Annotated in this window: 52 protein-coding genes and 4 tRNA genes (2 of these 56 running past the window's edge); 18 read left to right on the top strand and 38 right to left on the bottom strand. The window is 74.8% G+C overall.

All coding sequences use genetic code 11. The annotated features are described in order from the left end of the window. From gcvP to AC6CH6_RS00980, 9 genes are all read right to left on the bottom strand, one after another. Nucleotides 1-1789 carry the 5' portion of an aminomethyl-transferring glycine dehydrogenase gene (gcvP, locus tag AC6CH6_RS01020; protein WP_498253753.1) on the bottom strand. Its footprint begins 1040 nt before the window's first position, so the window shows 1789 of its 2829 coding nt (coding positions 1-1789); the start codon lies at nucleotides 1787-1789; the stop codon falls past the left edge of the window. Between the two features lie 199 nt (nucleotides 1790-1988). Further along, entirely contained in the window at nucleotides 1989-2372 is a 384-nt protein-coding gene (gene rplL / locus AC6CH6_RS01015) for a 50S ribosomal protein L7/L12 (protein WP_017833276.1), read from the bottom strand. 98 nt (nucleotides 2373-2470) lie between these two features. After that, entirely contained in the window at nucleotides 2471-2995 is a 525-nt protein-coding gene (rplJ, locus tag AC6CH6_RS01010; RefSeq protein WP_017833275.1) for a 50S ribosomal protein L10, read from the bottom strand. A gap of 299 nt (nucleotides 2996-3294) precedes the next feature. Further along, a complete protein-coding gene (locus AC6CH6_RS01005; RefSeq protein ID WP_498253752.1) occupies nucleotides 3295-4446 on the bottom strand; it encodes a GNAT family N-acetyltransferase in 1152 nt (383 codons plus the stop codon). 145 nt (nucleotides 4447-4591) lie between these two features. Beyond that, nucleotides 4592-5299, bottom strand: a complete 708-nt coding sequence (gene rplA, locus AC6CH6_RS01000; RefSeq protein ID WP_017833273.1) for a 50S ribosomal protein L1 — start codon at nucleotides 5297-5299, stop codon at nucleotides 4592-4594. A gap of 89 nt (nucleotides 5300-5388) precedes the next feature. After that, nucleotides 5389-5820, bottom strand: coding sequence for a 50S ribosomal protein L11 (gene rplK / locus AC6CH6_RS00995; RefSeq protein ID WP_017833272.1), 432 nt, complete (start codon nucleotides 5818-5820; stop codon nucleotides 5389-5391). A 146-nt stretch (nucleotides 5821-5966) separates the two neighbouring features. Then, nucleotides 5967-6893, bottom strand: a complete 927-nt coding sequence (gene nusG / locus AC6CH6_RS00990) for a transcription termination/antitermination protein NusG (RefSeq protein ID WP_498253751.1) — start codon at nucleotides 6891-6893, stop codon at nucleotides 5967-5969. 84 nt (nucleotides 6894-6977) lie between these two features. Then, the gene (gene secE / locus AC6CH6_RS00985) at nucleotides 6978-7250 is read right to left on the bottom strand and encodes a preprotein translocase subunit SecE (protein WP_017833270.1); all 273 of its coding nucleotides are present in this window, start codon (nucleotides 7248-7250) and stop codon (nucleotides 6978-6980) included. Between the two features lie 110 nt (nucleotides 7251-7360). Then, nucleotides 7361-7433 (bottom strand) — tRNA-Trp (locus AC6CH6_RS00980). Nucleotides 7434-7716: 283 nt separating this feature from the next. Between AC6CH6_RS00980 and AC6CH6_RS00975 the strand changes: the two genes are divergently transcribed. Both AC6CH6_RS00975 and AC6CH6_RS00970 read left to right on the top strand, forming a co-directional pair. Beyond that, a complete protein-coding gene (locus AC6CH6_RS00975) occupies nucleotides 7717-8922 on the top strand; it encodes a pyridoxal phosphate-dependent aminotransferase (RefSeq protein WP_498253750.1) in 1206 nt (401 codons plus the stop codon). Further along, nucleotides 8919-9266, top strand: a complete 348-nt coding sequence (locus AC6CH6_RS00970) for a hypothetical protein (RefSeq protein WP_017834232.1) — start codon at nucleotides 8919-8921, stop codon at nucleotides 9264-9266. The genes AC6CH6_RS00975 and AC6CH6_RS00970 overlap by 4 nt, the downstream gene beginning before the upstream one ends. Before the next feature lie 84 nt (nucleotides 9267-9350). On the opposite strand, the gene ppk2 is transcribed toward AC6CH6_RS00970, so the two are convergent. Then, the gene (gene ppk2, locus AC6CH6_RS00965) at nucleotides 9351-10262 is read right to left on the bottom strand and encodes a polyphosphate kinase 2 (RefSeq protein WP_035924909.1); all 912 of its coding nucleotides are present in this window, start codon (nucleotides 10260-10262) and stop codon (nucleotides 9351-9353) included. Between the two features lie 189 nt (nucleotides 10263-10451). Between ppk2 and AC6CH6_RS00960 the strand changes: the two genes are divergently transcribed. Then, entirely contained in the window at nucleotides 10452-11483 is a 1032-nt protein-coding gene (locus tag AC6CH6_RS00960) for a 6-phosphofructokinase (protein WP_498253749.1), read from the top strand. Between the two features lie 177 nt (nucleotides 11484-11660). On the opposite strand, the gene ygfZ is transcribed toward AC6CH6_RS00960, so the two are convergent. From ygfZ to AC6CH6_RS00945, 3 genes are all read right to left on the bottom strand, one after another. Further along, nucleotides 11661-12749 carry a CAF17-like 4Fe-4S cluster assembly/insertion protein YgfZ gene (ygfZ, locus tag AC6CH6_RS00955; protein WP_498253748.1) on the bottom strand — a complete coding sequence of 363 codons (1089 nt, stop codon included), beginning with the start codon at nucleotides 12747-12749 and terminating at the stop codon, nucleotides 11661-11663. 5 nt (nucleotides 12750-12754) lie between these two features. Beyond that, complete coding sequence (locus AC6CH6_RS00950) at nucleotides 12755-13354, bottom strand: heme-binding beta-barrel domain-containing protein (protein ID WP_498253747.1); 600 nt, start codon at nucleotides 13352-13354, stop codon at nucleotides 12755-12757. Between the two features lie 116 nt (nucleotides 13355-13470). Further along, nucleotides 13471-14076, bottom strand: a complete 606-nt coding sequence (locus AC6CH6_RS00945; RefSeq protein WP_240722370.1) for a hypothetical protein — start codon at nucleotides 14074-14076, stop codon at nucleotides 13471-13473. Nucleotides 14077-14305: 229 nt separating this feature from the next. On the opposite strand from AC6CH6_RS00945, the gene AC6CH6_RS00940 reads away from it, so the two are divergent. The 9 genes from AC6CH6_RS00940 (at nucleotide 14306) to AC6CH6_RS00900 (ending at nucleotide 23009) form a co-directional block, all read left to right on the top strand. Next, entirely contained in the window at nucleotides 14306-14989 is a 684-nt protein-coding gene (locus AC6CH6_RS00940) for a response regulator transcription factor (protein ID WP_017834238.1), read from the top strand. Nucleotides 14990-15040: 51 nt separating this feature from the next. Beyond that, the gene (gene mshD / locus AC6CH6_RS00935) at nucleotides 15041-15973 is read left to right on the top strand and encodes a mycothiol synthase (RefSeq protein ID WP_498253746.1); all 933 of its coding nucleotides are present in this window, start codon (nucleotides 15041-15043) and stop codon (nucleotides 15971-15973) included. Nucleotides 15974-16034: 61 nt separating this feature from the next. Next, on the top strand, nucleotides 16035-18308 hold the full coding sequence (locus AC6CH6_RS00930) for an RNA degradosome polyphosphate kinase (RefSeq protein WP_498253745.1): 2274 nt from the start codon (nucleotides 16035-16037) through the stop codon (nucleotides 18306-18308). 108 nt (nucleotides 18309-18416) lie between these two features. Further along, complete coding sequence (locus tag AC6CH6_RS00925; protein WP_498253744.1) at nucleotides 18417-19442, top strand: NUDIX hydrolase; 1026 nt, start codon at nucleotides 18417-18419, stop codon at nucleotides 19440-19442. A gap of 139 nt (nucleotides 19443-19581) precedes the next feature. After that, complete coding sequence (locus tag AC6CH6_RS00920; protein WP_498253743.1) at nucleotides 19582-20424, top strand: thymidylate synthase; 843 nt, start codon at nucleotides 19582-19584, stop codon at nucleotides 20422-20424. Then, the gene (locus AC6CH6_RS00915; RefSeq protein ID WP_498253742.1) at nucleotides 20421-21053 is read left to right on the top strand and encodes a dihydrofolate reductase; all 633 of its coding nucleotides are present in this window, start codon (nucleotides 20421-20423) and stop codon (nucleotides 21051-21053) included. Before AC6CH6_RS00920 ends, AC6CH6_RS00915 begins: the two co-directional genes overlap by 4 nt. Nucleotides 21054-21079: 26 nt before the next feature. Then, entirely contained in the window at nucleotides 21080-21472 is a 393-nt protein-coding gene (locus tag AC6CH6_RS00910; protein ID WP_017834244.1) for a GNAT family N-acetyltransferase, read from the top strand. Between the two features lie 10 nt (nucleotides 21473-21482). Beyond that, nucleotides 21483-22625: an aspartate-semialdehyde dehydrogenase gene (gene asd / locus AC6CH6_RS00905; protein ID WP_498253741.1), complete on the top strand. Its 1143-nt coding sequence runs from the start codon at nucleotides 21483-21485 to the stop codon at nucleotides 22623-22625. A gap of 3 nt (nucleotides 22626-22628) precedes the next feature. Beyond that, complete coding sequence (locus AC6CH6_RS00900) at nucleotides 22629-23009, top strand: GntR family transcriptional regulator (RefSeq protein WP_133409313.1); 381 nt, start codon at nucleotides 22629-22631, stop codon at nucleotides 23007-23009. 95 nt (nucleotides 23010-23104) lie between these two features. Here the strand turns inward: AC6CH6_RS00900 and AC6CH6_RS00895 are convergent, their stop codons facing one another. The 4 genes from AC6CH6_RS00895 to AC6CH6_RS00880 are packed head-to-tail and all read right to left on the bottom strand — an operon-like array spanning nucleotide 23105 to nucleotide 25601. Then, nucleotides 23105-23500, bottom strand: coding sequence for a TIGR02611 family protein (locus tag AC6CH6_RS00895; RefSeq protein ID WP_498253740.1), 396 nt, complete (start codon nucleotides 23498-23500; stop codon nucleotides 23105-23107). Nucleotides 23501-23510: 10 nt separating this feature from the next. After that, nucleotides 23511-24626 carry a UDP-N-acetylmuramate dehydrogenase gene (locus tag AC6CH6_RS00890; protein ID WP_498253739.1) on the bottom strand — a complete coding sequence of 372 codons (1116 nt, stop codon included), beginning with the start codon at nucleotides 24624-24626 and terminating at the stop codon, nucleotides 23511-23513. A 43-nt stretch (nucleotides 24627-24669) separates the two neighbouring features. Beyond that, the gene (locus AC6CH6_RS00885) at nucleotides 24670-25149 is read right to left on the bottom strand and encodes a MaoC family dehydratase (RefSeq protein WP_133409311.1); all 480 of its coding nucleotides are present in this window, start codon (nucleotides 25147-25149) and stop codon (nucleotides 24670-24672) included. A 2-nt stretch (nucleotides 25150-25151) separates the two neighbouring features. Continuing rightward, nucleotides 25152-25601 carry a MaoC family dehydratase N-terminal domain-containing protein gene (locus AC6CH6_RS00880; RefSeq protein ID WP_035924924.1) on the bottom strand — a complete coding sequence of 150 codons (450 nt, stop codon included), beginning with the start codon at nucleotides 25599-25601 and terminating at the stop codon, nucleotides 25152-25154. 110 nt (nucleotides 25602-25711) lie between these two features. Between AC6CH6_RS00880 and AC6CH6_RS00875 the strand changes: the two genes are divergently transcribed. Continuing rightward, nucleotides 25712-26860, top strand: coding sequence for a calcium/sodium antiporter (locus AC6CH6_RS00875; RefSeq protein ID WP_498253738.1), 1149 nt, complete (start codon nucleotides 25712-25714; stop codon nucleotides 26858-26860). Between the two features lie 108 nt (nucleotides 26861-26968). Here AC6CH6_RS00875 and AC6CH6_RS00870 read toward each other — a convergent pair. The 13 genes from AC6CH6_RS00870 to AC6CH6_RS00810 all read right to left on the bottom strand — a co-directional run bounded on the left by AC6CH6_RS00870 (nucleotide 26969) and on the right by AC6CH6_RS00810 (nucleotide 43668). Beyond that, nucleotides 26969-27042 (bottom strand) — tRNA-Met (locus AC6CH6_RS00870). A gap of 61 nt (nucleotides 27043-27103) precedes the next feature. Next, a tRNA-Thr gene (locus AC6CH6_RS00865) sits at nucleotides 27104-27175 on the bottom strand. Between the two features lie 182 nt (nucleotides 27176-27357). Then, nucleotides 27358-27810, bottom strand: a complete 453-nt coding sequence (locus tag AC6CH6_RS00860; RefSeq protein ID WP_498253737.1) for a hypothetical protein — start codon at nucleotides 27808-27810, stop codon at nucleotides 27358-27360. A 54-nt stretch (nucleotides 27811-27864) separates the two neighbouring features. Then, nucleotides 27865-30402, bottom strand: coding sequence for a phosphotransferase (locus tag AC6CH6_RS00855; RefSeq protein ID WP_498253736.1), 2538 nt, complete (start codon nucleotides 30400-30402; stop codon nucleotides 27865-27867). Next, nucleotides 30399-32228 carry an ABC transporter ATP-binding protein gene (locus AC6CH6_RS00850; protein ID WP_498253735.1) on the bottom strand — a complete coding sequence of 610 codons (1830 nt, stop codon included), beginning with the start codon at nucleotides 32226-32228 and terminating at the stop codon, nucleotides 30399-30401. Before AC6CH6_RS00850 ends, AC6CH6_RS00855 begins: the two co-directional genes overlap by 4 nt. Further along, nucleotides 32225-33496, bottom strand: a complete 1272-nt coding sequence (locus AC6CH6_RS00845) for a glycosyltransferase family 4 protein (RefSeq protein WP_498253734.1) — start codon at nucleotides 33494-33496, stop codon at nucleotides 32225-32227. Before AC6CH6_RS00845 ends, AC6CH6_RS00850 begins: the two co-directional genes overlap by 4 nt. After that, nucleotides 33496-34806 (bottom strand): glycosyltransferase, encoded by a 1311-nt coding sequence (locus tag AC6CH6_RS00840; RefSeq protein WP_498253733.1) that lies wholly within the window; start codon nucleotides 34804-34806, stop codon nucleotides 33496-33498. The genes AC6CH6_RS00845 and AC6CH6_RS00840 overlap by 1 nt, the downstream gene beginning before the upstream one ends. Next, entirely contained in the window at nucleotides 34803-36014 is a 1212-nt protein-coding gene (locus AC6CH6_RS00835; protein WP_498253732.1) for a glycosyltransferase family protein, read from the bottom strand. Before AC6CH6_RS00835 ends, AC6CH6_RS00840 begins: the two co-directional genes overlap by 4 nt. A 191-nt stretch (nucleotides 36015-36205) precedes the next feature. Next, nucleotides 36206-37507: an Nramp family divalent metal transporter gene (locus AC6CH6_RS00830; protein WP_368809934.1), complete on the bottom strand. Its 1302-nt coding sequence runs from the start codon at nucleotides 37505-37507 to the stop codon at nucleotides 36206-36208. A 218-nt stretch (nucleotides 37508-37725) separates the two neighbouring features. Beyond that, nucleotides 37726-38394: a response regulator transcription factor gene (locus AC6CH6_RS00825; protein ID WP_498253731.1), complete on the bottom strand. Its 669-nt coding sequence runs from the start codon at nucleotides 38392-38394 to the stop codon at nucleotides 37726-37728. Nucleotides 38395-38403: 9 nt separating this feature from the next. Further along, nucleotides 38404-39984, bottom strand: a complete 1581-nt coding sequence (locus AC6CH6_RS00820; protein ID WP_498253730.1) for a sensor histidine kinase — start codon at nucleotides 39982-39984, stop codon at nucleotides 38404-38406. Nucleotides 39985-40106: 122 nt separating this feature from the next. Next, nucleotides 40107-42143: a DEAD/DEAH box helicase gene (locus AC6CH6_RS00815; RefSeq protein WP_498254346.1), complete on the bottom strand. Its 2037-nt coding sequence runs from the start codon at nucleotides 42141-42143 to the stop codon at nucleotides 40107-40109. A gap of 82 nt (nucleotides 42144-42225) precedes the next feature. Then, entirely contained in the window at nucleotides 42226-43668 is a 1443-nt protein-coding gene (locus AC6CH6_RS00810) for a DUF2079 domain-containing protein (protein ID WP_498253729.1), read from the bottom strand. Between the two features lie 53 nt (nucleotides 43669-43721). On the opposite strand from AC6CH6_RS00810, the gene AC6CH6_RS00805 reads away from it, so the two are divergent. Together AC6CH6_RS00805 and AC6CH6_RS00800 are read left to right on the top strand one after the other, a co-directional pair. Further along, complete coding sequence (locus tag AC6CH6_RS00805) at nucleotides 43722-44711, top strand: DNA-3-methyladenine glycosylase family protein (RefSeq protein ID WP_498253728.1); 990 nt, start codon at nucleotides 43722-43724, stop codon at nucleotides 44709-44711. 52 nt (nucleotides 44712-44763) lie between these two features. Next, nucleotides 44764-45483 carry a VIT1/CCC1 transporter family protein gene (locus tag AC6CH6_RS00800; RefSeq protein WP_368796662.1) on the top strand — a complete coding sequence of 240 codons (720 nt, stop codon included), beginning with the start codon at nucleotides 44764-44766 and terminating at the stop codon, nucleotides 45481-45483. Nucleotides 45484-45586: 103 nt separating this feature from the next. On the opposite strand, the gene trxA is transcribed toward AC6CH6_RS00800, so the two are convergent. Then, nucleotides 45587-45964, bottom strand: coding sequence for a thioredoxin (gene trxA / locus AC6CH6_RS00795; RefSeq protein WP_035924949.1), 378 nt, complete (start codon nucleotides 45962-45964; stop codon nucleotides 45587-45589). Between the two features lie 168 nt (nucleotides 45965-46132). Between trxA and AC6CH6_RS00790 the strand changes: the two genes are divergently transcribed. After that, on the top strand, nucleotides 46133-47170 hold the full coding sequence (locus tag AC6CH6_RS00790) for an LLM class flavin-dependent oxidoreductase (RefSeq protein WP_498253727.1): 1038 nt from the start codon (nucleotides 46133-46135) through the stop codon (nucleotides 47168-47170). A gap of 42 nt (nucleotides 47171-47212) precedes the next feature. Here AC6CH6_RS00790 and AC6CH6_RS00785 read toward each other — a convergent pair whose 3' ends face one another. The 4 genes from AC6CH6_RS00785 to AC6CH6_RS00770 form a co-directional block, all read right to left on the bottom strand. After that, nucleotides 47213-47896, bottom strand: a complete 684-nt coding sequence (locus AC6CH6_RS00785) for a class F sortase (RefSeq protein WP_498253726.1) — start codon at nucleotides 47894-47896, stop codon at nucleotides 47213-47215. Between the two features lie 85 nt (nucleotides 47897-47981). After that, nucleotides 47982-48665, bottom strand: coding sequence for a hypothetical protein (locus AC6CH6_RS00780; protein WP_498253725.1), 684 nt, complete (start codon nucleotides 48663-48665; stop codon nucleotides 47982-47984). A gap of 470 nt (nucleotides 48666-49135) precedes the next feature. Next, a tRNA-Tyr gene (locus AC6CH6_RS00775) sits at nucleotides 49136-49217 on the bottom strand. Between the two features lie 107 nt (nucleotides 49218-49324). Continuing rightward, on the bottom strand, nucleotides 49325-49645 hold the full coding sequence (locus tag AC6CH6_RS00770) for a hypothetical protein (RefSeq protein ID WP_115162917.1): 321 nt from the start codon (nucleotides 49643-49645) through the stop codon (nucleotides 49325-49327). A gap of 138 nt (nucleotides 49646-49783) precedes the next feature. Between AC6CH6_RS00770 and AC6CH6_RS00765 the strand changes: the two genes are divergently transcribed. Further along, on the top strand, nucleotides 49784-50275 hold the full coding sequence (locus AC6CH6_RS00765) for a YajQ family cyclic di-GMP-binding protein (protein ID WP_017832435.1): 492 nt from the start codon (nucleotides 49784-49786) through the stop codon (nucleotides 50273-50275). Nucleotides 50276-50372: 97 nt separating this feature from the next. Here AC6CH6_RS00765 and htpX read toward each other — a convergent pair whose 3' ends face one another. From htpX to AC6CH6_RS00750, 3 genes are all read right to left on the bottom strand, one after another. After that, on the bottom strand, nucleotides 50373-51257 hold the full coding sequence (htpX, locus tag AC6CH6_RS00760; RefSeq protein WP_133409294.1) for a zinc metalloprotease HtpX: 885 nt from the start codon (nucleotides 51255-51257) through the stop codon (nucleotides 50373-50375). Nucleotides 51258-51406: 149 nt separating this feature from the next. Further along, nucleotides 51407-53116, bottom strand: coding sequence for a zf-HC2 domain-containing protein (locus tag AC6CH6_RS00755; RefSeq protein ID WP_498253724.1), 1710 nt, complete (start codon nucleotides 53114-53116; stop codon nucleotides 51407-51409). Between the two features lie 289 nt (nucleotides 53117-53405). Continuing rightward, nucleotides 53406-55376, bottom strand: coding sequence for a zf-HC2 domain-containing protein (locus tag AC6CH6_RS00750; protein ID WP_498253723.1), 1971 nt, complete (start codon nucleotides 55374-55376; stop codon nucleotides 53406-53408). A 260-nt stretch (nucleotides 55377-55636) separates the two neighbouring features. On the opposite strand from AC6CH6_RS00750, the gene AC6CH6_RS00745 reads away from it, so the two are divergent. Next, nucleotides 55637-55872, top strand: partial view of a Fur family transcriptional regulator gene (locus tag AC6CH6_RS00745; protein WP_017832439.1) — the 5' end (the start) only. 283 nt of this gene lie beyond the right edge of the window; 236 of the gene's 519 nt are visible here — the first part of the coding sequence; its start codon is at nucleotides 55637-55639; its stop codon lies beyond the right edge, outside the window.

The following is a 55872-nucleotide window of genomic DNA, read 5'->3' as shown; positions in this document are numbered from 1 at the left end:
CCGCGAGCACCGCGGAGGCGGCGTTGGTGCCGTGGGCCGAGGACGGGATGAGGACGGTGGTGCGCTGCCGGTCGCCCCGGGAGAGGTGGTAGCGGCGGATCGCGAGGAGCCCGGCGAGCTCGCCCTGGGAGCCGGCGTTGGGCTGGACGGAGACCGCGGCGTAGCCGGTGATCTCCGTGAGCCAGGACTCGAGCTGGGCGATGAGCTCGCGCCAGCCGAGGGTCTGGTCCTCGGGGGCGAGCGGGTGGATCGAGGCGAACTCGGGCCAGCTGATGGGCTCCATCTCCGCGGCGGCGTTGAGCTTCATGGTGCAGGAGCCGAGCGGGATCATGGTCCGGTCGAGGGCCAGGTCCTTGTCCGCGAGGGAGCGCAGCCAGCGCATCATCGCGGTCTCGGAGCGGTGCAGCGTGAACACGGGGTGGGTCAGGTAGGAGTCGGTGCGCAGCAGCTCGGCGGGCAGGTCCCAGGCCCCGCCCGCGTCGTCCGTGGCCGCGGCGCCGAAGGCCGCGAGCACGGCGTCGACGTCGCGCTCGTCGTGGGGCTCCCCCACCGACACGGAGACGTGGTCCGCGCCGGCCCGGCGGACGTTGATCCCGCGCTCCGCGGCGGCGGCCACGACGGCGTCGGCGCGGCCGGGGACCTCGGCGAGCACGGTGTCGAAGAACCGGTCGTGGACCACGCGCACGCCCGCCGCGGCGAGCCCGGCGGCCAGGCGGGCGGCCAGCCCGTGCACGCGCTCGGCGATGGCGCGGAGCCCGTCCGCGCCGTGGTAGGCGGCGTAGGCGCCGGCCACGATGGCCAGCAGCGCCTGGGCGGTGCAGATGTTCGAGGTGGCCTTCTCGCGGCGGATGTGCTGCTCGCGGGTCTGCAGGGCCAGCCGGTAGGCGGGCCGGCCGGAGGAGTCGGTGGAGACGCCCACCAGGCGGCCGGGCAGGTTCCGCTCGAGGCCCTTGCGGCAGGCGAGGAACGCGGCGTGGGGTCCGCCGAAGAACAGGGGCACCCCGAAGCGCTGGGCGGAGCCCACGGCGATGTCCGCGCCCTGCTCCCCCGGGGAGCGCAGCAGGGTCAGGGCCAGCAGGTCGGTGGCCACGGCCACGAGCGCCCCCCGCGCGTGCGCCTCCTCGGCGCGCTCGGCGAGGGGGACGACCTCGCCGTCGACGCCCACCTGGGTCAGGACCACCCCGAAGAGCTCGCCCTCGGGCAGCCCCTCGGCGAGGTCGGCGACGACCAGCTCGATGCCCACGGCCCGGCAGCGCCCGCGCAGCACGGCGAGGGTCTGCGGGAGCGTCCGGGCGTCGACGACGACGCGCCGGCTCGTGGCCTTCCGGTTGGCCCGGCGCATCATGAGCACGGCCTCGGCCACCGCGGTGGCCTCGTCCAGGAGGGAGGCGTTCGCCAGGTCCAGGCCGGTGAGGTCCATGACGGCGTTCTGGAACGTGAGCAGGGCCTCGAGGCGGCCCTGCGAGATCTCGGGCTGGTAGGGGGTGTAGGAGGTGTACCAGGCGGGGTTCTCGAGGATGTTGCGGCGCAGCGCGGGCGGGGTGACGGTGTCCGCGTAGCCCTGCCCGATCATCTGCGTCATCACCCGGTTCTTCGCCGCGACCCGGCGCAGGGCCGTCAGGGCCTCATGCTCGGACATCGGGGCGGGCAGGCCCAGCGGCTCGGAGGAGGCGATGGTCGCGGGGACGGCGCGGGCGACGAGCTCGTCGAGGTCGGCCGCGCCGACGGTCTCGAGCATGATCGCGGTCTCGGCGGCGTCCGGGCCGAGGTGGCGTGGCAGGAAGGACAAGGTGAGCTCCTCGTGGTCCGAGGCCCGGTGGGGCCCGTCCGCCCTCCCCCGCCCGGACTCTCCCGCTGCGCGTGGGCGGCCGATGTGGTCGTGCCCCCCAGTCTCCCACAGACCGTCCGGGCCCGGCACGGCACGAGGCCCCGGACGCTGTGCGTCCGGGGCCTCGCAGGAGCGTCCGTGAAGGGACGCGTCCGGGGTCCTACTTGAGGGTGACGGTGGCGCCGGCGCCCTCGAGGGCCTCCTTGGCCTTGTCCGCGGCCTCCTTGGTGGCGCCCTCGAGGACGGCCTTGGGGGCCGAGTCCACGAGGTCCTTGGCCTCCTTGAGGCCGAGGGAGGTCAGCGCGCGGACCTCCTTGATGACCTGGATCTTCTTCTCGCCGGCGGCCTCGAGGACGACGTCGAACTCGGTCTGCTCCTCGGCCTCCTCGGCGGCGGCGGCCGGAGCGGCGGCACCGGCGACGGCCACGGGGGCGGCGGCGGTGACGTCGAAGGTCTCCTCGAAGGCCTTCACGAACTCGGAGAGCTCGATGAGGGAGAGCTCCTTGAACGCGTCGATCAGTTCAGCGGTGGTGAGCTTGGCCATGGTTGTGGCTCCTTTTCGATGGTGTGCCCCGGCCGGGTTCGTCGGCGCGGGACGGTCTGGTTCCGTGGTGAGAATGTGCCTCGCGGCGGGGATGCTGGTCAGGCGTCCTGCTCCTCGACCTTGGCGCGCAGCGCCTCGGCCGTGCGGACGGTCTTCGACAGCGGCGCCTGGAACAGCGCCGCGGCCTGGGACAGGGACGCCTGCGCGGCACCGGCCACCTTGGCCAGCAGCACCTCGCGGGACTCGAGGTCCGCGAGCTGCTTGATCTCCGCGTCGCTCAGGGCCTTGCCCTCGAGGTAACCGCCCTTGACGACGAGCTGCGGGTTCGCCTTGGCGAAGTCACGCAGGCTCTTGGCGGCCTCGACGGGGTCCCCCGAGATGAAGGCGATCGCGCTCGGGCCGGCGAGCTGGCCGTCGAACGCGTCGATCCCCAGCTCCTTGGCCGCGATCGCGGTCAGCGTGTTCTTCACCACGGCGTATTCGGCGTTCTCACCGAGCGAGCGGCGCAGCTCCTTGAGCTGGGCCACGGTGAGGCCGCGGTACTCAGTCAGGACAGCGGCGTCCGAGTTGGAGAACAGTTCCTTCAACTCGGCGACCGCGGCTGCCTTTTCCGGGTTCGCCATGGTACTCCTTCCGGTCTTCGATGCCGGTCGCTGCCGCAAGGGCCCGGACACAGAAAAAGCCCCGCGCAGATGCCCGGGGCTCGGCGTCGCACCCCGTGCAGGACGGGACGTGCTCGCTGTGCTGGTTCACCTGCGCTGGCGGTTCCTGGGGGAACTCTTACGGCTGTCCTCCCGCACTGCGCACTCCGAAACGGGGCGCACGGGGCAGGGGGACCACGACCGGCGGTCTTTGGTGTCTCCCAGGCTACCGGAGGCCCCCGCCGCGGCCAAATCGGCTCCGCGGCTGCCCCGGACCCGGCTCAGGCGGAGGGGAAGTCGCGGGCCCACACGCCGCTGCGCCCTGCCACGCGGAAGCCCAGCCGGGCGTTGACGCGGCTCATCCGGTCGTCGCCGCTGTGGCTCCAGGAGTAGACGGTGCGCACGCTCGGGGCCAGCCGCTCGAGCTGCTGCAGGTTGGCCAGCTTCAGCCGGGTGGCGAGCCACCGGCGGCGGTGCTCGCGCAGGACCACGGTCTCGTCCTGCATCCCGATCGGCGGCTCCTCCCCCGCCAGGACGATCTCGGTCATCCCGACGAGGCGTCCGGTGGACTCGTGCTCGGCGACGGCCACGAGCGAGAGGTTGCCCGCCTCGGCGCGCAGCTGCTCGGTCCGCCGCACGCGCTCGGCGTCCCAGGGCTCGGGCTCGGCGGCGGCCACGGGGGCCAGGAACGAGTCGGTCGCCATGCGCGAGTGCAGGGTGGCGAGCTCGTCGAGCCGGTCCTCGGGGGCCGGGCCGCTCCAGACGTGGATCCGGTACGGCTCCTGCGCCGGCGAGGCCGCGACCTCGTCCAGCAGGGCTGCGACGCGCTCGGGCGGCAGGGGGACGTCCAGCACTCCGAAGTCGCTGACCGACTCGAGCCGGTAGCCGGCGCTGAGGGCGAAGCGGGTCTGCCGGTTGGACACGGGCAGCCGGCCCGAGCCGTCGGCGGCGTCCACCCACTCGACCATCCCGGGCGTGACCAGCGGGAAGACCCCGGTGACGCTGCCGTCGCCCTGGATCTCCTCGGGCCCGGGGTGCTCGGTCTGGATCCGCAGGTGCCGGCGGGACTCCCCCACGGCGAGCTGCTCGGCGGCGGACAGCAGCTCGCTGCCGGTGCCCTGCGAGGTGACGTCGGGGTCCACGTCGACGGTGATGTGGGCGGAGTCGGTGAGCGTGACCAGGGGCATCCGCACCTCGGCCCGACCCGCGAGCCGGTCCCCGGCCCACGCCAGCAGGACGACCACGCGCTCGAAGGGGTCCAGCAGGTCCCGGTAGAGCTCCTGGGCGTCACCGGTGAGGTCCGAGATCCCCCACACGTGCTGCCGGGACCGGCGCACGAGCTCCGCGACGCGCCCCAGCAGCTCCTGCGCGGCGTCGTCGAACTCGTCGGGGATGCGCATCTGCTCGATGCGCACTGGGGGGTGCTCGCTCACGTGGGGGGTCTCCGTTCCGTGGGCGCCGGCGGACGCCCGCCGGCTGCTGGGTCGTGGGAGGGGTGGTCCCGTCGGACGGGAAGGGGCCCGGCCGTATCGGCCGGGCCCCCACCCGTCGGAGCCCCGCGGGCTCCGGTGCACGGCGTCAGGCGCCGACGACGACCTCGGTGGCGTTCGGGTCGACCGGGATGCCCGGCCCGAACGTGGTCGAGACGGTCGCCTTCGTGATGTAGCGGCCCTTCGACGCGGAGGGCTTCAGGCGCAGGATCTCCTCGAGGGCGGCGCCGTAGTTCTCCGCCAGCTTCTCGAGCTCGAAGGACGTCTTGCCCACGATGAAGTGCAGGTTCGAGTGCTTGTCGACGCGGAAGTCGATCTTGCCGCCCTTGATGTCGTTCACGGCCTTGGTCACGTCCATGGTGACGGTGCCGGTCTTGGGGTTCGGCATCAGGTTGCGGGGGCCGAGGACCTTGCCCAGCCGGCCGACCTTGCCCATCATGTCCGGGGTGGCCACGGCGGCGTCGAAGTCGGTCCAGCCGCCCTGGATGCGGGCGATCAGGTCGTCGGAGCCGACGTAGTCCGCTCCGGCCTCCTCCGCGGCGGCGGCCTTGTCGCCGGTCGCGAAGACGACGACGCGGGCGGTCTTGCCGGTGCCGTTGGGGAGGTTCACGGTGCCGCGGACCATCTGGTCGGCCTTGCGGGGGTCGACACCGAGGCGGAGGACGACCTCCACGGTGGAGTCGGTCTTCGCGGTGTCGAGCTCCTTGGCCAGGGCCACGGCCTCGGCCGGGGCGTACAGCGTGCCCGCGTCGATCTTGGCGGCGGCCGCCTGGTATGCCTTGCTGCGCTTTGCCATCTGCTTCTTCTCCTTGTGCAGTTGTGGTCTGCGGGCCGCGCTCGGCCCTGCCACGTCAATAACGGTGGGTGGTGATCAGCCGAGGCTGGTCACTCGACCTCGATGCCCATGGAGCGGGCGGTGCCGGCGATGATCTTCGCGGCGGCGTCGATGTCGTTGGCGTTGAGGTCTTCCTTCTTGGTCTCGGCGATCTCACGGACCTGGTCCATGCTGAGCTTGCCGACCTTCTGGGTGTGCGGGACACCCGAGCCCTTGGCGACGCCGGCGGCCTTCTTGATCAGCTGCGCGGCGGGCGGGGTCTTCGTGACGAACGTGAACGAGCGGTCCTCGTAGACCGTGATCTCCACGGGCACGATGTTGCCGCGCTGGGACTCCGTGGCCGCGTTGTAGGCCTTGCAGAATTCCATGATGTTGACGCCGTGCTGACCGAGGGCCGGACCCACGGGAGGAGCCGGGTTGGCGGCGCCTGCCTGGATCTGCAGCTTGATCAGGCCGGAGACCTTCTTCTTCTTGGGAGCCATGTGCTGGTCCTTCTTCTGCTGGACGTACCGGCGCACAGGAGCGTACGACGGCGGGTGGCCGCCGTGGCGCGGCGGCCGGGCGGCCCGGCGGCGAAGCATGCACCGCGGGGCCGGGAACTGGGGCGGGCCGGAGCGGCCCGCGGGGCTCAGATCTTGGAGACCTGGTTGAAGCCGAGGGTGACGGGGGTCTCGCGCTCGAAGATCGACACGAGGACGACCAGCTGCTGGGACTCCACCTTGATCTCGGAGATCGTGGCGGGGAGGGTCTCGAACGGGCCCTCCTTGACGATGACGGACTCGCCGACCTCGAAGTCGACGTCGATCTGCGGCTGCGCGCTGGGTTGGGCGGAGGACTCGGCCCCCGCGCCCTGCGGCGCCTCGAAGACCGGGTTGAGCATCTCGAAGACCTCGTCGAGGCGCAGCGGCACCGGGTTGTAGGCGTCCTGGCCGACGAAGCCGGTGACGCCCGGGGTGTGGCGGACCGCGCCCCAGGAGGCGTCGGTGAGGTTCATGCGCACCAGCACGTAGCCCGGGATCCGCACCCGGCGCACGACCTTGCGCTGGGCGTTCTTGATCTCGACGACCTCCTCCATCGGCACCTCGATCTGGAAGATGTCGTCCTCCATGTTGAGGGACTGGATGCGGGTCTCGAGGTTCGTCTTCACACGGTTCTCGTAGCCGGCGTAGGTGTGGATGACGTACCAGTCACCCTCCTGGCGGCGCAGCTTCGACTTGAACTCCTCGACGGGGTCCACGGCAGGCGCCTCGTCCTCAGCCGCGGGGGCCTCCTCGTCGGTCGGGGCCTCCGCCTCGAGCGGGGCCTCTCCGTCGGCGGGAGCCTCGTCGGCAGGGGCCTCCTCGTCGGCGGGAGCCTCGTCGGCAGGGGCCTCCTCGTCGGCGGCGGGCGCGGCGGGAGCCTCGTCGGCGACCGGGGCCGCCGGGGCGTGCTCCGGGTCGTGGGCGGCCGCGAAGTCGTCCTCCTGCACGGAGGCCTCGGCCTCCGGCAGCTCCGGAGCCTGCTGGTCGACCTCGGCCGGTGCCTCGGTGCCGTTTTCGAGCTCGTGCTCGGTCACTGGATCTCCCTCAAAGTTCTTTCGTGGATGTCGTGCTCTGCTGGGTCACGGTGGCCGGCCGCGCCGGTCCGTGCGCCGCCCGGATCAGCCGGCGGCGTCCCCCTGCCCGAAGATCCACAGGGCGGCCTGGCCGAACGCCAGGTCCAGGACCGAGATGAGCACCATCATGAACGCGACGAACACGAGGACGACCAGGACGTAGTTGACCAGTTCGCGCCGGGTGGGGGTGACCACCTTCCGGAGCTCGCCGACGACCTGGCGCAGGAACAGGAACAGGCGCCCGAAGACGCCGCGGGGGCTCTCCGCGCCCTGCTCCGGGGGCTGGCCCGACGCGCGGCCGGCGGTGGTCTGCGACATCGGCTCTCCCTGTGTGGACTCGTGCGTGCCGCGCAGTGCTGCCGGCCCGCCGTCGCCGCGGCGGCTCCCGGCACTCCCGTGGGGGTGCCGGGGACCACCCCGGACTGGAGCAGGGCAGACAGGACTCGAACCTGCAACCTGCGGTTTTGGAGACCGCTGCGCTACCAATTGCGCCACTGCCCTACGTGCCTCGCGGCCTCGGCCGGCGTGGGGACGCCGGTCTCGATCGCTCGGACCCGGTCACCGACTCTACCATCCGGTCCCGCCGTGACGGCGCGGCCGAGCAGGCGCCGATGACACCAGTCGACCATCCTAGGCGACCCGGGCCGCGGGGTGCAATCCGGGCGGGCGCGGCCGCCGGGGCGCCGGGCCCGCTGTGCGGACGCCCGAGTAGCATGGGGGCGTCCGCACCGCCGTCCCCGCACCCGGCGGAGACCGCCCGTTCCCCTCCAGGAGGCCCCCGGTCATGACCACGTCCCGCATCTCCCGGCGCGTCGGCGCCATCGCAGAGTCCGCGACGCTCGCCGTGGACGCGAAGGCGAAGGCCCTCAAGGCCGCCGGCCGGCCCGTGATCGGCTTCGGCGCCGGGGAGCCCGACTTCCCGACCCCCCAGTACATCGTGGACGCCGCCGCGGCCGCCCTGCAGGACCCGGCGAACTTCCGGTACACGCCGGCCGCGGGCCTGCCCGAGCTGCGCAAGGCGGTGGCCGAGCAGACCGCCCGGGACGACGGCTACGCGGTGGAGCCCTCCCAGGTGCTCATCACCAACGGCGGCAAGCAGGCCGTGTTCCAGGCCTTCGCGACGGTCGTGGACGAGGGCGACGACGTCCTGCTGCCCGCCCCGTACTGGACCACCTACCCCGAGGCCATCAAGCTCGCCGGGGGCAACCCGGTCGAGGTCTTCGCCGGGCCGGAGCTCGGCTACAAGGTCACCCCCGAGCTGCTCGAGGCGGCGTGGACCGAGCGCACCAAGGCCCTGCTGTTCTGCTCGCCGTCGAACCCCACGGGCGCCGTCTACTCCCCCGAGGAGACCGCGGCCGTGGGCCGCTGGGCGGCGGAGAAGGGGATCTTCGTGCTGACCGACGAGATCTACCAGCACCTCACCTACGACGGCGTGCCGTTCACCTCGATCGCCGCCGCCGTGCCGGAGCTGGGCGAGAACGTGGTCATCCTCAACGGCGTGGCCAAGACGTACGCGATGACCGGCTGGCGGGTGGGCTGGATGATCGGGGCACCCGACGTCATCAAGGCGGCCACGAACCTGCAGTCCCACCTGACCTCCAACGTCAACAACGTGGCCCAGCGGGCGGCGCTGGCGGCCGTGTCCGGCCCGCTCGACGAGGCCCACCGGATGCGGGAGGCCTTCGACCGCCGCCGCCGGGTCATGGTCGAGGCCCTCAACGCCATCGACGGCGTGCAGTGCCCCACCCCGACCGGCGCGTTCTACGCCTACGCGGACGTGCGGGGCCTGCTCGGCCGGCGCTTCGGCGACGCGACGCCGCAGACCTCCGCCGAGCTGGCCGAGCTGATCCTGGAGCAGGCGGAGGTGGCCGTGGTGCCCGGCGAGGCGTTCGGCCCCTCCGGCTTCCTGCGCCTGTCCTACGCCCTCGGCGACGACGACCTCGCGGAGGGCCTGCGCCGGCTCCAGGAGTACCTGGGCGGCGCCGCGTGAGCGCCGCAACGGACGCCCGGGACACCGCCGTGGCCGCGGCGGAGCAGGTGCCCGCGGCGGCGCTCGTGAGCGCCGGGCTGATCGGCGGGTACGCCACCGCCCGGGCGACCGGCGTCCGCCCCCTGGGCGGGGCGGTGCTGGCCGCAGCCGGGGCGGCGGCCGCCCACACGTGGTGGCACCGCGGCGGGCCGGGCACCACGGCGGCGCTCGGCGCGCTCTACGTCCTGGGCTTCGGGCTCTCCCACCCGCTGGCCCGGCGGATCGGGGCTTGGCCGTCGGTCCTGGCCGTGACCGCCGTCAACGCCGCCGCCAACACCGTCCTGGTGGACCGCCCCGGCCGCTGAGCCGCGACCGCCGCGCACCGGCGCCGCCCGCCCCCGGAAGGGGACCGGCGGCGCCGTCGTCGTCCCGTGCCCCCGGGCCGCGCCTCAGTCGCCGACGGCCTCCAGGCCGCGGCGCACGATCAGCGGGTCGGGGGGATAGACCACGTCCGGATCCTTGTCCTCGTAGTCGAACTGGTCCAGGAAGAAGCGCATCGCGTTGAGCCGGGCGCGCTTCTTGTCGTTGGACTTCACCGTGATCCACGGGGCGTGGTCGGTGTCCGTGCGCAGGAACATCTCCTCCTTCGCCTCGGTGTAGTCCTCCCACCGGTCCAGGGACGCCAGGTCCATGGGCGAGAGCTTCCACCGGCGCACGGGGTCGATCTGGCGGATCGCGAACCGGGTGCGCTGCTCGTGCTGGGTCACGGAGAACCAGAACTTGGTGAGGTGGATGCCGGAGTCCACGAGCATCTTCTCGAAGACGGGCGCCTGGGCCATGAACTGTTCGTACTGCGGGTCCGTGCAGAAGCCCATGACGCGCTCGACGTTGGCGCGGTTGTACCAGGAGCGGTCGAACATCACGATCTCCCCCGCCGTGGGCAGGTGCTGGATGTAGCGCTGGAAGTACCACTGGCCCCGCTCCCGGTCCGAGGGCTTCGTCAGGGCCACGACCCGGGCGGCGCGCGGGTTCAGGTGCTCGGTGAACCGCTTGATCGTCCCGCCCTTGCCGGCGGCGTCCCGGCCCTCGAACACGATGACGTGCTGGAGGTCGTGGTCCTGCCCCCAGTACTGGAACTTCAGCAGCTCGATCTGCAGCTGGTACTTCTCGAGCTCGTACTCCTCCCGCGACAGCCGCTCGTCGTACGGGTAGTCCTCCCGCCAGGTCTCCACGGCCGATCCCCCGGGATCGATGAGGTCCGGGTCCGGGGACTGCCCGTCCCGCACCGTGTACCCCTGGTCGACCAGCTTGTCGATGAACTCCCGCAGGTTCTCCCGGGCCGGTTCCTTGTCCGTGTTCAACGCCACCCCTCCTTCCGGGCCCGTCGGGGCCCCCTCCCCGGCAGTCTAGGCCGCGGGCCGGCGGGCGGCGCCGGGGGCCAACACGGCCGGGCCCGGCCCTGCCGCCCGGGCCCGGACTCACTAGACTGGGCGTGCCGGCGCACGTCCGGCCGCCACGCACGCCCCGCCCACCCGGAGGAGACTGTACGGATGAAGATCGGACTGCTGACCAGCGGCGGGGACTGCCCCGGACTCAACGCGGTGATCCGCGGCGCCGTGCTGCACGGGATCAAGACCTACGGCCACGAGTTCGTGGGCTTCCGCGACGGCTGGCGCGGGGTGCTCGAGGGCGACATCATGGACCTGCCCCGCACCCGGGTCCGCGGCCTCGCCCGGGAGGGAGGGACCATCCTCGGCACCTCCCGCACGAACCCCTACTCCGGGTCCGGGGGCGGGCCGGAGAACATCGGGGTGATGCTCGAGCGCCACGCGGTGGACGCGATCGTGGCCATCGGCGGGGAGGGCACCCTGGCCGGCGCCAAGCGCCTGGCCGACGCCGGGCTGCCCGTGGTGGGCGTGCCCAAGACCATCGACAACGACCTGCAGGCCACCGACTACACCTTTGGCTTCGACACGGCCGTGTCCATCGCCACCGACGCCATGGACCGGCTGCGCACCACCGGGGAGTCCCACCACCGGTGCATGGTCGCCGAGGTCATGGGCCGCCACGTCGGGTGGATCGCGCTGCACTCGGGCATGTCCGCCGGCGCGCACGCGGTGCTGATCCCGGAGCAGAAGGTCTCCATGGACCAGGTCTGCGCGTGGGTGCAGGAGGTCTACGACCGCGGCCGCTCCCCGCTGGTGGTCGTCGCGGAGGGGTTCATCCCCGAGGACCGGGAGGACGTGCTCGCCGGGAAGGGCACCGAGGCCGACGGCCGTCCGCGCCTGGGCGGGATCGGGGAGTACGTCACGCAGGAGATCGAGCGCCTCACCGGCATCGAGACCCGCAACACCACGCTCGGGCACATCCAGCGCGGGGGCGCCCCCACGGGCTTCGACCGCGTGCTCGCCACCCGCTTCGGGATGTCCGTGGTCGACCTCGTGCACGAGAAGCAGTGGGGACGGATGGTCGCCATCCGCGGCACCGACATGGTCCGCGTCGACTTCGCCGAGGCCCTCGAGGGGCTCAAGACCGTTCCCCAGGACCGCTGGGACGAGGCCCGCGTCCTCTTCGGCCGCTGAGGCGGGCGGCGGCCCGGGCGGCCAGGCCTGCGGGTCCGCGCCGCCCGGGGCACGGTCCTGCGCCGCTCCGGACCCGGGGCGGACGTCCGGTGACGGGAGTCCCGGGGAACGCCGAGGCCGGGGCGTGCGCCGCCGGGGTCCGGCGGCGTTCCGGGGCGCACCCCTGGTCCGGCGAGGTCAGGGGCGGGGGCCGCGGAGGAAGCCCGTCTGCCGGCCGACCACCTGCCCGGCGTCCGGCGGCACGACGACCTGCTGCGCCGCGGCCCACCGCTGCTCGCCGTCGGTGACGACGAGTTCGGCGGCGGGGTCGACGGTGCGCTTGAGCACGGCCAGCGCGATGGGGCCCTGCTCGTGGTGGAGCTGCACGGAGGTGACGCGCCCCACCGTGCGCTCCCCCGCGACCACCTCGGCCCCGGCGGCGGGCAGCGTGTGCTCCGACCCGTCGAGGTCGAGCAGCACCAGCCGGCGGGGCGGGTGCCCGAGGTTGTGCACCCGTGCGACGGTCTCCTGGCCCTTGTAGCAGCCCTTGGCCAGGTGCACGGCGGTGCGCAGGAGGTCGAGCTCGTGCGGGATCGTCCGCTCGTCCGTCTCGGCGCCCAGGCGGGGGCGCCACGCGGCGATCCGCAGCGCCTCGCCGGCCCAGGCGCCGGCGAGCGGGAGGTCGAGGGTCAGGGCGTCGAGCTCGTCGCGGGGCACGAGGTGCTCCCACCAGGTGCGCTCCTCGCCGGGGTGGGGCCCGTCGAGGACGGCGTAGCTCCACCCGCCGGGGGCGACGTGGGGCCAGGGGTCCCGCCACACGACCGTGGCGGGCAGGCCGGGCACGGGACCCGTGGCGCCGAGCACGGCCCACTGCCCGGTGCGGTCCTCGATCTCGACGCGCAGCGCGAAGCGCATGCCCTCGAGCCACGCCACCAGGGGTGCGGTCTCGTCGGCCTCGGTGATCAGCCAGGTGCTGGTGCCGTCGTCCACCACGTGGGGGGCGTGCTCGATCCGCCCCTGCACGGACAGGAAGAGTGTCTCGGTGCTGCGCCCGGGCTCGAGCCCGGTGAGCACCTGGGAGGAGAGGGTGGTGAGCCAGCTGAGCCGGTCGGGCCCGGTGACGGTCACGACGCCCTTGTGGGAGAGGTCCACCACGGTGCCGGGGGTGCGCACGAGGGAGCGCTGCTCGCGCAGCGGGTCGCCGTAGTGGGCGGCCACCCTGCGGTCCAGGCCCTCGGCCTCGACGGCGCCCGGCCGGTGGAGCAGGGGGGAACGGTGCTCGGTCACGGAACTCAGCCGATCTTCCGCAGCTGCGCGGAGGCGTGGGTGGTCAGGGGCTCGCCGAAGGCTGCCATGTCCCAGGCCCAGAACAGGTCGCCGTGGACCAGTCCGTACATGCGGGTCGAGGAGCTGTACTCCTTGGCCCCGCGGGCGCGGATCACGGCGTCGGTGGCGAGATCGATCCGCGGGCCCTTGATCTGCCCGGCGTAGAGCTCGGCGACGCCGCCGGGGTGGGTCAGGGTCACGAGGACGTCGAAGCCGCCGTCCGCGTTGCGCATCCGCTCCACGTCCTCGGCGCCCTGGAGCACGGGCACGAGGTCCGGCGGGAGCATCCCGGGGCCCACGTCGCCGTCCTCGAGGGTGCGGTCGAGCTGCCAGAATCCCTGTTCCACGGTGGCCGGGCGCATCGACTGCCCCTCGTCGTCGAGGAGCGTGGTCTGCGCCCGGTAGTCGAGGAACGGCAGCCCGTTCTGCTCGAAGGTCACGCGCTGCCGGAACGGCCGCTGCTCGACCTCGCCATAGCCCATGAAGCCGTCGCCCTCCCAGGTGCCCAGCAGCCAGGCGAAGGGGACGAGCTCGGGCAGCAGATCCGAGGGGATCTCGATCGGCACGGGACTAGTGCTGTCCCTTGAACAGTCCGAGGACCACCTTCAGGGAGATCCCGGCGATGAACAGGCCCGAGATGCCGAGCAGGGCGAGGTAGAAGATTTCGAGTGCAAGCATGGCCCTAAACTACCACGGTGCTCACCAGCCGGGCAGTGAACACGGCCCCCACCCCGAGGAACGCCACGGGGGTCACGCCGAGGGCCACGACGCCCCGCTTGGGCGAGCTCTTCGGGGCCGCTGCGATGACGCGTCCGCCCACGAGGGCCACCAGCGCGGCCAGGACGGCGCCGACCACCACGAGCAGTGCGGGGTCCGGGCCCGTGGCCCGGTAGTCGCCGGCCAGGGCGATCCAGCCGGAGGAGCTGACCGCCGCCAGCACGCCCGCCGTGGAGGCGATCGCGGACTCGAGCCGGTGCTCGGCGCCCTCGCCGCGCACCAGCTCCGCCGCGAACACCGTCATGAGGGCCACGCCGACGACGGCGGGCAGCCACACGAGCTGCTGGCCGGGCAGGAACTGCACGAGCAGGGCCGCGACGACGCCGGCGGCGGTCATGATCACGTTGTGGCGGTGCCTCGCCGCGATGCCGGTGGCCGCCGGCCAGCCGAAGCCGATGACCACGGACATGCCCAGCGCCAGCAGCAGCGGCGCGGGCCCGGCGACCGCGACCGCCACGAGGGCCGCCACCAGCCCGGCCACGCTGCACGCGGCGATCATGGCGTATCTCATGGTGATCGGGTTCCTGCACTGTCGGGGGTCGGGACCTGCGCCCGGGCGGACACGAGCAACGATAGCGGCTCGCCGCGGGGTGCGGGCGGAGCGCCGGGACCGGAAACAGGGCGCGGGGCCGGGCGGGCACGGGCCGCGGGACGCTCCGGGCCGGCGGGGTCGCGGAGCCGGTCGCCCGCCCGGACCTATACTGACAGCTCAGTCCGTACGCCAGAGTGGAGAAGCACGAGTGTTCCAGATCCTGATGCTGACCGACGCGGACGGACCTTCGGCATCGGTGCTCCCGGCCCTCGACCTGCTCAACCACAAGGTCTCGGTCGCCCCGACGCGGACCGTGTCCGGCAGCCTCGACGGCCGGTCCCCGGACGTGGTCCTGCTGGACGGGCGCACCGACCTGATCACCGCGCGCAACCTCGCGCAGCTGCTCACGGCCAAGGGCCTGGCGGCGCCGCTGCTGATGGTCCTCACCGAGGGCGGGATGGCGGCCGTGGCCGCGAACTGGATGGTCGACGACGTCGTGCTCGACACCGCCGGCCCCGCGGAGGTCGAGGCCCGGCTGCGCCTGGCCTCCTCCCGCACGGCCGAGGTCCCCGAGGACGACACCCGCATCCGCGCGGGCTCCGTGGTCATCGACGACGCCGCGTACTCCGCGCACGTCAACGGCCAGCCCCTGAACCTGACCTACAAGGAGTTCGAGCTGCTGAAGTACCTGGCCCAGCACTCGGGGCGGGTCTTCACCCGCGCCCAGCTGCTCAGCGAGGTCTGGGGCTACGACTACTACGGCGGCACCCGCACCGTGGACGTGCACGTGCGGCGCCTGCGCGCCAAGCTGGGCGCCGACCACGAGCACCTGATCACCACGGTGCGTAACGTGGGCTACAGCTTCGCCACGACGCGGGCCCGGGAGGGCTGAGCACCTCCCGACCCGGTCCGCGCGCCCCACCCCGTTCCGCAGGAGGTCCCCATGTCCCGTTCCGTGCCGTACCACCTCGAGCGCCCGGACGTCCCGCCGGCCGAGGAGATCGCGGCGCTCGCGTCCCGTGCCGCCGCCGCGGACGGCGACCCGCCGTTCTCCGACCAGACCCTGGTGGACCTGCGCTCGGCGCGCGACGGCCGGGTCCGCGCCGTCCTGGCGCGCTCGCGCGAGGGGGAGCTCCTCGGCGCCGCCGTGCGCGTGCCCGAGCCCGACGGCGCCCACCTCGTGGAGCTCGTGGTCGGCCCCGCCCACCGCGGCGCCGGGATCGGCGCGGCGCTGGCCGGCGCCGTGGCCGCCGGGACCACCGGCACGGTGCGCGCCTGGGCGCACGGCGGGCATCCCGCCGCCGCCGCGCTCGCCGCCCGGCACGGGCTGGCTCCCGTGCGGGACCTGCACCGGCTGCTGCGCCCGCTGCGCGACGCGGCGGACCTGCCCCTCCCGGAGGCGATGCCCGAGGGCTTCCGCCTGCGGGCGTTCGAGCCCGGCCGCGACGAGCAGGAGTGGCTGCGGGTCAACGCGGCCGCCTTCGCCGAGCACCCGGAGCAGGGCAGGATGACCCTCGACGACCTCCGGCAGCGGGAGGCCGAGCCGTGGTTCGACGCCGCCGGCTTCCTGCTCGCCGTCCGGGAGGACGAGCCCGGGACCGTGGCCGGCTTCCACTGGACCAAGGTGCACGCCGCCGACGCCGAGCGCGGTCCCCTCGGCGAGGTGTACGCCGTGGGCGTGGCCCCCGGGCACCAGGGCACGGGGCTGGGCCGGGCGCTGACCGCCGCCGGCGTCAACCACCTCGCCCGGCAGGGGCTCGACGAGGTCATGCTCTACGTGGACGGGGACAACGCCGCCGCGATGCGGCTGTACGAGGCGCTGGGGTTCCGGCCCTGGCACCTCGACGTGATGTACGCCGGCACCCTCCCCGGCTGACCCGCCACCCGATCCTCCCGCGCCCGGACCGCCGGGGCGGGCACGACGAGACAGGACCGTGATGACCACCCACCAGCAGGACAGCCCGCAGTCCGCGCCGGCCCCGGGCGCCCCCGGGGCCGCCGGGCCCGGCACCGCACCCCTCGGGGGCCCCGACGAGCTCCCCGACTCCGCCCGGAGCCACGGGGACCGGGACCGGATCGACGACCCCGTGCCCGCGGCCCGGCAGGTGCTGGAGGGCCGGCACGGGCCCGAGCGCTTCCTGGACCGCGAGGCCAGCTGGGTGGCGTTCAACTCCCGGGTCCTGGAGCTCGCGGAGGACCCGGACCTCTTCCTCCTGGAGCGGGTGCACTTCCTGTCCATCGTGGCCTCCAACCTGGACGAGTTCTTCATGGTCCGGGTGGCCGGGCTCAAGCGGCGCATCGCCACGGGCATCGCCCGGCCGGCCGCCTCCGGGCACTCCCCCGCGGAGCAGATGGCCACCATCGCCGCGCGCGCCCACGAGCTCCAGGAGCGGCACGCGCGGGCCTTCCACGACCTGGTGCGGCCCGAACTGACCCGGCAGAACATCCACCTGGTCGGCTGGGAGGACCTGGACGCCGCTACGCGGGAGCGGCTCACCGGGGACTTCCACCGTCAGGTGTTCCCCATCCTCACACCGCTGGCCGTGGACCCGGCCCACCCGTTCCCCTACATCTCCGGGCTGAGCCTCAACCTGGCCGTGATGGTCCGCAACCCGCAGTCGGGCAAGCGGCTGTTCGCCCGCGTGAAGGTCCCGGACCAGCTGCCCCGGCTGCTGTCGGTGGACGGGTCCCGGGCCTCGCGCCTGCCGAACGGCCAGGCCCGGTTCATCCCGCTCGAGGACGTCATCGCCCAGCACCTGGACGACCTGTTCCCCGGGATGGAGGTCGAGGAGCACCAGGTGTTCCGCGTGACCCGCAACGAGGACCTGGAGGTCGAGGAGGACGACGCCGAGAACCTCCTGCAGGCCCTGGAGAAGGAGCTGCTGCGCCGCCGCTTCGGACCCGCGGTGCGCCTGGAGGTCACGGACAGCATCAGCACGGAGGTGCTCGAGCTGCTCGTCTCCGAGCTGGGCATCGACGAGTCCGAGATCTACCGGCTGCCCGCCCCGCTGGACCTGCGCGGGCTGGGGGTCATCGCCGGCATCGACCGCCCGGAGCTGCACTACGCCCGCCACGTGGCCCACACCTCCCGCTACCTCAACGCCGCGGAGACCGCCAAGGCGGCGGACGTCTTCGCCGCGACCCGGGCCCGGGACGTGCTGCTGCACCACCCCTACGACTCGTTCGCCACGAGCGTCCAGGCCTTCCTGGAGCAGGCCGCCGCGGATCCGAAGGTCCAGGCCATCAAGCAGACCCTGTACCGGACCTCGGGCGACTCCCCCATCGTGGACGCGCTCATCGACGCCGCCGAGGCCGGCAAGCAGGTGCTCGCCCTCGTGGAGATCAAGGCCCGCTTCGACGAGCAGGCCAACATCTCCTGGGCCCGCAAGCTCGAGCAGGCCGGGGTGCACGTGGTCTACGGCATCGTGGGGCTGAAGACCCACTGCAAGCTCTCCCTCGTGGTCCGCCAGGAGGAGCACGGGCTGCGCCGGTACGTGCACATCGGCACCGGCAACTACCACCCCTCCACCGCGCGCTTCTACGAGGACCTGGGGCTGCTCACGTGCGACCCGGAGGTCGGGGAGGACGTCTCCCGGCTCTTCAACCAGCTCTCCGGCTACGCGCCCAAGACCACCTTCCAGCGCCTGCTCGTGGCGCCCCGCTCCGTGCGCTCCGGGCTCGTCGACCTCGTGGAGGCCGAGATCCGCCACCACCGGGCCGGCCGCCCGGCCCGGATCCAGGTCAAGTGCAACTCGATCGTGGACGAGGCCGTGATCGACGCCCTCTACCGGGCCTCGCAGGCCGGGGTGCCCGTGGACGTGGTGGTCCGCGGGATCTGCGCCCTGCGCCCCGGGGTGCCGGGGCTGAGCGAGAACATCCGGGTCCGCTCGGTGCTGGGCCGGTTCCTGGAGCACTCCCGGGTCTTCGCGTTCTGCAACGCCGGCGAGCCCCTCGTCTACATCGGCTCGGCGGACATGATGCACCGCAACCTCGACCGCCGGGTGGAGACCCTGGTGCGGATCACGGACTCCCAGCAGGCGGCGGCACTCGTGCGGCTGCTGACCCGCTACGTCTCGGACACCACGGCCAGCTGGCACCTGGACGCCGAGGGCGTGTGGACCCGCCACCACCGGGACGCCGAGGGGAACCCGCTCGTGGACGTCCAGGAACACCTGCTGGGCAGCCGGGCCCTCGGCCGGCCGACGATCTAGTCGGCGGTGGAACGGGTCAGCGGTAGCATCGTGGGGGTGCCGCCCGACGGTCCGGACCGCGGGCCCCGGCACGCCCGTGCACCACGGACAGGGGACGAAAGAGGGGCCATGCCCAGGACCGCAGAGAAGACCGCCGAGCAGCGCACGGCCGAGAGCCCCGGCCGGGCGGGCGGCAGGACCGGCACGAGCGGCGCGACCGGGAGCGGGCGGCCCGCCGACGTGCTCGCGGCCGGGTGCCTGTGCTGGCGCCGGACGGGCGGCGGGCTCGAGGTGCTGGTCATCCACCGGCCGCGCTACGACGACTGGTCCTTCCCCAAGGGCAAGCAGGACGACGGCGAGACGCTGCCCGAGACCGCCCACCGGGAGGTCAGCGAGGAGATCGGCCTGCTGCCGCGCCTGGGCGTGCCCCTGCCCACGATCCGCTACGACGTCAAGGACGGGTGCAAGAACGTGCACTACTGGGCCGCGGAGTTCGGCCCCGGCGCACGGCCCGAGCCCGACGGCAAGGAGGTGGACGCCGTCCGCTGGGTCTCGCCCGAGGACGCGCACCGGATGCTGACCAACCCCTCCGACCGGGAGCCGCTGGCGGCCCTGGTGGACCTGCACGAGCGCGGGGACCTCGCCACGCGCCCGGCGATCGTGGTGCGCCACGCCAAGGCGAAGCCGCGCTCGGCCTGGTCCCGGGCCGAGGGCGACCGGCCGCTGGCCGCGACCGGCAAGCGCCAGGCCCTCGCCGTGACCCGGCTGCTCCGGGCGTGGTCCCCCGAGCGGGTCCTCACGTCCCCCTGGCTGCGCTGCCTGTCCACCGTGGTGCCGTACGCGCGCAAGGCCGGGGTCTCCGTGCGGGAGCGCCCGCAGCTCACGGAGGCCTCGCACAAGCGCCACCCCAAGAAGGCGGCCGCCGTGGCCCAGACCATGTTCGACAAGGACACGCCGGTGGCGCTGTGCACGCACCGCCCGGTGCTGCCCACGGTCCTCAAGGTGATCGCCCGGCACGCGAGCCCCGAGCTCGCCGCGCAGCTGCCGGCCAAGGACCCGTACCTCTCCCCCGGCGAGATGATCGTGCTGCAGGTCTCCCGCCGGCACCGTCGGCGGGTGGTCTCCGTGGAGCTCGTGAAGCCCTTCGACGACTGACCTCCGACCCGGCGCCGCAGGAACCGCGGCGCACCGTCCCGGAACCGCCGGGACCGCGACGCACCACCCGCCACGAGCCACCCGCCACGGACCGCCCGGCCCCGACCGGCCCGCCCCGACTTCCCCCGAGGAGACCCGCATGACCTCCCCCGACCCCGTGCCCGCCCCGGTGCCGACGCCCTACGAGGACCTCCTGCGCGAGGTCCTCGAGCAGGGGGTGCACAAGTCCGACCGCACGGGCACCGGGACGCGCAGCGTCTTCGGGCGCCAGATCCGCTTCGACCTGGCGCAGTCCTTCCCGCTGCTGACCACCAAGCGGGTGCACTTCCGGTCGGTGGCCCTCGAGCTGCTGTGGTTCCTGCGGGGGGACTCGAACGTGCGGTGGCTGCAGGAGCGCGGCGTGACCATCTGGGACGAGTGGGCGGACCGGGACGGGGAGCTCGGACCCGTCTACGGCGTGCAGTGGAGGTCCTGGCCCACCGCCGGCGGCGGGTCGATCGACCAGATCGCCAAGGTCGTGGAGCAGATCCGCACGAACCCCGACTCGCGGCGCCACGTGGTGACCGCGTGGAACCCCGCCGAGGTGGACGAGATGGCCCTGCCGCCGTGCCACGCCCTGTTCCAGTTCTACGTCGAGCCCCGGGAGGACGGGCCCGGGCGGCTGTCCTGCCAGCTCTACCAGCGCTCCGCGGACATGTTCCTGGGCGTGCCCTTCAACATCGCCTCCTACGCGCTGCTCACCGTCATGATCGCCCAGCAGACAGGTCTGGAGCCCGGGGAGTTCGTCTGGACCGGCGGGGACTGCCACGTCTACGACAACCACGTGGCGCAGGTCCGCGAGCAGCTCTCCCGGGACCCCTACCCCTATCCGCGGCTGCGGCTCGCCCGGCGGCCCGCCACTGTCTTCGACTACGAGCTCGAGGACTTCGAGGTCCTCGACTACCGCCACCACCCCGCGATCAAGGCCCCGGTGGCCGTATGACCGCCGCGCCGGGACGGGCCCGCACGTCCGGCCCCGCCGGGACGGCCGGGGCGATCGGGGCGATCTGGGCGCAGACCGCCGACGGCGTCATCGGCCGCGCCGGGGCGATGCCCTGGTCGCTGCCGGAGGACATGGCGTTCTTCCGGCGCACGACGACCGGCCACCCCGTGATCATGGGCCGGCGCACCTGGGAGTCCTTCCCGGAGCGCTTCCGGCCCCTGCCCGGACGGACCAACATCGTCATCACCTCCTCCCCCGGCCGGGTGGACCGGGGCGAGGCTCCCGGCGCGGTGCTGACAGCGCCCTCGTACGCCGAGGCCGTGCGCCTGGCCCGGACGAGCCCCGGCGCCGAGCGCATCTGGGTGATCGGCGGCGGCGAGGTCTACCGGCAGGCCCTGGCCGACGCCGAGCACCCCGTGACGGAGGCGCTCGTGACCGTCATCGACCTCGACGCGGACGGGGACACGCACGCCCCGGTGCTCGACGACGGGTGGGCCACGGAGCCGGTCCTCGGCCCGTCGGTGTCCCGCACGGGCCTGGGCTACCGGATCGAGCGGCGCACGCGCGACCGGCGGGGACCCGGCGGAGGAACGCCCGGTTCCGGTAGCCCGGCGGCTCCGGTAGCGTGAGCTGCACCACGACCAGGAGGAACACCGTGACCGACCGGCACCCCGACCCCGCGATCCGGGACGACGAGCAGCTGCGCGTCGTGAAGAACACGGACCTCGACCGCTACGAGCTGTGGCGGGGGGAGCAGTTCATCGGCTTCGAGGGCTTCCAGGACCACGAGGACGGCACGGTCGAGCTCCAGCACACCATCATCGGCGAGCAGTTCGGCCGGCAGGGCTACGCGCGCACCCTCGTCACGCTCCTGCTAGACGGCTTCCGGGAGCAGGGCGTCGCGGTGCGCCCCACGTGCACCTACGTCCAGGACTACCTCCACCGCTTCCCGCAGTACGGGGACCTGGTGGTGCCCGGCCTCGAGCTCCCGCCGGCGCAGAAGGTGAAGGAGAAGCGCCGGCGCTGGGCCCTGCACCGCGCCCACTAGACTGGGGGCCATGACTTTTCGCTCGGGTGATTCGGTAGGGTTCGTCGGCTGGCGGGGCATGGTGGGTTCCGTGCTCATGCAGCGCATGCAGGAGGAGGGGGACTTCGGGGGCATCACCCCGGTGTTCTTCTCCACCTCCAGCGCCGGCCGGCCCGCCCCGTCCTTCGCCGGGGACGCCGGCACACTGCAGGACGCCTACGACCTCGAGACCCTGGCGAAGCTCCCGATCGTCGTCACCACCCAGGGCGGGGACTACACCAAGGACGTGCACGGGAGGCTGCGCGCCGCCGGCTGGGACGGGCTGTGGATCGACGCCGCGTCGACCCTGCGGATGAACGACGACGCGATCATCGTCCTCGACCCCGTCAACCGGGACGTCATCGATCGCGGTCTCGCGAGCGGCGTCAAGGACTTCGTGGGCGGCAACTGCACGGTCTCCTGCCTGCTCGTGGGTCTCGGCGGGCTGTTCCGCAACGACCTCGTGGAGTGGGCCACGTCGATGACCTACCAGGCCGCCTCCGGCGGCGGGGCCCGGCACATGCGCGAGGTGCTGGCGCAGTTCGGCGCCCTGCACGGCGTCGTCGCGGACGAGCTGGCCGATCCCGCCTCGGCGATCCTGGACATCGACCGCAAGGTGCTCGCCGCCCAGCGCGGCGACGCCCTCGACACCTCGATGTTCGGCGCGCCCCTGTCCGGCTCCCTCATCCCCTGGATCGACGCCGACCTCGGCAACGGGCAGTCGCGCGAGGAGTGGAAGTCCGCGGCCGAGACCAACAAGATCCTCGGCCGCACGGACCGGTACGCCCAGGACTGGGTGCCCATGGACGGGCTGTGCGTGCGGATCGCCACGATGCGCTCGCACTCCCAGGCCCTCACGATCAAGCTGCGGGAGGACCTGCCCGTGGAGGAGATCGAGCGGATCGTCGACGCCGACAACGAGTGGGCCACCGTGGTGCCCAACACCAAGGAGGACTCGATGCGGGACCTCACCCCCGTGGCGACCTCCGGCACCCTGGACATCCCCGTGGGCCGGATCCGCAAGCTCGCCATGGGGCCGGGCTACATCAGCGCCTTCACGATCGGCGACCAGCTGCTGTGGGGCGCGGCCGAGCCGCTGCGCCGCATGCTGCGCATCGCCACCGGCACCCTGTAGCCGGTGGAGGAGACCTCGATCCCGCCGGGGCTGTCGCTCGACGCGGGCGACGACCGCCCGCCCTCCGAGCAGCTCAGGCACCGCGTCCAGCAGGGCCGCGCGGACGGCACCCTGCCGGCGGGCACCCGGCTCCCACCGGTGCGCCGGCTCGCCGAGGCGCTCGGCCTCGCGGCCGGGACCGTGGCCAAGGCCTACCGCGAGCTCGAGGCCGCCGGCGTGATCGAGACCCGGGGCCGCCGGGGCAGCTTCGTGCGCGCCGCCGACCGGACCGAGGACCTGGCGGTGCAGGCCGCCCGGCGCTTCGCCGACGAGATCGCGGACCTCGGGATCCCGGCCGAGCACGCGCTGGAGCTGGTGGCCGCGCAGCTCGGCCGCTCCCGCTGACCGGAAGGGCCCGTCCGGAGGGCTCATCGCGCGCACCGGCGCGGGCCCGTGCGACCGCGGCCGCGGGGGGCTCCCCGGCAGGAGGCCGTCCCGGCTCAGGCTCCCGGGGACCGCAGGTGCCGGGGGCCCGGCACGAGGTTGCCCGTCCCGGCGAGGGCCCGGCGGTGCCGCCCCTCGGCGGTGCGCGCCAGCCACCACCGCCAGCCGCGCATCACCTGGCCCTTCGCCCACTGGTTGAGCCGGTGCGCCCAGTGGAACTCGGTGCCCCAGATGCCGAGCCCCAGGAAGATGGCGAGCCACCCCGGGCCGGGCGTCACGAGCATGATCAGGCCCGCCAGCACGAAGATGCCCCCGAGGACCGTCACGAGCGTCCGGTAGGCCACGAACAGCAGGGGGTGGCCGCGGGACCAGCGGCGCAGCCGGCCGAGGGCCTGCCGCACACGGCTGTCGGAGCTCTCCCCCTGGGCGATCTCCTCCTCGAGGCTGCTCACGGCCGCCGCCTCAGACCGCCGTGCCCACGATGACGGGCTCGGCGACGAGGTCCACCCCGTAGACGGACGCGACGCCGTCGCGCACCGTCCGGGCCAGCGCCATGAGGTCCTGGGCGGAGGCGCCGCCGCGGTTGGTGAGGGCGAGCGTGTGCTTGGTGGACAGGGAGGCGCGGCCCCCGGCGACGGCGGCGCCGTCGAGGTCCAGGAGCTCGTTGCGGGTCCCGGGCAGGCCGAAGCCCTTGCCGAAGCCGGCGTGGTCGATGAGCCACGCGGCCGAGAGCTTGACCCGGTCCTCGAGCGGGCGCCCCGCGGCGTCCACCACGGGGAAGCGGGGAGCGTCGGCGGGCAGCCGCTCCCCCAGGGCGTCGGCCGGGAGGATGGGGTTCGTGAAGAACGACCCGGTGCTGTAGGTGTCGCGGTCCTCCGGGTCGAGGACCATGCCCTTGCCCGCGCGCAGGGCCAGGACCGTCTCCCGCACCCGCTCCAGCGGGGCGCGCTCCCCCACCTGGACGCCGAGCCGGCGGGCGAGCTCGCCGTAGCGCACCGGGGCGCTCTGGGTGCCGCGCTCGAGCCGGAACCGCACGGCGAGCACCACGTGGCGCGGGGAGCCGGCCACCGTGCTGCGCTTGAGGGCCGAGTCCCGGTAGGAGAACGCCAGGTCGGCCGGGGCGAAGTCCCGCACGCGCCGCTCCCGGCGGTCCCAGACCCGCACCAGCTCCACGGTCTGGGCGACCTCCTGGCCGTAGGCCCCCACGTTCTGCACCGGGGTGGCGCCCGTGGTGCCGGGGATCCCGGCCAGGGCCTCGATGCCCACCAGCCCCTCGGCCACGGCCTGCGCCACGAGCTCGTCCCACGGGTGGCCGGCCTGGACCTCGAGGAGAACGCCGGCGGGATCGTCGGCGAGGACCTCCACGCCGCGCGAGAGCACGTGCACCACGGTGCCCGCGAACCCGGCGTCGGCCGCGATGAGGTTGGAGCCGCCCCCGACCACGAGCACGTCCCGCCCGGCGGCGTCGGCCGCCGCCACGGCGTCGACGACCGCCTGCTCGGACTCCGCGCGCACGTAGTCGCGGGCGGGCCCGCCCACGGCGGCGGTCGTGAGGTCTGCGATGCGAGGGGACGTCATGGCGACCACCCTATCGGGCGGCCCGCGGTGCCCCGGCCCGGACTCACGCCAGCCGCACCACGGCCTGGGCCTTGACCAGCACCTTCAGCGCCGCGGCGGTCGCCGGGTCGGCTCCCGCCGCGGAGAGGTCGGGGGCGGTCACGGTGAGGTCGACGCGCACGGTGCGGGCGGCGTCGTCGAGGGCGCCGATCTTCCCGGACACCGTGAGGGCCGTGGAGGCCTCGACCGCGGTCCCGAACCGGTTGGGGACGACCACCGGCTTGGTGAAGCGCGTCTGGTAGTCGACCACGGCGCCGGGGTCGCCGGCCCAGTCGGTCACGAGCTGCACGGCGGCGCCCATCGTGAGCATCCCGTGCGCGATGACGTCGGGCAGGTCCACGGAGCGGGCGAACTCCTCGTTCCAGTGGATCGGGTTGAGGTCCCCGGACGCCCCCGCGTAGCGGACCAGGTCCGCGCGGGAGAGCTCGATGCGGCGCTGCCCGATCTCCTGGCCCTTCTCGAGGCTGTCGAAGGCGATGCTCACGGTCACTGGTCCTCTCCGCGCACGAGCAGGGACGAGACGGTGGTGGCGACGTGCTCGCCGTCCGCGGCGCGGATCTCGGCGCGGGACGTCACCATCGCCCCGGAGCCCATGGCCCGGACCTGGTCGACGTGCAGCTCGGCCACGAGCTCGTCCCCGGCGACGATCGGGCGGTGGTGGGTGAAGCGCTGGTCGGCGTGGACCACGCGGGAGAAGTCGATGCCGGCCTCGGGGTCGGCGATCAGGGCGGCGTCGGCGCGCTGGGCCACCACGATCGCGAAGGTGGGGGGCGCCACGAGGTCGGGGTGGCCGAGGGACCGGGCCGCCTCGACGTCGTGGTGGGCGGGGTGGGCGGCCTGGACGGCGCGGGCGAAGTCGCGGATCGCCTCCCGGCCGACGCTGTAGGGCTCGGCCGGCGGGTAGGTCCGCCCGACGAGATCGGGGTTCACGGGCATGGCAGCTCCTCGCTGGACGGGCCGCGCACGGGCGGCGGGACCCGTCCAGTCTACGGCGGCGCGCCCCGCCCCGCCGGGCGCCGCCGTCCGGGGCACGTACACTCCTGCCCATGGATCTCCTGGACGTCGGCCGGATCGTCGCAGGACTGGCGCTGCTGGTCCTCGGCGGAGAAATCCTGGTGCGGGGGGCGTCAGCGCTCGCCCGGCGGGTGGGGATCTCCTCCCTCGTGGTCGGGCTCACCGTGGTCTCGGCCGCCACCTCGGCGCCGGAGCTCGCCGTCACCGTCGGCGCCGTGCTGCGCGACGAGCCGGGCCTGGCCGTCGGGAACGTGGTCGGCAGCAACATCGTCAACGTCCTGCTCATCCTCGGGCTCTCCGCCCTCGTCGTTCCCCTCGCGGTGAAGCAGCGGCTGGTGCGCTTCGACCTGCCCTGGATGGTCGTGCTGTCGATCGGGCTGCTGCTCGTGTCCCTCGACGGGCGGATCGGCGCGGTGGACGGAGTGGTCCTCCTCGCCGCCGTGGTGCTGCACACGGTGCTGACCGTCGTGATCGGCCGGCGCGGTGGCCCCGTCCCCGCGGCGGCACCGCCCGGGGACCGCGGAGCCGGCGACGGCGGCACCGGCGGTGCCGAGGACGTCAGGACCGAGGAGGAGCCGCCCCCGGCCTCGGTCCCCCGGTCCGTGCTGCTCGTGGTGCTGGGGATCGCCCTGCTGGTCGCCGGCGCGACCCTGCTCGTCGAGGGGGCGGTGAGCATCGCCACGTCCCTGGGGGTCAGCAGCCTGGTGGTCGGGCTGACCGTGGTGGCCGTCGGGACATCGCTGCCCGAGCTGGCGACCTCCGTCATCGCGGTGCGCCGCGGTGAGCGCGACCTGGCCGTGGGCAACGTGGTGGGCAGCAACATCTTCAACATCGGGGTGGTGCTCGGCCTGCCGGCGCTGATCTCCCCCGGGGGCATCCCCGTGTCCGGTGCCGCGGTGGCCCTCGACATCCCGGTGATGCTGGCCGCCGCGGTCGCCCTGCTCCCCATCGCGTTCACCGGGTTCGCGGTGGCCCGCTGGGAGGGCGCCCTGTTCGTGGCCCTGTACGCCGCCTACACCGGCTACGTGGTGCTCGCGGCCACCGAGCACGACGCCCTGGAGGGGTTCACGTGGACCATGGCGTGGTTCGTCCTGCCGCTGGTCGCGCTGACGCTCGCCGTCTTCACCGCCTACGAGATCGGCCTGCACCGGGGCCGCCGGGATCCCCTGCGCTCGCCGTGACCGGTCCGCCCGGACGGGACGGGACGGGGTGCCGGATCGAGGGGCAGGGGCCGGGTCGGCCCGGGGACGACAAAAGCCCGTGACCGGAGGGTCACGGGCCTTTCGCCGTAGCGGTGGACGGGCTCGATCCGTCGACCTCACGATTATGAGTCGTGCGCTCTAACCAGCTGAGCTACACCGCCAGAGGGATGGGACACCGCGGCTGACGGCCTTGACGGCCGGGCCACGGGATCTCATCACGAGAGCCCCGACCGGGAATCGATCCCGGGACCTCCATCTTACCAAGATGGCGCTCTACCACTGAGCTATCGGGGCAACGACGAAGACTCTACCAGCACGTTTCAGGAGAACCAAAATCGCCGGCCACCCCTCTCCAGCACCTCCGGAGCCGTCCTGCCGGCCCCGGACCGGACCGGGTTCTCCGGCCCGTCGGCGCCGTCCCGCCCGCCCGGGCCGGGGCGCCCCGACACGGCCGGCAGGCGCCCCGGACCCGGCGCTCAGTCGTCCACGTCGTCGTCCCGGTCGTCGTCCCGGTCGCCGTCCCGGTCGTCGTCCCAGTCGTCGTCGAGCGGGGCGGGCTGCACGGGCAGCGGGACCTGGGCCGGGGGTGCGGGGGCGGCCGGCGGGGCAGGATCGGGGGCGGCCGGCGGAGCGGGCGGGGCCGGTGGCGGCTCGACCGGAGGGACCGGCGCCGCGGAGCCCCCCGCGTCCCCGGTGTCCGGCCCCGGGGCGTCTCCCCCGTCCTGCGCGGGGCCGGTGGGGGACGGCGACGACGACGGGTCCCCGGCCGGCGGCGCCGTGCCGGCCGACGGTCCCGGACCGGGGCTGCCGCTCACGGAGACGCCGCCGCGCACGACCTCCACGCGGTCCGTGCCGCTCGCCGCGTTCCACAGCAGGAGCGCCAGGCCCGCGACGACCAGGAGGGAGACTGCCGACCAGAGGATCCTCATGCCCACCAGTGTCCCGGAACCGGTTGAGGGGGGCATGAGAACATGAGAGGCCTCTCAGGAACGCAGCCCGTCGAGCAGGTCCTGCGCCACACCTCGCCACCGCGGGCGGAACGCGTAGACGCAGGCGAGCCGCAGCCGGGTCGCCTCGGCGTGCACGGCGAGACGGCCGGGGTCGGCGCCCAGCACCCGGGCCACCGCGGTCACGGCCTCCTGTCCCGCCGCCCGGAGCGCGGGCTCGAGCAGACCCTGCGCCGCGCGCAGCTCCAGGTGCACGGAGAGATTCGCGAGGTCGAGCTCGGGCTCGCCGAGGGCCGCGGTGTCGAAGTCCAGGAGCCCCAGCCGTGCGCCGTCGAAGAGCAGCTGCTGGTCGTGCAGGTCCCGGTGCAGCACGACCCGGCCCCGCCGGTCGGCGGGCAGGGCCGAGAGCTCCGCCCCGATCCGCCGTGCCCGTGCGGCGACCGCCCCCGGCGGGGCCTCGAGCAGACCCGGGAACGCCTCGACGTGGCCGGCCCAGCGGGCCAGCGTGCGGGCCTCGTCCTCGGCCGTGTGCGCGGGCAGCGGCTCCGCGCCCGGCGCGGCCGTCGCCAGGGCCGGCCAGCACCGCGCCCACTCCGCCCAGGCGGCACGGTAGGCGTCGTTCCGTCCCGCGGCCCCCAGCTCGTGCAAGCTCCGGCCGGGCAGCACGGAGAACTCGATCCAGTCCTCGGCCCGGGCCAGGACCGCCGGCACGGCGAAGCCCGCCGCCGTGCCCAGTCCGTGCAGCCGGTCGGACAGCTCGGCGACCCGGGCGGCCCGGCCGCGGGCCAGGAACTTGACGAAGCGGTCCGGGGTGCCGACCACCGCCCGGCGGCGGTGCCGGTGCACGACCACCCGGCCGCCGGCCGCGGCCGCGGCGGCGAGTCCGGGCAGGCGGGGGTCCTCGCCGTGGGGCAGGACGCGGACAACCCACGGCCGTCCCGCGCGGGGGGCCGCCTCGCCCGCGCGGACGCGTCCGTGCCCGTCCTCGAGCTCGAGCACGAGCCGGGTGCCGTCCGCCGGCCAGGCGCGGCGGACCCGCAGCGGCCGCCCGTCGGCGTCCGGCACGGTCTCCGGCACGCGCACGCGCACGGGCCGCGGGACGTGCCCACTGTCCGTGTCCACGACGTGCACCGGGTCTGCGCCGGCACGCACGGGGCCGGCCGGCACAGGGCCGGTGGGGACGGCGCCGCACGGCACGGACGGCGGGGCGCCCGGCGCGGACGACACGGGCCCCGGCGCGGGAGTCGCGGTCACCGGCGCCCGCTGCGCCTGCTCCACCAGCCGTTGCGCGAGCGCGACCCGTCGGTCCGTGCGCTCCCGCCAGTCGGCGGCGGCCGAGCGGAAGGGCTCCATGCTACGGGCGAGGACGTGGAACGCGGCCCAGGCCAGGATCTCGGGCCACGGCGGCAGCGCCGCCCCGGACCCGTACCCGCGCAGCAGGGCGCCCGTCAGGGGCAGCTCCTCGGGTGCGGCAGGAGCCTGTCCGGCACCCGGGTCGAGGAGCTCCACGGCGAGGAAGCTGCCGAGGTCGTCGACCGCCGTGCCGGTGCGGATCCGGTCGAGGTCGGCGAGCCGGAGCTCCGGGCCTCCGTCGCCGCGCACGAGCACCTGGTCCGCGGAGAAGTCCCCGTGCAGCAGCCGCTCGGGGGCCCCCGTGCGGTCCGCCAGGGCCTCGGCGACGGCCCGGCCGGTCCGGGCGCAGCGGACGCCCGACCGCCGGTCGAGGGCGGACAGGTCGGCGGCCAGCGAGCGCAGCTTCCGGTCCGCGTCCAGGGGGGCGCCGACCCGTGCGGGGCCGAGGAGCGCCGGGCCGCGCTCGTGCAGCTCCGCCAGTGCGGCGCCCGCGGCGGCGGCGGCCTCGAGCACGGGCCCTCCGGGTCCGCTGCCGGGGCCTGGACCGTCCGGGGCCGCGGCCCGGGCCGCGAGGTCCCCGTCCCCGAACCAGGGGTAGTGCAGCACGTGCGGCGACACAGGCAGGCCGGGGAAGGACACCGGGGCGAGCACCGGGAGCCCGGCGGCGGCGAGCCGGGTCAGCAGCACCGGGTCCGCCGGGGCGGGGCCGGCGGTGAGCTTCGTGACCCGGCCGGCCCCGTCGTCGTCAGGGCCCGTGAGGACCGCGCGGCGGCGGGGGTTGTAGCGCAGCAGCCGGGCGTGATCCCCCGGCTGCCCGAGCCGCCGGGCCCGGTCCGGCCCGAGCACGGCGAGCGCGCGCCGCAGCTCGGGGTCCGTGCCGATCGTCCCCACGGCCAGACGGTGACCGGGGCGTCCCGGCACGTCCGCGACCAGCACGGGTGCCGGCCGGCCGTGCCGCGCGGCGCGGCCGGCGCGGGCCAGGACCTTCTCGAGTTTGTCCCGCCCGTCCCCGGCGGGGGCGTAGGCCGCGACCCAGTGCACCGCGCCCGTGGTCCCGGCGTCCACGCGGGCCACGACCGAGACGCCGGGCTTGTAGCGCAGGTGGCTGGTGCGCAGCGGACCGCCGAGCTCGTGGCCGAAGAGCTCGGTGAGCCGGCCGGGGTCGAGGACAGCGGCGAGCGCGGGCAGGCTCTCCCAGGAGTCCGGCAGGTGCCGCGTCACGAGCGGACCTCCCGGCGGTCCTGCGCCCGCTGCTGCTCGACCCACGCGGCGAACACGCCGTCCGGCCGGGCGAGCAGCTCCTCGGGGGCGCCGTCGAGCAGGATGCGCCCGTCCTGGACCCACAGCACGCGGTCGGCGGCGAGGGCGAGCGCGGCGTCGTGGGTCACCGCCAGGGACGTGCGGCCGCGGATCAGGCGGCCGAGGGCGTCCAGCACGTCCCGGGCGGACCGTGGGTCGAGTCCGGTGGTGGCCTCGTCGAGCAGCACGACGGGTGCGTCCCGCAGCAGGGCGCGCGCGATGGCCAGCCGCTGGCGCTGCCCGCCCGAGACCGTCGAGCCGCGCTCCCCCACCGGGGTGTCGTAGCCCTGCGGGAACGCCGTCACGAACTCGTGGGCCTGGGCGGCGGACGCGGCGGCCTCGACCTCGGCGTCGGTGGCCCCCGGGCGGCCGAGCCGGATGTTCTCCCGCACGGTGCCGTGGAAGAGGACGGAGTCCTGCAGCAGGAGGGCGGTGCTGCCGCGCACCGTGCCGAGGCTCAGGGCGCGCAGGTCGTGGCCGTCGAGGGTCACGGACCCGGCGACCGGGTCCATCATCCGCACCAGCAGGGAGACGAGGGTCGACTTCCCGGAGCCGGACGGGCCGACGACGGCGACGTGCTGGCCCGCCGGGATCACGAGGTCGACGTCGCGCAGCACGGTGCGCCCGCCGTGCTCCGGGTCCCCGTAGGCGGCGTCCACGTGGTGGAGGGCGATCTCCCCGCGCACCCCGGGCAGGGCGAGGGCGCCCGGGGTCTCCCGCACGTCCACGGGCTCCGCCACGAGGTCGGCCACCCGTTCCCCGGAGGCCGCGGCGCGAGCGATGCGCCCGGTGTACTTGGCCATGTCCCGCAGGGGCTTCATGCACGTCTTGAGATAGGTCGTGAACAGGACCAGGTCGCCCAGGCTCATGGCGCCCTCGAGCACCCGCAGGCCGCCGCCGAAGATCACGGCCGCGGTGGCCGCGCCCACGATCACGTCCGTGGCCCGCTCGAGCGCGGCGGCCAGACGGCGGGACTGCACGCCTTGGGTGAGGGCCTGCCGGTTGGCGCGGCCGAAGGAGCCGGCCATGTGCTCCTCCAGCCCGTAGGCCTGGACGGTGCGGATCGCGCCGAGGGACTCGTGGGCGGTGTTCGCCAGGGCGCCCTCCCCCTGCCGGGTCCGGCGCGAGGCCTCGGTGATCCGCCCGGAGGACCCTCGGCCCACCAGCAGGAAGGCCAGGATCGCCACGACCACCACGAGGGCCAGGAGCCAGTCGAGGAAGAGCATCACCGTGCACATGACCACGAGGGTGATGACGTTGGCCAGCAGCGGCAGGCCCGCGGTGACGGCCACCTCCTGGAGCTTGCCGATGTCCGAGACGAGGCGCTGGACCGTGTCCCCGGCCCGGGAGACCGAGTGGTAGCGGTCCGACAGCGCCTGGACGTGCGCGAACGCCCGTTCGCGCAGGGCGGTGGAGACCCGGGAGCCGACGAGGGCGAACGCGACCGTGGCGAGGTAGTTGGCGAGCGCGCGGAACCCCACCACCGCGACCGTGGCCAGCCCGGCGGCCGCGAGCAGCTGCCACGAGGCCTCCGGGATCCACGGGTCGACGTTGTCGGCGCCGAGGGAGAGGGACACGGCGTCGACGACGATCTTCAGCGGCCACGGCTCGAGCACGCGGAAGGCCACCTCGGCCAGGAGCACCACGACGCCGCCCGCGGCGAGCAGCCGGTGCTCGCGCAGGTGCGGGGTGAGCAGCCCGAGGGTGCGCCGGAGGGCCCGGCGGTCGAGCCGCCTGCCCCCGCTCACCGCGGCGCTCCCTGCAGTGCTCCCGGTGCGGCCGGGCGCGGGGCGGCGCCGCCGCGGGGCCGCGCGCCGGTGCGATCCGGAGGGGCGAGGTCCGTGCCGGCGAGGATGCCGTCGAGCACCGCGGTCCAGGAGCGCCGGGCGACCGCGTCGCGGCGGCCGGCCCTCCCCAGGGCACGCCGCCGTCCGGGATCGGCCAGCAGCGCGTCGACGGCACCGGCCAGCGCGGTGGGGTCCGAGGGCGGCACAAGCAGCCCGGTCACCCCGTCCTCGACCGCGGCCGGCACCTGGCCCACGCGGGACGCGACGACCGGCAGTGCCGCGGCGGCGTACTCGTAGATTTTCAGCGGCGAGAAGTACTGGTCCGCGGCGTCCTCCGTGGCGGGATAGGGCGCGACGGCCACGGCGCAGTCGGCCAGCAGCCCGGGCACTGCGGCGGGGGTCACCGCGCCGGTGAACTCGGCGTCGACGCCCAGCTCGGCGGCCAGCTCCTCGAGGGACGCCCGCTGGGGGCCGTCCCCCACCACGCGCAGGCGCCAGTCGGCGGCGGCCTCCGCGCGGGCCCGGAGCAGGTGCTCCACGCCGTGCCAGGGCTTGAGCGTGCCGACGAACACGACGACCGGCGGCACGGGGTCCGGTCCCCGGGCGGCGGAGTCGCGGCACGGACGGATGCGCTCCACGTTCACCCCGTTGGGGGCGACCAGGACCCGGCCGGCCGGCCCGCCGGTGGCGGCCACGGTCCGCTCCACCCAGCGGGCGACCGGCTCGGAGACGCAGGCCGTGCGCTCGGCGGCGGCGACCTGCGCGGCGAGCGCGGCGCGGGCGGCCGCCCCGTCCACGAGGTCGCGGTGGGTCCGCTGCTCGTCGATCAGCGGCGAGTTCACCTCGAGGACGCCGGGGACGCCGAGCGCGCCGGTGATCCCGGCCAGGGCGGTCGAGAACAGGGAGTGCCGCTCGTGCACCGCGTCGGCGCCGTCGGCGACGACCCGCTCCGTGATCCGGCGGGCGGCGTCCGCCTGGGCCTGCTCCCGGGCGGCGACGCGCGCGGCGCGGCCGGGGTCGGTGGACGCGGGGGCCGCCGGGACCGGGACGTGGACGACCGGGACGTCGGCGAGGTCGGCGGGGACGTCGTCGCCGAGCCGGGTGGCGTAGAGGCGGACCTCGGCGCCGCGGGCGCGCCAGGCGCGCAGGATCTCCTGGACGTGGACGGAGGCGCCCTTGGTGCCGAACACGGGGACGCCGGGGTCGGCGCAGACGTAGGCGAGGCGCATCAGCGGTCGGCTCCTTCGGGGACCGGGTCGAGGCCCGGGACGGGGTCGGCGGCCCGGGCGGTGGCGGGCCCCGGGACCGGGGCGGGGCGCTGGGCGGGCGCCGGCGGCAGCAGCGCCCGCAGGGCGGCGGCCCGGCCGGTGGAGTCGTGGTCCCGGGCGACGAGCGCGCGGGCGGCGCGGGCGGCGCCCACCCGGTCGAACGCGGGGTCGGCGACCGCGGCGAGCGCGCCGAGCAGGGCCTCGTCGTCGTCGGCGGGGACGAGGACCCCGGTGCGCGGGGCCGCGTTGCGGACCACCTCGGGGATGCCGGTGACGTCGCTCGCGATCACGGGCACACCCATGGCCATCGCCTCGAGCAGCACGGTGGGCAGGCCGTCGGCGTTGCCGTCGGCGCCCACCGTGCACGGGGCCGCGAAGACGTCCGCGGCGCGCAGCAGCCGGCCGACCTCGGCCTGGGTGCGGGGCCCGACCAGGTCGACGACGTCCCCGGCGCCGAGCTCCGCGACCAGGGCGCGCAGCGGCCCCTCCAGCTCGCCGCCGCCGGCGACGGTGACGGACAGCCGCCCGCCCTGCTCCCGGTACCGGGCGGCCGCCCGCACGAGGCGGTCGAAGCCCTTCTTCTCCACGAGCCGCCCCACGGCCACGACCCGCAGGGCCTCCCCCACGGGCGCGGGGTCCCGGTAGGGGAAGCGGGCGAGCTCCAGGCCGTTGCGCACGAGCCGCAGCCGGTGGGCGTGCGCGGGGAACGCGGAGGCCAGGTGCCGCCGGTTGTACTCGGAGATCGCCACCACGTGCTCCGCCCGCTCGAGGGTGCGGCGCAGCCGGGCGGGGTCCACGGACTCGTGGAAGATGTCCTTCGCGTGGGTCGTCACGGAGAACGGCACCCCCGTGAGCCGGGAGGCGATCTCGGCGACGTGCGCGGCGAGGGTCGCGAAGTGCGCGTGCAGGTGCGTGATGCCCTGCTCCACGACCCGGGTGGCCAGCGCCACCCCCTGGTGGACCTCGGAGGCCTCCGTGCCGGCCAGCTCCGGGAGGAGAGCGGCGAAGCGGGGACCGAAGCCGGGGACCACCTCCGCCGCGCGGGCCAGGACGGCCCAGCCGGCGGAGGCCCGCTCGGGACGCTCCACGTGGTGGACCGGTGCCTGGACGCGGGCCAGCTCGGGGTGGAAGCGCGGGTCGGTGCTGTGCCGGAGGGCGAAGATCGTGAGGTCCTCGCCCTGGGCCTCCCGGGCCAGGACCTCGGTGACCACGAAGGTCTCCGAGAAGCGGGGGTAGACCTTCAGCACGTAGCCGATGCGGTGGCCGTTCACCGGAGGCCTCCGGCACGGGCCGGCACGGCCTGCGCGGGCACCGGCGGCGGGCACGCGGGCAGGAGCCGCGCCGCGAGGACGGGCACGGCGTGCAGCCCGTCGAGCGCCAGGTGCCGGCGCAGCCGCACGGTGCCGACCGCGCGGTGCAGCCAGCCGCTGAGCGCGGCGCTGGTGAGGGCGTCGGCGGTCAGCACGTCCACCGCGCCGTGGGCCTGGAGGGCGCGGGCCCGGATCAGCTGCTCCTGCCGGGGCCGGTCGCGCGGGACCAGGAGCGCTGGGGTGTTCGTGGTGAGGATCTCGGCGACCGAGTTGTAGCCGCCCATCGACACCACCGCGCTCGCGTCGACCACCTCCGCGAGCGCGTCGGGCACGGACGGCAGGACGAGGGTGCCCGGCACGGCGGCGGCGCGCACCTGCTCGGCGTGCTCCTCCGGCATCTGCGGACCCGTGATCACCACGTGCCGGTGGCCGTGGGGCACCCGGGCGCGCGCCGCCGCGAGGGTCAGGCGGTGGCCGTCGGAGCCCCCGCCGGCCATGGTGAGGACGTAGGGGCGGTCCACGCCGCTCGTGCGCCGTCCGGCGGCCCGGCCGGTGGCGAGGTAGCCGGTGTGGCGGACCAGGTCGGCGAGCCCGGCGGGGATCTCGCCGGAGGCCACCGGGTCGTGCACCGCGCGGTCGCCGTACACCCAGATCTGGTCGTAGACCTCCCGCACGGGGTCCAGGTCCCCGAGCGCGGTCCACTCGCGGGCCGCGGCCGCGGGCTCGTCGAGGACCTCGCGCAGGCCGAGGACCACCGCCGTGCCGGGGCTCCGGTCCCGCAGCCTCCGCAGCGGCTCCTGCAGCTCCCGGTCCACCCCCCAGGCGTGGCGGTCGACGACGACGAGGTGCGGGCGGAAGGCCGTGAGCGCGGCGTCCACCATCCCGGAGCGCAGGGCGGTCAGGTGGCGCATGTCCACGGAGAGGTTGCGGGGCGCGTAGCCGCCCGCGCCCTTGCGGATCCCGGGCAGCACCACCCAGTCGAAGCCGTCGGGGCGCCCGTAGGATGTGGCGGCGTCCATGCCGGTCAGCAGCATGCCCGTCACCGGGCGCCCCGTCAGCGCCGGCAGGTGCTGGGCGAGGGACCGGGCGAGGGCCAGGTTCCGGCGGGTGTGGCCCAGGCCCTGGGAGTCGTGGGAGTACAGCACCACCCGCAGCTCGTCGTCGCTCATCGTGTCCTCCTCGGGGGATCAGCGCCGGTGGGTCCGGCGCCGGTGCGGCTGCCGCCCACTGTGGCCGAGGGACATGATGAGAACATGAGCCGTCGATGAAAAGGTTCTCATCTGAGGACGCCCGGCCCGCCGGGACGGGCCCGGAGGCCCCGGCGGGCCGGTTCGCCCGGGTGGATCTGCCGCGGGCCGGCTCAGCCGCCGAAGACCGGCGCGACCGCCTTGACCAGCTGCTGGCCGCCCAGGACGGCGAAGAGCAGGGCCGTGATGCCCAGGGCGATGTTGGTGTGGAGCTTGTTGGCCCACTCCTTCGGGATCCGGCTGCCGTTGAGCAGTCCCAGCAGCGTGAGGGCGAGGAACGGCATGAACAGCGAGCCGAGGACGCCGTAGGCCAGGATCAGGCCGATCGGCTGTCCCAGGGCGAAGAGGACCATGGGCGGGAACGTCAGCCACAGCACGTAGAAGCGGAAGTACTTGCCGCCCACCCGAGTGTCGGGGTGGCCGGACTCCTTGCCGCGGATGTTGCCCCAGAAGTCCGCGAACATGAGGGAGACGCCGTTCCAGACGCCGATGATCGAGGAGAAGGACGCCGCCCAGAAGCCGATGAGGAAGCCGGTGCCGACCACGTCGCCGTACTCCGCGCGCAGCACGGCGTAGAGGTCGAGCAGGCCCTCGTCACCGGAGCTGAGCGCCACCCCGGCGGAGCGGACCACCTCGGCGCCCACGACGAGCATGGCGATGACGAAGACTCCCGTCACGACGTAGGCCATGGAGTTGTCGATCCGCATGACACGCATCCACTTGGGCGTGTACCACCCCTTCTCGCGCAGCCAGTAGCCGTAGGCCGCCAGCGTGATGGTGCCTCCCACGCCCCCGGCGAGCGCCAGCGTGTAGAGCACGCCGCCCTCCGGGATGACGGGGACCAGGCCCGTCAGCATCTCGGGGACGTTGGGGGCGGCGATGACCGCCAGCCCCACCACGGTGACGAACATCAGGCCGACCAGGGCTGCGGTGACCTTCTCGAAGAAGGAGTACTTGCCGAACCACACCATGACGAACCCGAGCAGCCCCATGATGACGGCCCAGGCCCACAGGGGCAGGACGGGGAACACCGCCGCGAGGGGCAGCGCCGCCGAGGACATCGCGGTGGCGCCGTAGACGAAGCCCCAGATCATGATGTACGGGCCGAAGTACCAGGTGGTCCACCGGCCCAGTGACCGCCAGCCCTCGAAGATCGTCCTGCCGGTGGCCAGGGTGAAGCGCCCGGCGCCCTCCACGAGGATGATCTTGAGGATCACGCCGAGGATCACCGCCCACAGCAGTCCGTACCCGTACCGGGACCCGGCGACCAGGGTGGCGACCATGTCGGCGGCGCCGACGCCCGTGGCGGCGACCACCAGGCCGGGGCCGACGATCTTCCACTTGGCGGGCGCCCCGCCGTCGTCGTCCGTGCGGGCACGGTGGGCCGCGAAAGACTTCTCGTTCGCTTCGCTCATAGGGATTCCTCATAGGGTCGGTGGATCGGATGGCCGGGTTCGTGGCACGGCCCGGCGGCGGCCGGGGCGTCGTCGAGCTCGGGGCCCGGCGTCGGGAAGGGGTGCCGGCTCCTCGGACCGCTCGGGGGCGGCCGGGATCGTGCGGTGCTCCGCCCGGCCGGCTCCGGTGCACGCCGGACGCGGCTGTGCACCGGATCACCCTACCGGGCCGGTGCCGCTCAGAGCTTGGCGAGGCGGTAGCCGGCTCCGCGCACGGTGACGATGCGCTCCGCGCCGAGCTTGTTGCGCAGGTAGCGGACGTAGACGTCCACCACGTTGGACGAGCCGTCGAAGTCGTAGCCCCAGACCTTGTTCAGCAGCTGCTCGCGCGTGAGCACCTGACCGGGGCTCTCGAGGAACGCCCTGGCCATGGCGAACTCCCGGGCCGAGAGCTCGACCTGCCGGTCCTCGAGCACCGCGCACCGGGTCCCGACGTCGAGGGCGAGCCCGCCGTAGCGCAGCCCGTCGGGGGTCTGCTCGGCCACCGCGCGGTCCCGGAGCCGGGCCCGGACGCGGGCCAGCAGCTCCTGGAACCGGAACGGCTTCGCGAGGTAGTCGTCGGCCCCCTGCTCCAGCCCCGCGACGGTGTCCTCGACCGAGTCGCGGGCGGTGCACATGATCACGGGGATCGAGAAGCCCAGGGACCGCAGCACCGAGAGCACCTGGAAGCCGTCCATGCCCGGCAGGCCCACGTCGAGGACGAGCAGGTCGAACTCCCCGGTGCTCGCGTAGTCGAGGGCGCTCGTGCCGTCCTCGACCACGGTGGTCGTGTAGCCCGCGGCGCGCAGGCCCTTCTGGATGAAGCGCGCGATGCGCTCCTCGTCCTCGGCGATGAGGATGCTGGCCATGGGGTGCCTCTACTTCCTGGAGGGTGCGGGGCTGACGTCGGGACCGGGCACGGGGGCCGGGGACACCGCGGCACCGGACCCGGCGGCACCGGACGGGGCGACCGGGGCCGCGGCGGGCGGGGACTCCGGCAGACGGAGCGTGAACGTGGCGCCGCGGCCGGGGCTCGACCGCAGCCCCACGGTCCCGCCGTGCCCGTGGGCGATGGCCGCCACGATCGCGAGGCCCAGCCCGGAGCCCTCCACGGTGCGCCCCGTCTCGGCCCGGCCGAAGCGCTCGAAGATCCGCTGCTGGTCCTCCGGGGCCACGCCCACGCCGGTGTCCCGGACCCACACCTCGAGGCTGCGCGCAGGGGCGTCCTCGCCGGGCGCGGCGGGCCCGGTGGCCCAGGCGGCGCCGAGGGCCACGAGGTCCCCGGGGGCGGAGAACTTCACCGCGTTGGCGGCGAGCTGCACGACCGCCTGGGTGAGCCGCTGCGCGTCGGCCACGACCTGCCCCTCGGCCCGCGCCTCGAGCTCCCAGCGCCGGTCCCCCAGCGCGCGCAGCCGGTCCATCGTGTCGTCCAGCCAGGCCGGGACGTCCACGGGGCCGGGGCGGATGAAGTCGGCGCGCTGGGCCTTGGCGAGCAGCAGCAGGTCCTCCACGAGGCGGTTCATCCGCTCGATCTCGTCGAGGAGCATGGCCCGGGTCTCCGCGACGTCGGCGGGGTCGTGCTCGTCCATCAGCTCAAGGTTGCCGTGCAGGATGGTCAGGGGGGTGCGCAGCTCGTGCGCGGCGTCGTCGAGGAACTGGCGCTGCTGGACGAAGGCCGCCTCGATCCGGCTGAGCATGCCGTTGAAGTTCACGGCGAGCTGGCCCACGTCCGAGTCGTCCTGCGTGACGGGAACGCGCCGCCCCAGGTCGTCCGGGCTGATCTGCTCCGTGGCCCGGCGCAGGCGGGTGATCGGTGCGGTGACCCGGCCCACCAGGACGTAGGCCACCAGCCCCGCCACGACCGTCGTGAGGGCGGCGATGCCGAGGTAGCGCCACAGCGAGTCCAGCACGATCCGGCGCTGGGCGCTCATGTCGAAGCCGACCACCAGGTAGCCCTGGCGCGGGTCCTCGTCCAGGACCACCGAGATGACGCCCAGGCGGAGCATCCGGCCGTCCTGCTCGAGGTCGAAGACGACCGTCTGCCCGGGCCGGGCCCGCTCCACGGCCGCGGCGAGCGTGGCGGGGGCGTCGAGCTGGAAGCGTGACCGGTCGGCGTGCTCGAACGCCGGCTCGCCGCCGACGAGCGCGAGGATGCTCTCGTGCTCCCCGGGCACCGTGGTGGTCATGAAGGTGTAGAAGAGCTGCGGCAGGTCCGTGAACGGCTCCTCGGCCGTGGCGTCCAGGTCCTCCGAGAGGGAGGCGTCCGGGCCGAGCGGCCCGCGCTGCGCGAGCCGCTGCAGCTCCCCCGCCTCCTGGACGATGTCCTGGCGCACGGACTCGTCGAGGTCCACCAGGCGCAGGTAGTGGGTGATCCCGCCCACGGCGAGGAGGGCGACGGCCAGGAAGGCGATGGTCGTGGCGAGCACCCGGCTGCGCACGGACCGCAGCTCCGTCCGCACCCTCTCCCACCGCGCGCCCGACATGCGCCCCAGCCTATCGACGGCACGTGAGAGGCAGATGAAGGAGGGGACGGGCCGTGCGGCCCGTCCCCTCCTCCCGGTCCGGGGTCCTGCCCCCGGGCTCAGTACTTCTTGCTGCGCGGCTTGCGGAACGGCTTCTCGCCGTCCCGGTCGCCCGCGGAGTACCCCGAGCGCTTGCCCTGGTAGCCGCCGCGGGAGTCGTCGCCCCGGGCGCCGCCGCCGCGGCGGGGGCGGTCCTGGTAGGAGGACGAGGTGCTGCGGGGCCGCGTCCGGGCGCCGGCGCCCGGGCCGCGGTCGGCCTCGAGCTGGATGAGCTCACCGTTGATGCGCGTGCGGGAGAGCCGGTCCAGGGTGGAGGCGGGCAGGTTCTCGGGCAGGCCCACGAGGGTGTGGGTCGAGCGGATGTCGATCGCCCCGATCTGCTCGCCGCTCAGCCCGCCCTCGTTGGTGAGGGCCCCAACCACGGAGCCCGGCGAGACGCGGTGCCGGTGGCCGACGGACATCCGGTAGGTGGCCATGCCCTTCTCGGTGCGCGGCTCGCGGCGCGGACGGTCGTCGCCGTCCCGCCCCGGACGGTCCCGGTCGCGGGTGCGCTGCACCGGCTCGGGCAGCTCCTCCACGAAGAAGGGCCGCCCGTCCTGGGCCATCACGGCGATCGCGGCGGCGATCTCCACGGCGTCGACGTCGTGCTCGGCCTGGTACTGCTCGACGAGGTCGCGGAACTGGCCGAGGTCCTCGGACTCCATGGTGTCCGTGATCTGCTGGGCGAACTTGTCCTTGCGGGTCTGGTTCACGTCCTCCGTGGAGGGCATGCGCATGAGCTCCACCGGCTGGCGGGTGGCCTTCTCGATCGCCCGCAGCAGGTACTTCTCCCGCGGGGTCATGAACAGGATCGCCTCGCCGGAGCGCCCGGCGCGGCCGGTGCGCCCGATCCGGTGCACGTAGGACTCGGTGTCGTGCGGGATGTCGTAGTTGACCACGAGCGAGATGCGCTCGACGTCGAGCCCGCGGGCCGCGACGTCCGTGGCCACGAGGACGTCGATCTTGCCCTCGCGCAGGGCCTCGACCGTGCGCTCGCGCATGTTCTGCGGGATGTCGCCGTTGATCGCGGCGGCCGCGTAGCCGCGGGCCTTGAGCCGGTCGGCGACCTCCTCGGTGGCGGCCTTGGTGCGCACGAAGACGATGACGCCGTCGTAGTCCCCGACCTCGAGGATGCGGGTCATGGCCTCCATCTTGTGGGAGCCCATGACCTGCAGGTACCGCTGGCGGGTGTTGGTGCCCGTGGTGGTCTTGCCCTTGACGGCGATCTCCTGCGGGTCCCGCAGGTACTGCTTGGCGATCTTGCGGATCGCGGGGGGCATGGTCGCGGAGAACAGGGCGACCTGCTTCTCGACGGGCGTCTGCGAGAGGATCTGCTCGACGTCCTCGGCGAAGCCCATGCGCAGCATCTCGTCGGCCTCGTCGAGGACCACGTACTGCAGGTGGGACAGGTCGAGGGACCCCTTCTTGAGGTGGTCGATCACGCGGCCGGGCGTGCCGACGACCACCTGGGCGCCGCGGCGCAGCCCGGCCAGCTGCGGGCCGTAGGGGGAGCCGCCGTAGACCGGCAGGACGGTGAAGTCCTCGAGGTGGGTCGCGTAGGAGGAGAACGCCTCGCCGACCTGGAGGGCGAGCTCGCGGGTCGGGGCGAGCACCAGGACCTGGGTGTCGCGGGAGACGCCGTTGACGTCGGAGAGCTCGGCGAGCCGGGACAGCGCGGGCACGGCGAAGGCCGCGGTCTTGCCGGTGCCGGTCTGGGCCAGGCCCACCACGTCCTTGCCCTGCAGCAGCACCGGGATGGTGGCGGCCTGGATGGGCGTGGGGTTCTCGTAGCCGACCTCGTCCAGGGTGGCGAGCACCCGGGAGTCGATGCCGAGTTCGGCGAAGGTGATGGTGTGCTCCTCGGCGGTGCCGGGGGTGCTGGGGGTGTCGACGGTCATGGAGAAGTGCCTCGTTATCTGTGCGGGTGGCGGCCCGGGAGCATGCCCAGGGGCGTCGGCCACGGTCGTGGTGTCCGGACGTCCCTGCCAACCACTTGGAGCCCCGCACGGGGCGGGAGCGTCGGACTCGGCGCGGCACGGGCCGCGGCCGAACACGATGCACGGACGGCATCGCGTTGCACGAGAAAGTGAGGGAGTGACCGGATTCGGTCCGTCCAGTCTAGCGCACGCGGCGGCGCGGTCAGCCCCGGCGGCGCACCAGCACGAGGTGCTTCTCGTCACGCACCTCGGTGTAGCCGGCGCCGTAGCGCTGCCGGGCCCAGCCGGCCACGTCCCCCGGCGGGTTCCCGCCCCACGCGGCCCCGAGCCGGTCGACCACCACGTAGTCGGGGGCGGGATCTCCCTCGGACCCCAGCCAGTGCACCTGCGCGCCGGGCACGAGGTGGTGCAGGAGGGTCAGGTCCGTGGCGACGCTCGCTCCCTCGGGGACGGCCGCGACGACCGCGGCCTTGGCGTCCGCGCGGGGGTCCGGACGGTAGGCGGCGGGGTCCACGAGGTCGGCCAGCGGGCGCCCCGGGACCAGCAGGAGCGCGACGACGAGCGCCAGTGCCGGCGCGGCCCGGGCGAGCCGCCGGAGGCGTCCGCCGCGCAGCCGCAGCACGGCGTCGAGCAGGGCGACGAGGACGACGGGCATGAGGACGGCGCTGTAGTGCCAGCCCGTGCCCCAGTAGCCGTGGTTCGGCGAGAGCATCCGCCAGAGCAGCGTGGGCAGCGCCACGAGCGCCAGCGGCGAGCGCACGGCGACCACCACGCCCACCGCCAGCACGGCCAGCCAGGTGAGGGCCTTCTGGCCCGGCAGCACCAGGGAGACCAGGGCCCCGGCGGGGTCGGCCGCGGCCGCCCCGAGGTCCAGCCGGTCCGCGTACGCGAACCGGCCGTCCGGGTTCAGGGCCGGCAGCACCACGGTCACCGCGAGCGCCGACCAGGCCGCGCCCCACGCGGCAAGGGCGAGCCCCAGCGCCACCGGGCGCCGGTCCCCGTCCGCCTCGCGGTGCGCCCGCCAGGCGAGCACCAGGCCGAGCACCGCGACCGTGACGCCCAGGTCCTCCTTGACGAACGCGACGGGGGCGGCCCACAGCGCGGCCGCCGTCCACCGCCGCTCCACCAGGCAGCCGAGGGCGAGGACCAGCAGCGGCAGGGCGAAGGCCACCTCGTGGAACTGCACCGCGACGGCGGCCTGCAGCCCGAAGCTGATCCCGTAGGCGAGCCCCAGGGCCGCGCCCGGGCCCGGGCCCAGCGCCCGGACCGCGAAGCCCGTCAGTGCCCCCGCGGAGACGGCCACGAGGACGTCCTGGACCACGAGGAGGGTCAGCGCGGACGGGAACAGCGCGTAGACCGGTCCCAGCAGCACCAGGATCGGGTGGAAGTGGTCGCCCAGCAGGTTCGCGCCGTGGCCCTTGATGTGCACGACCGGGCCGTCCCCGGCGGCGTAGGACTTGGCGAGCTGGGTGAAGATCCCCAGGTCCCAGGACGGGACCTCCCAGCGGTGCCACTGGAGCAGGGACCACCACACGTAGAGGACGAGCACGAGGAGCCCGACGCCCAGCGGCACCAGCCGCGCCCGCCCGGTGAGCGGCGCGGGACGGGCCGGAGGGGCGGCGCGACGGAGCGCGGTGGCGGGCATGGCCTCCTCGGTGGCGGGGGGGCGCCGTCGGACAGGACTGCCATCATGGTCTCATGGCCGTCACCGCTCCCCCGCCCGCCCGCCGGCTCCCGGTGGCCCCGGACGCCGAGCTCGTGTGGGACCCCGAGGGCGCGCTGCACCTGGGCCAGACGCTCGGCGTGCTGGGCCGCGGCAGCGCCGATCCCCTGGTCCGGGTCGCGGCGCCCGACGCCGTGTGGGTCACCGCCCGGACCCCGGCGGGCCCGGTCACGGCGCTGTTCTCCCGCACCGGCGCCGGCCGGCCCCTGCAGCGGCCCGTGCGCGTGCGCGCGTGGGGACCGGGCGCCGAGCAGTTCCTGCTGGAGGCCCCGCGCTGGGCGGGCGCGGAGGACGCGTGGGAGCGGTTCGAGGCCTCGGACGCCTTCGGCGCGCTCCCCCACCGGCTGCGCGCCGCCCGGCACCACCACCCGGGGCTGCGGCTGCCCTCGACCGGCCGGGTGCTGGACCGCGCCGTGCTCTCGGTGCTCGAGCAGCGCGTCACCGTCCGTGAGGCCGTGGCGGCCCACCGGCAGCTCGTCCGGCGCCACGGCGAGCCCGCCCCCGGTCCGGCGCCGGAGGGGATGCGGATCGCCCCGACCGCCGAGGCGTGGTGCCGGGTGCCCGTGTGGGAGTGGCACCGGGCGGGGGTCGACGGCGCCCGGGCCGCCACCGTCCGCCGCGTGGCCGGACGGGCCGCCGCCCTGGAGCGCCTGGGCCGGGCCCCGCTGGACGCCGAGCTGCACCGGAGTCTGCGCTCGATCCCCGGCCTGGGGCCCTGGACGGTCGCGGAGATCGTCCAGTGCACGCACGGGGACCCGGACTCGGTCAGCGTCTTCGACTTCCACCTCGCGGACACGGTGTGCTGGTTCTTCGACCGGCGTCCCGGTGACGACCGCCGGATGCTGGAGCTGCTGGAGCCGTGGCGGGGCGACCGGCAGCGGGTGGTGCGCCTGCTGCGGGCCTCCGGCTTCCGCAAGCCCTCGTTCGCTCCGCGGCTGCACCCGGAGGACCACCGGCGCCGGTGAGGACATCCTGTCCTTGCTGGCAGGGCCGCACCGGCGGGCGTTCAATGGAGCCATGACCACCGAACACGTGATCCAGGAGCCCCACGGCGTGGGCTACACCGAGCGGATGAACAAGCTGCGGGCCGGGGTGCTGGGCGCCAACGACGGCATCGTCTCGGTCGCCGCGACGGTCGTCGGCGTCGCGGGCGCCACCGCCAGCTCGAGCGCGATCCTCACCGCGGGCGCCGCCGCGCTCGTGGGCGGAGCCCTGTCCATGGCTCTGGGCGAGTACGTCTCCGTGTCCAGCCAGTCGGACTCGCACCGGGCCCTGATCGAGAAGGAGGAGCGGGAGCTCGCCGAGATGCCCGAGGCGGAGCTGCAGGAGCTCGCGGAGATCTACCAGGCCAAGGGGCTCTCCGAGGGCACCGCACGGCGGGTCGCGGAGGAGCTGACCGAGCACGACGCCCTGGCCGCGCACCTCGACGCCGAGCTCAACATCGACGCGGAGGACATCGTCAGCCCCTGGAACGCGGCGGTCGCCTCCGCGCTGTCCTTCCTGCTCGGCGCCCTGCTGCCGCTCCTGGCGATCCTGCTGCCGCCGGAGGAGTGGCGGCTCCCCGTGACCTTCGTCGCCGTGCTCGCGGCGCTCGCCCTGACCGGATGGCTCGGGGCCCGTCTCGGGGACACGCCGCAGACGGGTCGCGCGGCCCTGCGCGTCGTCGTCGGCGGCGCCCTCGCCCTCGTCGCGACGTTCGCCGTGGGCTCGCTGCTCGGCGTCACGGGCCTCGTCTGAGCTGCTCCGGCACCCCCGTGCCCCGTCCCCGGGGGCGGGACACGACGACGCCGGGCCCCGCCTCACGGAAGAGGCGGGGCCCGGCGCGGTGGTGCGGGAGGGGTCAGGCGTTGGGCGCGTCCTGGGACTGCTTGGCGACCTCGGCGCGGACCTCTTCCATGTCGAGGCCCTTGACGGCGTCGATGACCTGGTCGAGGGCGGAGGCGGGCAGGGCGCCCGGCTGGGAGAAGACCAGGATGCCCTCGCGGAAGGCCATGAGCGTGGGGATCGACGAGATCTGGGCCGACGCCGCGAGCATCTGCTGCTCCTCGGTGTCGACCTTCCCGAAGACGATGTCCTCGTGCTTCTCCGAGGCGGCCTCGTAGGTCGGTGCGAACTGCTTGCAGGGTCCGCACCACTCGGCCCACCAGTCGAGCAGGACGATGTCGTTCTCGGCGATGGTCTGGCCCAGGGTGTCCTGGGTGATGTCAACAGTAGCCATGCCCTCCAGCGTAGAGGCAGAGCCGTCCGGGGGCACAGGATTTCACTGCCGGCTCAAGACCGCACCGCGGGCGCGCAATAGACTGGGCGTCCGGGCCGGGCCTCCGGCGCGGGCTCCGGGACCGGGACGCCGGTCCAGGGGCGGGCCCCGTGCACGCCGAGGTGCGCCATGAACTTCGAGATCGGCATCTTCTCGCTGGGCGAGGTGGTCCCGGACCCCGTCACGGGCACCCGGCCCGACAGCCGCCAGCGCCTGCGGGACATCATCGAGCAGGCCGAGGCCGCGGAGCGCGCCGGGCTCACCGTGATCGGCGTCGGGGAGAACCACGGGACGGACGTGGTGGCGGCCTCCCCCGTGGTGCTGCTCTCCGCCATCGCCGGCCGCACCCACCTCCTGCGGCTCACCACGGCCGTCTCCGTGCTCACGGCCGGGGACCCGGTGCGGCTCTACGAGCAGATCGCCATGCTGGACAACATCTCCGGCGGCCGGGCCGAGATGATCGTGGGTCGCGGCGCCTCGCAGCGCGTGCTGCGCGCCCTCGGCCTGGAGCAGCAGGACCACGACGCCCTGTTCGAGGAGAAGCTGCGCCGGCTCCTCACGCTGCGGGAGACCAGTCCCCCGACCTTCGCCGGTCCGCTTGCCCGGGACGGCGTCGAGCTCGAGCTCGAGCCGCGACCGCTGCAGCCGTGCCTGCCGATCTGGCTGGGCAGCTCCGGCACGCCGGCCTCCGTGGCCCGCGCCGGCGCCCTGGGGCTGCCCCTCGCCCTGCTGCGCACGCACGGTCCCTTCGCCGGGGCGGTGCCCGTCGTCGCAGCCTACCGGCGGGCCCTCGAGGCGTCCGGCCGGGACGTCGGCACCCCGGTGGGCCTGAACGTGCCGGGCTTCGTCGCGCGCACCCCGGCGCAGGCCCGGGAGCTCAGCCACCCCTACTTCGCGGCGGGGGCCCGCAGCCACGGGCCCGTCGCGCCGGCGGATCCCCGCTGGTCCCGGGAGGAGTACGACCGGGAGTGCGGCCCGGACGGGACCCTCGTGGTGGGGGACGTGGACGAGGTGGTCGCCAAGATCGTGGCGCAGCAGCGCGCGCTCGGCCACCAGCGCCTCCTGCTCCGGATGGACGCGGGGGGCGTCCCGCACCACCTGGTGCTCGAGTCGATCACGCTGCTCGGCGCCGAGGTGGTGCCGCGGGTCCGCGCCGCCCTGAGCTGACGCCCGGTGGCGGGACCCGGCGCTCGGGGCCGGGGCTTCGGCTCAGGCCGGCGCGGGGGACGCCGTGAGCACCACGTTCTTCCCCCAGAGGTCCTCGGTGTAGCAGCTGACGATGACCAGCCGGTCCGGGACGATGCGCCAGATGTCGCTGTCCTTCAGGGTGTTCTTGTCGTGGGTGACCACCGAGTCCACCACGTACTCCAGGGTCCCGGACCCGGTCTCCAGCTCGATCTCGCTGCCCACGAGCCCGGGATCGCTCAGCCGGTTGAACGGGGCGTCCCGGTCCTCCCAGCTGTGGCCGGTGATGTACGTGGTGTTCTCCGAGCCCTCGCCCGGCATGCCGTACGGGGTGAGCCAGTAGCCGTCCAGGGTGTCCGGCGGGACCAGCAGCTCCGTGGCCAGCTCCTGCTCGCTCGGCGTCAGCGGCAGGACGGTCACGTCGAACCGGGCGTCCTCGACGGTCAGCCGCACGGGGGCCGCCGCCGCCGGCCGGTCGGAGGTGGCCGCGGCCGAGGGGGTGCCCGTGGGCGCCGCGGTGGGGGGTGCCGCCGAGACGGCCTCCACCGGGGCGGTCGCCGTCGCGGCCGGGGAGCCGGTGTCCTCCGCGCCCCAGGGGTCCGTCAGCAGGACCGCGGACAGGGCGGCCACGGCGCCGAGACCGCCGACGGCGGCCCAGCGCGTGCCCGCACGACGGCGCGGCGCGGCCTGCTGCTCGGGTGCGTCCATGCTCTGGTCCTCCGGGGTCGGCTCGGGAAATGGCTGCGCCCTGGTGCCGCGCTCGCGCGGCACCAGGGCGGTCAGCGGTTCGGGATCAGGCGCGTGCGCGGCGCACCCGGAAGGCCACGGCCCCGGACACGGCCGCACCGGCGGCCAGCAGGCCGGCCAGCACGCCGGTGCTGAGCCCGCCCTCCTCGGCGGTCTGCATGTTGATGCCCTGGTTCACGCCGGAGTCGGTGCCGGTGCCGGCCCAGTCGTCCGAGTCGCTCCAGTCGTCGGAGTCGCCCCCGACGCCCAGGACGTCGCAGTTGCCCTGGAAGAGCGCCACGAGGTCGGCGCCGTCCTCCATGAAGACCTCGCCCTGGGCGCGGGCGTCCACGGCGGCGGCCTGGAAGTTCGCCGCGGCGGCGGAGCTCGCCGCGTAGGCCTCGTCCACGGCGGGATCGCTGCTCGAGGCGGCGTAGGACTCCTGCAGGCGCAGGATCTCGGTCCAAGCGGCCTGGGCCCGGTCCATGGTGTCGTCGTTCACGATGGCGTCCTCCAGCACGGCCTGCTGGGTCTGGAGCTGGCCCAGGACCGCCTGGTCGGTGACGAGGGAGTTGAAGTGCGCGCCCGCGTCGTAGAGGTGGTCGGCGGCGGTGACCAGGTTGGTCACCGCGGTGCTGGCGGCGGGGGCCACACAGGTGTCGGCGTGGGCGGCGGGGGCGCCCAGGAACAGGCCTCCGGCCAGGACGGCAGCCGACGAACCCGCGGCCACCCACTTCTTCACAGCAGTCATATCGGTCTGTCTCCTCAATCATTCAGAACCCCGGGCCTGCCCCTGGGGTACCAGCGCGCGGCACAGTCCTTCCCAGCGTCCTCGGCGTGGCACACCGGCGGGAGCGCTGCGGGGTCGGTCGTGCTGCTGGTCATCCGGAGTAGGGGGTCCCGACGTGCCGGCTCGGGGAGTGCTGGCACGTGGCCGGATGATGCTGTCGCCTCAAGCTACAAGGGTATTCATGTTCTTAGCAATTGTTAAGGCTGCAACGGCGCGGCGGCCCCTTCGACGTGTCCCCGGATCAGGGGACTCGGGCGCGGAATTCCGCGCGGGCCGGGGGCCTCCGGCACCCGCCCGGGCACCGCCCCGGCGCTCTCCGGGCGGCCGGGGGCGGCGGGTGGGTCCCGGCGGCGGGGGACGTGGTGACCCCGCCGTGACCGGGGACGACGAAGGCCCCGGTCCGCGGACCGGGGCCTTCGTGATGGAACTCGTGGCAGATGAGGGATTCGAACCCCCGTAGGCATTGCCAGCTGATTTACAGTCAGCCCCCTTTGGCCGCTCGGGTAATCTGCCGGGGTGCTCCCGCCGGACCCTTCCGGACCGGTGGTGGCCGCCCCCGCGTGCGGGAGCAGTTCAACAGTACAGAAGATCCGGCGCGATGCGAAATTGCCGGGGACGGCTCAGGCGGCGAGCCGCTCGCACACCTGCTGGAGGAACTTCTCCGCCTGCTCCGCGGTGATCTCGCCGTGGGTCACGGCCTCCGCGAGGTCCTCGGCGACGCCGATCAGCCGCTGCGCCGCCTGGGGGTCGAGCCGTTCGGTGGCCGAGGCCCCCGTGCCCGGTCGGGCCGGCGGCGCCGTCCCGTCGGCGGTCGCGGCCGCCGGTCCCAGCCCGATGCCCATCAGCAGGACCGCCGCCAGCGCGGTGGCCGCCACGGCGCTTCCGCGCCGGGTCCGCCCCGGGCCGGGCGTCACGTCGTCGTGACCCTCGGATGTGCTCATGCCGCCATCCTGGGAGACCGACCTGGACGGATCCTTGGGCGCAGGTCACGAAACGGTGACGAGGCCCTCCCCGGTAGGCTGGGACACAGTCCTGCGGGCCGCACGCCGCCCGCCCACCGTCCCAGCCCAGGAGGCAGCATGGCCAGCGATTCCTCGTTCGACGTCGTCAGCAAGGTCGACAAGCAGGAGGTGTCCAACGCCCTGAACCAGGCCCAGAAGGAGATCGCGCAGCGCTACGACTTCAAGGGCGTGGGCGCCGAGATCGACTTCTCCGGCGAGAAGATCCTCATGAAGGCGAACTCCGAGGAGCGCGTCAACGCCGTCCTCGACGTCTTCCAGTCGAAGCTGGTCAAGCGCGGCATCTCCCTGAAGTCCCTCGACGCCGGGGAGCCCTTCGCCTCCGGCAAGGAGTACCGGATCGAGGCCTCCGTGAAGGAGGGCATCGCCCAGGACCAGGCGAAGAAGATCACCAAGCTCATCCGCGACGAGGGCCCCAAGGGCGTGAAGGCCACCATCCAGGGCGACGAGCTCCGGGTGTCGTCGAAGTCCCGCGACGACCTCCAGGACGTCATCACGCTGCTCAAGGGCTCGGATCTCGAGGTGGACCTGCAGTTCATCAACTACCGCTGAGCTCGTCCCGCGGCGCGGCTCGCGCCGCTCCCCCCGTGCGACGACGGAGCCGCCCACCTCGCGAGGTGGGCGGCTCCGTCGTCGGCGGCCGGCGGGGTCAGCGGCGGCCGATCCCCGCCATGCCCTCGAGCCGGGCCACGCGGTCCGCGGTCGGCGGGTGGGTCCGGAACAGGCTCGCGGCGCCGCCGCCGCGGAACGGGTTGGCGATCATCAGGTGCGAGGTGTTGACGAGCTTCTGGTCGGCGGGGTTCAGCGGCCGGGCGTTCGTGCCCATCTCGATCTTGCGCAGGGCCGAGGCCAGCGCGAGCGGATCGCCCGTGAGCTGCGCGCCGTCCTCGTCGGCGTCGTACTCGCGGGTGCGGGAGACCGCGAGCTGGATGACGGTCGCGGCGAGCGGTGCCAGGAAGGCCAGGAGCAGCCCCACGAGGGGGTTGCCGCGGTCACCGCCCCGCCCCCCGCCGAAGATGGCCGAGAACTGGAGGAACTGCGCGGCCGAGGTGATGATGCCGGCCACGGCCGCGGCGATCGAGGACGTGAGGATGTCCCGGTTGTAGACGTGCATCAGCTCGTGGCCCAGCACGCCCCGCAGCTCGCGCTCGTCGAGCAGCTGGAGGATGCCCTCGGTCACGCAGACCGCCGAGTTCTCCGGGTTCCGCCCGGTGGCGAAGGCGTTGGGGCTCATCGTCGGCGCGATGAACAGGCGGGGCATCGGCTGGTTCGCCCGCTGCGACAGCTCCCGCACGATCCGGTAGTAGCCCGGCGCCTGCTGCTCGGTGATCGGGATGGCCCGCATGGAGCGCAGGGCGAGCTTGTCGCTGTTCCAATAGCTGTACGCCGTGGACGCCAGGCCGATCAGGGCGAAGACCCAGATGAAGACGCTGCTGCCCGTCCCGCTCGCCACGACCCACCCGATGGCCAGCAGCACCGCCCACAGGCCGCCGAGCAGCAGGACGGTCTTGAGCCCGTTGTTGTGGCTGTGCATCGCGGGTGCGGCTCCTTCATCGGGAACGGGATCTTCCGTTGGACACAACTGCGCCGACGGCGCCGGTCTTCCCGGGCCCAGCGACGCCCAGGGATCTCCCAGCCGGCGCCGGGCGTCCTCGTCGCCCGGCGCCGGAGGGATCGCCGCGGTCACCCGCCGAGAGGGGTGGCTTCCCCTGCACCGGTTGCCGGGGTCCCCGGCCCGGTTGCTCCGGTCGACGGGACCTCCTCGGCCGGAGGCACCGTCGCCGGGGGCTCTGACGCCGGGGCCTCCGGAGCCGGGGTCTCTGCCGGGGGCTGTTCCGCGCCCGGGGTCTCCGGGGCAGGGGTCTCCGGGGCCGGAACCTCCTCCGCGGGGGGCGCGGTGTCCGGGCTCTCGGTCACCGGCGTCCTGGGCTCGGTCGGCCCGGCGGCCGGGGGCTGCTCGACAGGGGCGTCTCCGGCCGGGCTGCCGTCGTCGTCGGCCGCGGGCGGCGGCGCAGGAGTGCCGCCATCTGCCGCCGAGGAGCCGCCGGTGGTGCCGCTGCCCGAGGGCTGCCCACCCGGCGCCGCGGACCGGGGCGCTCGGCCGTCGTCCTGGAGACTGCTCCCCCGGGTGGAGGGGGCCGCCTCGGTGCGACGGCCGGTCGACGCGCCGGCATCGGCCGCGGCCTCCCGTGAGCCGGCGGCCGGTCCGTCCGTCGTGGCGGCGGTGGTGATCGTTCCGCCGCCCGCCCCGGCGGCCCGTGCCTCGGCCGCGGCCTCGGTCAGGGGGCCGGGGGACGGCTCGGAGGTCGGCAGCGACAGCGCCCCGCCGGCACCACCGGGCACCGCGCCACCGGCGCCGCGGGCCATGGTCGCCGCGCCGTCGTCCCCGGCGGAGGCTGCGGGTGCGGAGACGGAGGGGGGCGTCGCACCGGAGCCGCCGAGGCGTCCCGTGGCCTGTGTCGTCCCGTCGCCGGGGCCGCCGGAGCCGGTCACGGCGACCCCGGCCAGCGCTGCCGCGGCCGCCAGGGCCCCGGCGCCGAGCAGCACCTTCCGGCCCCGTCGGGTGACGTGGACGGCGGCGAGGGCCCCGCCGGCCACGTCGGTGCCCGGGGCCGCGCCGAGTCGTCCGGCGCTCATCCGTCCCGCGGCCCGGACCAGCTCCACGAGCTCGTCGGTCCGGACGTCCCACAGCGGCACTCCGGCGAGCACGGGCAGCAGCCAGCCGCGCAGGCCTGCTTCGGTGTCCTGCAGGTACAGGTGGTCGGCGGTGCAGCGCGGGCACTCGTCGAGGTGGTCCTGCACGGCCTGCGTCCGCTCGGCGGACAGGCCGCCGTCGGCGAAGGCGCCGAGGTCGGCCGCGCAGTCCGCGCACCCGGGGAGGGTCGGCAGGTCCTGCCTGGCCCGGCGGTAGGCGGCCCGCAGCCCGGCGCGCGCCTCGAGGTGCAGCGCGGTGGTGGCGGCGGGGCTCAGCCCGAGCACCGCGGCCGTCCGCTCGAGCCCGAGGGCCTCGACCTCCAGGTGCCACAGCACGGCCTGCCACGAGGCGGGGAGACCGAGATAGATGCCGGTGACCGGCCCGGCCGCGCTCGCCCGCTCCACGCCGGCCCGGCCCACGACGGCGACCAGCCGGGCGCGCAGGAAGACCCCCGGTCGGTCCTCGTCCTGCGTCTCCTCGCCGAGCTCCGCGAGGACCTGGTCGAAGGCCGTGCCCGCCAGCTGCTCCGCGTCCTGGCGGCTCGGCGTGTGGAGCCGGGCCACGACCACGGCGGTGTGCCAGTGCCGGTCCCGCAGGTCCGGGAAGGCGTCGGGCTGCTGCGCCCGCACCGCGGCGAGCAGCTCCTCGTCGGTGCGCGGGGTGCGCCCCTGGGCGAGCGGCTCGGTCGTGCGCGTCATGGGGTCTCCGTCGGTCTCGGGAACGCTCGGTCACCTTGCGGTGCGGGCGACCCGGGAGCGGTGCCGCAGGGCCGTGCCCCCGGCGAAGACGATGACGGCGCACGTCGACGGCGCGCGGTTCCAGAACTGTGGACCCCCCGGTCCCCCGAGCCCATGGTAGAGCGCCCCGGCGGAGGGCGGCACGCCGCCCCTGTCACGAGTCGTTCCCGTTCGTAACACAGGGCCGCCGAGGGCCGCGGGGTCGCCGGGCGACGCCGGGTCTCCGGGAGCCGCGGGCGGGGCGGTGCGCTCAGCGGTGGGTGCGGCCCTCCCCCTCGTCGGCGTGGCCGCCGGAGCGGCCGGGCGCCCCGTCCGACCCCCGCTGGTGGTCACGGCCGTGGCGCCCCGAGTGCTTCCGCTCGCGGGACCCGTCGTCGTCCCAGCTCGTCCCACGGTGTCGGGGCCCGCGCTCGGCGTACCGCACCCCGGGGGCGCCGGCCCCCTGCTGCGCGTGCTTGCGTCCGGGAGCGGCGTCCGAGCCCGTGGGGTCGCTCGGCGGTCCGGCTGTCCCGGCCGGGGGCGCCGGCGCCTTGAACGGCGCGGGGCTCGCGTCCACGGCCGGCCGCGGGATCAGCACCGACGGGACGGGCGAGGGAGTGCCCGCCTCCCGCGCCGGTGTGGGAGCGGTCGCGGGCGCGTCGGCCCTGCGGGCCGGCGGCGCGCTCGTCGGCGCGTCCCCGGACGACGCGTCCCGGGGAGCTCCAGCTCCGTCGCCCGACGCCGCGCCGGGCGTCCCGGTCTCCGGGGCGCGGGCCCCGCCCGGCACGGACGCCGGCCGCTCCGCACCGGACCGCGGCGGGGTGGCACCCCCGCCCCCGGACGGTCCCGGCACGCCGCCGGCGGCCGCCGCAACGCCCGCGTCGTCACCGCTGCGGCCGGCACCGGCCACGTCGTCACCGGCCAGGTCGTCATCGCTGCGGTCGGCGTCGGCCACGAGGGCCGCGGCCTCCGGCCCGGCACCGTCCTGGGGCACGCCGGCCGGGGCGTCGCCCGGCGCCTGCCCGGCGGCGGCCTCGTCCGACCCGGACGGGCTCCCGTCGCGCTCCGCCGCGGAGACCCCGGCACCGGACTCGTCGTCGTCCTCCTGCTCCGCTCCGGCCGCAGGACCGTCCGCGCGCGGCTTCTCCAGGTCCTCGGCGGTGCGCGGCGCCCGCTCGGCGGCGAGGCTGTCGGCGGCCGGGACCGGGTCGCCCCCGCCGGACACGCCCACCGCTGCGACCGCCACGGCGGTCGCCAGGGCCCCGGCGCCCAAGAGGACCTTCGTCCTGCGGCTCGACCACGGCGAGGTTCCCGGCGCATCCTCCGGACGGGTTCGGGCGGCCCCCGCACCGACGGCGGCAACCCCTGCCGCGGCACCGGCTGCGGCACCGACCGGGGCCCCCGCACCGGCCGCGGCGGCGCCCGTTGTGGCCCCTGCTCCGGCGGCCGCGCCGGTCCCCGCACCGGCGGCGGCGATGAGGTTGGTGAGCTCGAGGGACTCGGTGCCCCACAGCGGCAGACCGGCCAGCACGGGCAGCGTCCACGTGCGCAGGCCCGTCCCGATGTCCTGTCGGCTCAGGTACTCGGCGGTGCAGCGGGCGCACCCGTCGAGGTGCGCCTTGACATCCCGCCGGCTCCGCTGCCCGCGGGTGCCCCGGACGAAGTGGGGCAGCTCGGCGGAGAACTCGGCGCAGTCCGGTCCCGCCGCCCGGTCCGCCGCGGCCTGGCCGTAGAGCCCGCGGAGACCCCGGACCATGTCACGGTGCAGACCGGCGGCCGCGACCGCGCCGAGCCCCAGCGCCGCCGAGGCCCGGCGGGCGCTCTGGCCCAGCACCTCGGTGCGCCAGAGGAAGCCCTGCCACTCGGCGGGCAGGCCGCTGAAGACCCGGACCAGGGACGCCGGGTCGGCGGGATCGTCCGGCAGCGCGACCGGCCGCGTGCCGCCGTCGGCCTCCCGCCCGACCATCCACACGACGAAGGCGCCGAGGAAGGCGCGGGGCCCGCCGCCCTCGCCGACGATCTGCTCGATCCGCCCGAGAGCCGCCGCGGCGACGCCCTCTGCCTCCTCCGCACTGCCGGTCCGCGACCGCGCCACGGCGAGGGCCGTGCCGTGGTACCGCTCCCGCAGCACCCCGAAGGCGTCGGCGTCCCCGGAGTGGGCGGCGTCGAGGAGGACGTCGTCACGGAGCGCCTCCGGGTCGCCGGCGGGGCCGTTCGGACGGGCGTGGGCAGGACGCGTCATGTCTGTCTCCGTGGTGGTCGCGGTCGTTCGGGAAGAAAGAGCTCCGGGAACGTCCCGTCCGACCCGCGGGCGCGCACGCCACGACGACGGTGCCGGACCCCCATCCCCCGCGCACATCGTAAGCGCAGGTCAGAGGCGGGTGAAAGCCGGTGCCCGCCGGTGCGACCAGAACTGTCACGAGGGATCGACCATGGCGACCACGGGCGGGGCGGATGCGTCCCGCTATTGTGAGTCCATCGTGATAACGCTACGGTAGAAGGATGCAGACAACGGAACGCCCCGCACCGGACACCGCCCGGGCCGCCGCGTGGTCGGACCTGTTGCGCTCCCACGGCCGCCGGGTCACCAAGCAGCGGCTGGCCGTCCTCGACGCGGTGGACCGCCGCCCGCACTCCACCGCCGACGAGGTCCTCGCGGACGTCCGCACGGTGCTGCCGGCGATCACCCTGCAGTCCGTCTACGTGGTCCTCTCCGACCTCACGGCCGTCGGCATGCT

Source organism: Kocuria sp. GQ42 (assembly GCF_059758435.1).
This window is presented reverse-complemented; position numbering and strand designations above follow the sequence as displayed.

Bases quoted from the DNA above. Each gene is read 5' to 3' on its own strand.
- AC6CH6_RS00800 (WP_368796662.1), top strand. From the start codon at position 44,764: ATGACCACCGAACACGTGATCCAGGAGCCCCACGGCGTGGGCTACACC.
- AC6CH6_RS00810 (WP_498253729.1), bottom strand. From the start codon at position 43,668: ATGCCCGCCACCGCGCTCCGTCGCGCCGCCCCTCCGGCCCGTCCCGCG.
- AC6CH6_RS00960 (WP_498253749.1), top strand. From the start codon at position 10,452: ATGAAGATCGGACTGCTGACCAGCGGCGGGGACTGCCCCGGACTCAAC.
- AC6CH6_RS00890 (WP_498253739.1), bottom strand. From the start codon at position 24,626: ATGACGTCCCCTCGCATCGCAGACCTCACGACCGCCGCCGTGGGCGGG.
- secE (WP_017833270.1), bottom strand. From the start codon at position 7,250: ATGTCGCAGACCACCGCCGGCCGCGCGTCGGGCCAGCCCCCGGAGCAG.
- AC6CH6_RS00915 (WP_498253742.1), top strand. From the start codon at position 20,421: ATGACCGCCGCGCCGGGACGGGCCCGCACGTCCGGCCCCGCCGGGACG.
- trxA (WP_035924949.1), bottom strand. From the start codon at position 45,964: ATGGCTACTGTTGACATCACCCAGGACACCCTGGGCCAGACCATCGCC.
- AC6CH6_RS00770 (WP_115162917.1), bottom strand. From the start codon at position 49,645: ATGAGCACATCCGAGGGTCACGACGACGTGACGCCCGGCCCGGGGCGG.
- rplL (WP_017833276.1), bottom strand. From the start codon at position 2,372: ATGGCCAAGCTCACCACCGCTGAACTGATCGACGCGTTCAAGGAGCTC.
- AC6CH6_RS00790 (WP_498253727.1), top strand. From the start codon at position 46,133: ATGAACTTCGAGATCGGCATCTTCTCGCTGGGCGAGGTGGTCCCGGAC.
- mshD (WP_498253746.1), top strand. From the start codon at position 15,041: ATGTCCCGTTCCGTGCCGTACCACCTCGAGCGCCCGGACGTCCCGCCG.
- AC6CH6_RS00975 (WP_498253750.1), top strand. From the start codon at position 7,717: ATGACCACGTCCCGCATCTCCCGGCGCGTCGGCGCCATCGCAGAGTCC.
- AC6CH6_RS00755 (WP_498253724.1), bottom strand. From the start codon at position 53,116: ATGACGCGCACGACCGAGCCGCTCGCCCAGGGGCGCACCCCGCGCACC.
- rplK (WP_017833272.1), bottom strand. From the start codon at position 5,820: ATGGCTCCCAAGAAGAAGAAGGTCTCCGGCCTGATCAAGCTGCAGATC.
- AC6CH6_RS00780 (WP_498253725.1), bottom strand. From the start codon at position 48,665: ATGACTGCTGTGAAGAAGTGGGTGGCCGCGGGTTCGTCGGCTGCCGTC.
- rplJ (WP_017833275.1), bottom strand. From the start codon at position 2,995: ATGGCGAACCCGGAAAAGGCAGCCGCGGTCGCCGAGTTGAAGGAACTG.
- AC6CH6_RS00875 (WP_498253738.1), top strand. From the start codon at position 25,712: ATGGATCTCCTGGACGTCGGCCGGATCGTCGCAGGACTGGCGCTGCTG.
- AC6CH6_RS00880 (WP_035924924.1), bottom strand. From the start codon at position 25,601: ATGCCCGTGAACCCCGATCTCGTCGGGCGGACCTACCCGCCGGCCGAG.
- AC6CH6_RS00830 (WP_368809934.1), bottom strand. From the start codon at position 37,507: ATGAGCGAAGCGAACGAGAAGTCTTTCGCGGCCCACCGTGCCCGCACG.
- AC6CH6_RS00930 (WP_498253745.1), top strand. From the start codon at position 16,035: ATGACCACCCACCAGCAGGACAGCCCGCAGTCCGCGCCGGCCCCGGGC.
- AC6CH6_RS00785 (WP_498253726.1), bottom strand. From the start codon at position 47,896: ATGGACGCACCCGAGCAGCAGGCCGCGCCGCGCCGTCGTGCGGGCACG.
- AC6CH6_RS00925 (WP_498253744.1), top strand. From the start codon at position 18,417: ATGCCCAGGACCGCAGAGAAGACCGCCGAGCAGCGCACGGCCGAGAGC.
- AC6CH6_RS00825 (WP_498253731.1), bottom strand. From the start codon at position 38,394: ATGGCCAGCATCCTCATCGCCGAGGACGAGGAGCGCATCGCGCGCTTC.
- asd (WP_498253741.1), top strand. From the start codon at position 21,483: ATGACTTTTCGCTCGGGTGATTCGGTAGGGTTCGTCGGCTGGCGGGGC.
- rplA (WP_017833273.1), bottom strand. From the start codon at position 5,299: ATGGCAAAGCGCAGCAAGGCATACCAGGCGGCCGCCGCCAAGATCGAC.
- AC6CH6_RS00750 (WP_498253723.1), bottom strand. From the start codon at position 55,376: ATGACGCGTCCTGCCCACGCCCGTCCGAACGGCCCCGCCGGCGACCCG.
- AC6CH6_RS00860 (WP_498253737.1), bottom strand. From the start codon at position 27,810: ATGAGGATCCTCTGGTCGGCAGTCTCCCTCCTGGTCGTCGCGGGCCTG.
- AC6CH6_RS00805 (WP_498253728.1), top strand. From the start codon at position 43,722: ATGGCCGTCACCGCTCCCCCGCCCGCCCGCCGGCTCCCGGTGGCCCCG.
- AC6CH6_RS00765 (WP_017832435.1), top strand. From the start codon at position 49,784: ATGGCCAGCGATTCCTCGTTCGACGTCGTCAGCAAGGTCGACAAGCAG.
- AC6CH6_RS00845 (WP_498253734.1), bottom strand. From the start codon at position 33,496: ATGCGCCTCGCCTACGTCTGCGCCGACCCCGGCGTCCCCGTGTTCGGC.
- AC6CH6_RS00945 (WP_240722370.1), bottom strand. From the start codon at position 14,076: ATGAGATACGCCATGATCGCCGCGTGCAGCGTGGCCGGGCTGGTGGCG.
- AC6CH6_RS00835 (WP_498253732.1), bottom strand. From the start codon at position 36,014: ATGAGCGACGACGAGCTGCGGGTGGTGCTGTACTCCCACGACTCCCAG.
- AC6CH6_RS00920 (WP_498253743.1), top strand. From the start codon at position 19,582: ATGACCTCCCCCGACCCCGTGCCCGCCCCGGTGCCGACGCCCTACGAG.
- htpX (WP_133409294.1), bottom strand. From the start codon at position 51,257: ATGCACAGCCACAACAACGGGCTCAAGACCGTCCTGCTGCTCGGCGGC.